This is a genomic window from Dokdonia ponticola (assembly GCF_042653865.1).
Lineage (GTDB): Bacteria > Bacteroidota > Bacteroidia > Flavobacteriales > Flavobacteriaceae > Dokdonia > Dokdonia ponticola.
Window position 1 is genome coordinate 115,343 of record NZ_JBHSFV010000004.1, and the last position, 57,671, is coordinate 173,013.

48 protein-coding genes (2 of these 48 running past the window's edge) are annotated in these 57,671 nt (G+C 36.6%); 13 read left to right on the forward strand and 35 right to left on the reverse strand.

Features of this window, described 5'->3' with window-relative positions; all coding sequences use genetic code 11:
• The 4 genes from bamA to murI all read left to right on the forward strand — a co-directional run.
• Nucleotides 1-1,151: the final stretch of an outer membrane protein assembly factor BamA gene (gene bamA, locus ACFO3O_RS08550; protein ID WP_379978181.1), read on the forward strand. Its footprint begins 1,513 nt before the window's first position; only the last 1,151 of its 2,664 coding nucleotides appear in the window; its start codon lies off the left edge, out of view; its stop codon occupies nt 1,149-1,151.
• A 37-nt stretch (nt 1,152-1,188) separates the two neighbouring features.
• Nucleotides 1,189-2,202: an OmpH/Skp family outer membrane protein gene (locus ACFO3O_RS08555; RefSeq protein ID WP_379978182.1), complete on the forward strand. Its 1,014-nt coding sequence runs from the start codon at nt 1,189-1,191 to the stop codon at nt 2,200-2,202.
• 78 nt (nt 2,203-2,280) lie between these two features.
• The gene (locus ACFO3O_RS08560) at nt 2,281-2,787 is read left to right on the forward strand and encodes an OmpH/Skp family outer membrane protein (protein WP_379978183.1); all 507 of its coding nucleotides are present in this window, start codon (nt 2,281-2,283) and stop codon (nt 2,785-2,787) included.
• Nucleotides 2,788-2,865: 78 nt separating this feature from the next.
• A complete protein-coding gene (gene murI, locus ACFO3O_RS08565; RefSeq protein ID WP_379978184.1) occupies nt 2,866-3,684 on the forward strand; it encodes a glutamate racemase in 819 nt (272 codons plus the stop codon).
• A 3-nt stretch (nt 3,685-3,687) separates the two neighbouring features.
• On the opposite strand, the gene ACFO3O_RS08570 is transcribed toward murI, so the two are convergent.
• Both ACFO3O_RS08570 and ACFO3O_RS08575 read right to left on the reverse strand, forming a co-directional pair.
• Nucleotides 3,688-4,425, reverse strand: a complete 738-nt coding sequence (locus ACFO3O_RS08570; protein ID WP_379978185.1) for a LytR/AlgR family response regulator transcription factor — start codon at nt 4,423-4,425, stop codon at nt 3,688-3,690.
• Nucleotides 4,426-4,427: 2 nt separating this feature from the next.
• The gene (locus ACFO3O_RS08575) at nt 4,428-6,623 is read right to left on the reverse strand and encodes a histidine kinase (RefSeq protein ID WP_379978186.1); all 2,196 of its coding nucleotides are present in this window, start codon (nt 6,621-6,623) and stop codon (nt 4,428-4,430) included.
• A 210-nt stretch (nt 6,624-6,833) separates the two neighbouring features.
• Between ACFO3O_RS08575 and ACFO3O_RS08580 the strand changes: the two genes are divergently transcribed.
• Nucleotides 6,834-8,006, forward strand: a complete 1,173-nt coding sequence (locus ACFO3O_RS08580; RefSeq protein WP_379978187.1) for a VWA domain-containing protein — start codon at nt 6,834-6,836, stop codon at nt 8,004-8,006.
• Between the two features lie 167 nt (nt 8,007-8,173).
• Nucleotides 8,174-9,040 (forward strand): OmpA/MotB family protein, encoded by an 867-nt coding sequence (locus tag ACFO3O_RS08585; RefSeq protein WP_379978188.1) that lies wholly within the window; start codon nt 8,174-8,176, stop codon nt 9,038-9,040.
• A gap of 76 nt (nt 9,041-9,116) precedes the next feature.
• Here ACFO3O_RS08585 and ACFO3O_RS08590 read toward each other — a convergent pair whose 3' ends face one another.
• Nucleotides 9,117-10,118, reverse strand: coding sequence for a PorP/SprF family type IX secretion system membrane protein (locus ACFO3O_RS08590; protein WP_379978189.1), 1,002 nt, complete (start codon nt 10,116-10,118; stop codon nt 9,117-9,119).
• A gap of 478 nt (nt 10,119-10,596) precedes the next feature.
• Here ACFO3O_RS08590 and ACFO3O_RS08595 point away from each other — a divergent pair, with 478 nt between their 5' ends.
• The 5 genes from ACFO3O_RS08595 (at nt 10,597) to ACFO3O_RS08615 (ending at nt 15,937) form a co-directional block, all read left to right on the forward strand.
• Nucleotides 10,597-11,499, forward strand: a complete 903-nt coding sequence (locus ACFO3O_RS08595; protein ID WP_379978190.1) for a NifU family protein — start codon at nt 10,597-10,599, stop codon at nt 11,497-11,499.
• Nucleotides 11,500-11,601: 102 nt separating this feature from the next.
• Nucleotides 11,602-11,802: a dodecin family protein gene (locus tag ACFO3O_RS08600; RefSeq protein WP_379978191.1), complete on the forward strand. Its 201-nt coding sequence runs from the start codon at nt 11,602-11,604 to the stop codon at nt 11,800-11,802.
• Between the two features lie 67 nt (nt 11,803-11,869).
• Nucleotides 11,870-13,987, forward strand: coding sequence for a thioredoxin domain-containing protein (locus ACFO3O_RS08605; RefSeq protein WP_379978192.1), 2,118 nt, complete (start codon nt 11,870-11,872; stop codon nt 13,985-13,987).
• Nucleotides 13,988-14,050: 63 nt separating this feature from the next.
• Nucleotides 14,051-14,890 (forward strand): mechanosensitive ion channel family protein, encoded by an 840-nt coding sequence (locus ACFO3O_RS08610; protein ID WP_379978193.1) that lies wholly within the window; start codon nt 14,051-14,053, stop codon nt 14,888-14,890.
• A 228-nt stretch (nt 14,891-15,118) separates the two neighbouring features.
• A complete protein-coding gene (locus ACFO3O_RS08615) occupies nt 15,119-15,937 on the forward strand; it encodes a mechanosensitive ion channel family protein (protein ID WP_379978194.1) in 819 nt (272 codons plus the stop codon).
• 87 nt (nt 15,938-16,024) lie between these two features.
• Here ACFO3O_RS08615 and tsaB read toward each other — a convergent pair whose 3' ends face one another.
• The 15 genes from tsaB to cyoE form a co-directional block, all read right to left on the reverse strand.
• Nucleotides 16,025-16,702, reverse strand: a complete 678-nt coding sequence (gene tsaB, locus ACFO3O_RS08620) for a tRNA (adenosine(37)-N6)-threonylcarbamoyltransferase complex dimerization subunit type 1 TsaB (RefSeq protein ID WP_379978195.1) — start codon at nt 16,700-16,702, stop codon at nt 16,025-16,027.
• A gap of 2 nt (nt 16,703-16,704) precedes the next feature.
• On the reverse strand, nt 16,705-17,994 hold the full coding sequence (locus tag ACFO3O_RS08625; RefSeq protein ID WP_379978196.1) for an efflux RND transporter periplasmic adaptor subunit: 1,290 nt from the start codon (nt 17,992-17,994) through the stop codon (nt 16,705-16,707).
• 5 nt (nt 17,995-17,999) lie between these two features.
• Nucleotides 18,000-19,331, reverse strand: coding sequence for a TolC family protein (locus tag ACFO3O_RS08630; RefSeq protein ID WP_379978197.1), 1,332 nt, complete (start codon nt 19,329-19,331; stop codon nt 18,000-18,002).
• A 111-nt stretch (nt 19,332-19,442) separates the two neighbouring features.
• On the reverse strand, nt 19,443-20,609 hold the full coding sequence (locus tag ACFO3O_RS08635) for an efflux RND transporter periplasmic adaptor subunit (RefSeq protein ID WP_379978198.1): 1,167 nt from the start codon (nt 20,607-20,609) through the stop codon (nt 19,443-19,445).
• Between the two features lie 42 nt (nt 20,610-20,651).
• On the reverse strand, nt 20,652-21,911 hold the full coding sequence (locus ACFO3O_RS08640; protein ID WP_379978199.1) for an ABC transporter permease: 1,260 nt from the start codon (nt 21,909-21,911) through the stop codon (nt 20,652-20,654).
• Between the two features lie 139 nt (nt 21,912-22,050).
• Nucleotides 22,051-23,295: an ABC transporter permease gene (locus ACFO3O_RS08645; RefSeq protein WP_379978200.1), complete on the reverse strand. Its 1,245-nt coding sequence runs from the start codon at nt 23,293-23,295 to the stop codon at nt 22,051-22,053.
• Complete coding sequence (locus ACFO3O_RS08650) at nt 23,288-23,989, reverse strand: ABC transporter ATP-binding protein (RefSeq protein ID WP_379978201.1); 702 nt, start codon at nt 23,987-23,989, stop codon at nt 23,288-23,290. Before ACFO3O_RS08650 ends, ACFO3O_RS08645 begins: the two co-directional genes overlap by 8 nt.
• Nucleotides 23,990-24,186: 197 nt before the next feature.
• Nucleotides 24,187-24,417 (reverse strand): hypothetical protein, encoded by a 231-nt coding sequence (locus tag ACFO3O_RS08655; RefSeq protein ID WP_379978333.1) that lies wholly within the window; start codon nt 24,415-24,417, stop codon nt 24,187-24,189.
• A gap of 38 nt (nt 24,418-24,455) precedes the next feature.
• Nucleotides 24,456-25,004, reverse strand: coding sequence for a DUF420 domain-containing protein (locus tag ACFO3O_RS08660; protein WP_379978202.1), 549 nt, complete (start codon nt 25,002-25,004; stop codon nt 24,456-24,458).
• Nucleotides 25,004-25,744 (reverse strand): SCO family protein, encoded by a 741-nt coding sequence (locus ACFO3O_RS08665; protein WP_379978203.1) that lies wholly within the window; start codon nt 25,742-25,744, stop codon nt 25,004-25,006. Before ACFO3O_RS08665 ends, ACFO3O_RS08660 begins: the two co-directional genes overlap by 1 nt.
• Nucleotides 25,744-26,430 carry a hypothetical protein gene (locus ACFO3O_RS08670; protein ID WP_379978204.1) on the reverse strand — a complete coding sequence of 229 codons (687 nt, stop codon included), beginning with the start codon at nt 26,428-26,430 and terminating at the stop codon, nt 25,744-25,746. Before ACFO3O_RS08670 ends, ACFO3O_RS08665 begins: the two co-directional genes overlap by 1 nt.
• A gap of 104 nt (nt 26,431-26,534) precedes the next feature.
• Entirely contained in the window at nt 26,535-26,918 is a 384-nt protein-coding gene (locus tag ACFO3O_RS08675; protein WP_379978205.1) for a cytochrome C oxidase subunit IV family protein, read from the reverse strand.
• 117 nt (nt 26,919-27,035) lie between these two features.
• On the reverse strand, nt 27,036-28,019 hold the full coding sequence (locus tag ACFO3O_RS08680; protein WP_379978206.1) for a cytochrome c oxidase subunit 3: 984 nt from the start codon (nt 28,017-28,019) through the stop codon (nt 27,036-27,038).
• A gap of 160 nt (nt 28,020-28,179) precedes the next feature.
• Nucleotides 28,180-28,767 carry a cytochrome c oxidase subunit 3 gene (locus ACFO3O_RS08685; RefSeq protein WP_379978207.1) on the reverse strand — a complete coding sequence of 196 codons (588 nt, stop codon included), beginning with the start codon at nt 28,765-28,767 and terminating at the stop codon, nt 28,180-28,182.
• On the reverse strand, nt 28,764-29,657 hold the full coding sequence (gene cyoE / locus ACFO3O_RS08690; protein ID WP_379978208.1) for a heme o synthase: 894 nt from the start codon (nt 29,655-29,657) through the stop codon (nt 28,764-28,766). Before cyoE ends, ACFO3O_RS08685 begins: the two co-directional genes overlap by 4 nt.
• 158 nt (nt 29,658-29,815) lie before the next feature.
• Here cyoE and ACFO3O_RS08695 point away from each other — a divergent pair, with 158 nt between their 5' ends.
• Nucleotides 29,816-30,706 (forward strand): MBL fold metallo-hydrolase, encoded by an 891-nt coding sequence (locus ACFO3O_RS08695; RefSeq protein WP_379978209.1) that lies wholly within the window; start codon nt 29,816-29,818, stop codon nt 30,704-30,706.
• A gap of 38 nt (nt 30,707-30,744) precedes the next feature.
• Nucleotides 30,745-31,170, forward strand: a complete 426-nt coding sequence (locus tag ACFO3O_RS08700; protein ID WP_379978210.1) for a thioredoxin family protein — start codon at nt 30,745-30,747, stop codon at nt 31,168-31,170.
• A gap of 16 nt (nt 31,171-31,186) precedes the next feature.
• On the opposite strand, the gene ACFO3O_RS08705 is transcribed toward ACFO3O_RS08700, so the two are convergent.
• The 17 genes from ACFO3O_RS08705 to ACFO3O_RS08785 form a co-directional block, all read right to left on the reverse strand.
• Nucleotides 31,187-31,603 (reverse strand): hypothetical protein, encoded by a 417-nt coding sequence (locus ACFO3O_RS08705; protein ID WP_379978211.1) that lies wholly within the window; start codon nt 31,601-31,603, stop codon nt 31,187-31,189.
• Between the two features lie 169 nt (nt 31,604-31,772).
• Nucleotides 31,773-33,905: a gliding motility protein RemB gene (locus ACFO3O_RS08710; RefSeq protein ID WP_379978212.1), complete on the reverse strand. Its 2,133-nt coding sequence runs from the start codon at nt 33,903-33,905 to the stop codon at nt 31,773-31,775.
• Nucleotides 33,906-34,005: 100 nt separating this feature from the next.
• Nucleotides 34,006-34,800, reverse strand: coding sequence for an energy transducer TonB (locus tag ACFO3O_RS08715; RefSeq protein WP_379978213.1), 795 nt, complete (start codon nt 34,798-34,800; stop codon nt 34,006-34,008).
• Nucleotides 34,801-34,913: 113 nt separating this feature from the next.
• Nucleotides 34,914-35,639: an energy transducer TonB gene (locus ACFO3O_RS08720; protein ID WP_379978214.1), complete on the reverse strand. Its 726-nt coding sequence runs from the start codon at nt 35,637-35,639 to the stop codon at nt 34,914-34,916.
• 53 nt (nt 35,640-35,692) lie between these two features.
• Nucleotides 35,693-36,115 (reverse strand): VanZ family protein, encoded by a 423-nt coding sequence (locus tag ACFO3O_RS08725; protein WP_379978215.1) that lies wholly within the window; start codon nt 36,113-36,115, stop codon nt 35,693-35,695.
• Nucleotides 36,093-36,473: a glycine cleavage system protein GcvH gene (gene gcvH / locus ACFO3O_RS08730; RefSeq protein WP_379978216.1), complete on the reverse strand. Its 381-nt coding sequence runs from the start codon at nt 36,471-36,473 to the stop codon at nt 36,093-36,095. The genes ACFO3O_RS08725 and gcvH overlap by 23 nt, the downstream gene beginning before the upstream one ends.
• A 69-nt stretch (nt 36,474-36,542) precedes the next feature.
• Complete coding sequence (gene sov / locus ACFO3O_RS08735) at nt 36,543-43,997, reverse strand: T9SS outer membrane translocon Sov/SprA (protein WP_379978334.1); 7,455 nt, start codon at nt 43,995-43,997, stop codon at nt 36,543-36,545.
• Between the two features lie 55 nt (nt 43,998-44,052).
• The gene (gene ruvA, locus ACFO3O_RS08740; RefSeq protein ID WP_379978217.1) at nt 44,053-44,634 is read right to left on the reverse strand and encodes a Holliday junction branch migration protein RuvA; all 582 of its coding nucleotides are present in this window, start codon (nt 44,632-44,634) and stop codon (nt 44,053-44,055) included.
• A gap of 119 nt (nt 44,635-44,753) precedes the next feature.
• A complete protein-coding gene (locus ACFO3O_RS08745) occupies nt 44,754-47,036 on the reverse strand; it encodes an NADP-dependent malic enzyme (protein ID WP_379978218.1) in 2,283 nt (760 codons plus the stop codon).
• 64 nt (nt 47,037-47,100) lie between these two features.
• On the reverse strand, nt 47,101-48,048 hold the full coding sequence (locus ACFO3O_RS08750; RefSeq protein ID WP_379978219.1) for a carbohydrate kinase family protein: 948 nt from the start codon (nt 48,046-48,048) through the stop codon (nt 47,101-47,103).
• 46 nt (nt 48,049-48,094) lie between these two features.
• A complete protein-coding gene (locus tag ACFO3O_RS08755; protein ID WP_379978220.1) occupies nt 48,095-49,978 on the reverse strand; it encodes a trehalase family glycosidase in 1,884 nt (627 codons plus the stop codon).
• A 19-nt stretch (nt 49,979-49,997) separates the two neighbouring features.
• Entirely contained in the window at nt 49,998-51,206 is a 1,209-nt protein-coding gene (locus ACFO3O_RS08760) for an MFS transporter (protein WP_379978221.1), read from the reverse strand.
• 41 nt (nt 51,207-51,247) lie between these two features.
• The gene (locus tag ACFO3O_RS08765) at nt 51,248-52,576 is read right to left on the reverse strand and encodes an MFS transporter (RefSeq protein ID WP_379978222.1); all 1,329 of its coding nucleotides are present in this window, start codon (nt 52,574-52,576) and stop codon (nt 51,248-51,250) included.
• 155 nt (nt 52,577-52,731) lie between these two features.
• Nucleotides 52,732-53,658, reverse strand: a complete 927-nt coding sequence (queG, locus tag ACFO3O_RS08770; RefSeq protein ID WP_379978223.1) for a tRNA epoxyqueuosine(34) reductase QueG — start codon at nt 53,656-53,658, stop codon at nt 52,732-52,734.
• A 4-nt stretch (nt 53,659-53,662) separates the two neighbouring features.
• Complete coding sequence (locus ACFO3O_RS08775; protein WP_379978224.1) at nt 53,663-55,036, reverse strand: cytochrome P450; 1,374 nt, start codon at nt 55,034-55,036, stop codon at nt 53,663-53,665.
• 44 nt (nt 55,037-55,080) lie between these two features.
• A complete protein-coding gene (gene ruvB / locus ACFO3O_RS08780; RefSeq protein ID WP_379978225.1) occupies nt 55,081-56,103 on the reverse strand; it encodes a Holliday junction branch migration DNA helicase RuvB in 1,023 nt (340 codons plus the stop codon).
• 187 nt (nt 56,104-56,290) lie between these two features.
• Nucleotides 56,291-57,671, reverse strand: partial view of a cytochrome c oxidase subunit I gene (locus tag ACFO3O_RS08785; protein WP_379978226.1) — the 3' portion only. Its footprint extends 446 nt past the window's final position; only the last 1,381 of its 1,827 coding nucleotides appear in the window; the start codon falls outside the window, past its right edge — the gene reads right to left on this strand; it ends in the stop codon at nt 56,291-56,293.

Consider the following 57,671-nt stretch of genomic DNA (forward strand, 5'->3'; position numbering starts at 1 on the left):
TATTCAAAAAAGAAGCATATAAACCTTTACCAATGGGTGACGGACAGCGTTTTTCATTAAGAGCGCAAGCGAGTCAGTTTTTCCAAACGTATAGTATCTCTCTTACAGATCCTTGGTTTGGAGGTAAAAAACCCGTACAGTTATCGGTATCCCTATCGCATACTATACAATTTCAATTTAACAACAATGCAACCAGCGCAAGAGATCGAGTAAATAGGGATAGTAAAAACATCATCACAGGAGGATCGATTGGTTTAGCAAAACGTTTATCTTGGCCAGACAGAGACTTTACACTCTCACACGCTATTAGTTATCAGAATTTCAACTTAGTTAATTTTAATACAGGACTATTTACTTTTGGAAATGGTTCTTCTAAAAACTTAGGATATACTATAGGGCTTAGTAGAAACAATACAGCTAACAATCCAATATTCCCAATATCTGGGTCAGAATGGAGTATTACAGCAAAGTTAACTCCTCCCTATTCACTATTTAATAATGTAGACTATAAAGCGTTGGCTGAGGACAGAGTAGTTGCACTAGAAAATCAAGATTCAAATGCACTAGCAGAGATAGATCAAGAGCGATTTAATTTTCTAGAATTTTACAAAGTAAAATTTAATGGAAAATGGTATACAAGTCTTCCTGCTAAATTTGTATTGCAATCTAACCTTGAATTTGGTTGGTTAGGTGCCTATAACAACGATAGAGGTATCCCACCGTTTGAACGTTTCTTCTTAGGAGGAGATGGACTAGGAGGTTTTGCACTAGATGGACGTGAGATCATCCGTTTAAGAGGATATCCTAACCAATCTGTAACGCCATTAGATAGGGGAGCAGCAACTACAGCAAACAATAATGATGGGGCTACCATTTATAATAAATTTAGTTTAGAACTTCGTTATCCTATAACATTTAGCCAAGCTGCAACCATCTACACACTAGCTTTTGTTGAAGGAGGAGCCACCTATGACAATTTTAGGGACTATAATCCGTTTCAATTGAATAGATCTGCTGGTGCAGGAATTCGTATATTTATGCCTGCCTTTGGATTATTAGGGCTGGATTTCGGATATGGATTTGATCCTATCCCAGGGCTGATACAGCCTAACGGATGGGAAACGCACTTTATCATTGGACAGCAGTTTTAATTTTGGCACGATTATTTCTAACGCTATTATAACCAATATGAAAACAAAAGTTTTTTTCTTTTTTGCATCACTTTTTTTTGTGAGCCTTGTTGCTCAAGCACAACGAGGTATCCGTGTAGGCTATATTAATATGGACTACATCCTTGAAAATGTTCCTGAATACCAAGAAGCATCTTCTCAACTAGATTCAAAAGTTAAAAAGTGGAAGAGCGAAATTGAAAAAAAAATAAGTGAGATCGAAGAAATGAAAAAGCAATTACAAAATGAACGTGTATTGCTTACCAAAGAGCTTATAGAAGAGCGTGAAGAAGAAATCACTTATGAAGAAGAACAAATTTTTGAATATCAACAAAAACGCTTTGGTCCAGGAGGAGATTTAGCTATACAAAAACGCCAATTAATAGAACCAATACAAGATCAAGTTTTTAATTCTGTACAAGAAATTTCAAAAAACAAAAAATTTGATGTTGTTTTAAGAAAGTCTGAAGCTGGAATATTATATGTGGCAGATCGCTTAGATATAAGTGACCAAGTTTTAAGAAGCATCACGAGATCTGCAAAGCGTAAACAAATAAACAATAAAAAAGAAGAAGATTCTTTTGACAGAGATGAAGCAAAAACGGTAGAGCAAGATAAAGCAACACAAGAGCGCCAAAAAGCAATAGACGACAAGAAAGCAGAGCGAGAAGCTTTAATAGAAGAAAAAGCAAAACAACGACAAGAAGAAAAAGATGCGCGCAATAAAGCTTTTGAAGAAAGAAGACAACGTATTTTAGAAGAACGACAAAAAAGAAAAGATTCCATAGACGCTTTAAAAGCAGCCAGAGCAGAAGCATCTGGCAGAAGCACAGGAAATGAAACAGCAGAAGAGAAAAAAGCAAAACAACAACAACTTATAGAAGCACGTCAAAAAAGAAAAGACTCTATCCTAGCAGAACGTCAAAAGAAAAAAGATGCGCTATTAGCAGAACGCCAGAGAAAAAAAGATTCTGTTTTAGAATCCCGAAAGAAAAAAACAGATAGTATTCCAAATCCTCCAAAAAGAAGATGATCATAGTTGGAGGTATTTTATAACCCAATATTTTATAACTATAACACACTTAACTTTAATTAGATTACAATGAAACACATGAAAAAAGTATTCGTAGCCATAGCTCTAGTAATAGGAATGACTAGCGCCATACAAGCTCAAGAATCAAAAATTGCGCATATTAACACGCAAGAGTTAGTAGAAGCAATGCCTAGCTATGTAGCCGCAAATGCTGAACTGGAAAAAGCTCAAAAATCATATGCAGCACAGTTACAAGAAATGAAAGCTGAACTTCAGAAAACATCTGAAAGATACGGTCGTGAAGTGGCAACACAAACTGATGAGACCAATATTGCTCGTCAAAGAGAAGTACAAGAAACTATGCAGCAAATTAATGCATACGAGCAAAATGCATACACAAAGCTACGTCAGCAAGAGCAAGAGTTATTAAAACCTATCCTCGAGAAAGCCCGTGTAACAATTCAAAAAGTGGCTAGAGCAAAAGGATTTCTATTTGTTCTTGACTCAACACCTGGAGCTGCGGGAGTAATCATGGCAGATGGATACGATCTTATGAAAGATGTAAAAGCAGATTTAGGCATCTAATACATTACTAGTAGTTCGCTTAAAGCGAAAGTTTATAAAAACTGCCTTCAATAGAAGGCAGTTTTTTATTTTAGCCCTATGCAAAAGGATCAATACATCGGTGTGTTTGACAGCGGAATAGGAGGTATTTCTATATGGAAAGAAATTATTCAATTACTATCCCTAGAATCTACCATCTATTTAGCTGATAGTAAAAATGCTCCCTACGGAGAAAAATCTCAAGATGAGATCACCCAATTATGTATTAAAAACACTGAAAAACTTATAGCATTAGGCGCAAAGATTATTGTAGTGGCTTGCAATACCGCTACAACAAACTCCATCGATTATTTAAGAGCTAACTACCCTATCCAATTCATTGGAATAGAACCCGCCATTAAACCTGCGGCCTTGCAATCTAAAAGTAAAAGTATCGGTATCCTAGCAACCAAAGGAACACTCAACAGCCGCCTGTTTTCAAGTACTTCAAAACGATACACACAAGAAATTAAAACTATAGAAGTGATAGGCACAGGACTAGTTCCTTTAATTGAGCAAGGAAAAATAAACAGTCCTGAAACTAGGGCATTACTCACTACCTATCTAGCTCCTATGATCGAGGCTAATATTGATTATCTCGTCTTAGGATGCAGTCACTACCCTTTTCTTCTTCCCATACTCAAAGAATTATTACCAAGCCAGGTATCCATTATTGACTCTGGAGAGGCGGTCGCAAGACAAACAAAAGCAATATTAGAGCAAAAAAAAATAATACGCACAGAAATTACTCAGCCTGCAAAGCATTACATTTATTCTAATGGCACTATTGATATACTTGAAGATATCATAGTCCGCTTTCGCGAAAGCGAACAAATCCCTCTTAAAACAGTTATTCAAGTAGCTTATAAAGACTTTTGAAACTTATTTGAAGTACGCCAGCAAGTTTGCTTTTTGAGAGGCAGAAACCATCACCTCTTTCCCCGAACTTAATACCACAGTGCCGCCTTTACCTTTTCGGTAGCCAGTCACTTCATTAATATTGACTAAATATGACTTATGCACTCTCGCAAATCCAAAGTCTGTTAAAGCATCTTGAAAATACTTAAGGGTTTTACTAACTAGTTTTTTTCCTCCTCCTGTGAGGAATATTTGGGTGTAATTATCATCGGCCTGGCAGTATAAAATAGAAGCGGCTTCCAGTACTTCAAAACCATCTTGCACCGGAATCGTTATTTTACCTTGCTTGTCAGAGCTAAATGCAGTAAGAACTTTATCTTCTAATGCATTTTCTTTTTCTTTAATCTGGACTACATAATCTACTGCTTTTATGAGTTCGTCTATAGAAATTGGCTTTAATAAATAATAAGAGGCATGTGTATTTAACGCCTCTATCGCATACTGATTATAGGCAGTAACAAAGACGGTCTCAAAACTACGATCTCCTACTTGCTCTAATAGATCAAATGCGTTTCCATGTGGCATTTCCACATCCAAGAAAACTAAATCTAAGGTTTGATTGCGAATCAGACTAAGTCCTTCTTCTATATTGGAAGCTTCGCCAACAAGCTCAATTTTAGGACAGTATTTCTGAAGATAATTACGTAAAATATCTCTACTCACTTCTTCATCTTCTACAATAATTGTTTTAAGGGTTTGCATGGTTAGTCCTTTTTTAGTGTTAGCGTTACTTTAGTTCCTTCTCCGGTTTCAAAAACATCTGTAATAGCGACATCTACCCGATCTCCATACATTTCATTAAGTATAGCGATACGCTTCTTGATATTCCCCATTCCTTTAGATTTCTGCTTTTTCTGATTATCTGTTTTCATGGTCTTACTGCGCTCTCTTCCTACTCCATTATCTGTTACAGTAATAACGGCGGTTTGATCATCTTTTTGACTAAAATGGATATGTAACAATCCTTTTTCTTCTTTATATCTCATGCCGTGCCATACTGCATTCTCAACATAGGGTTGTAATAGCATTGGAGGTATTTGAAACTCGTCTATATCAAGGTCTTTGTCTACTGTGAGTGTATAATCAAATTTATCTTTAAATCTGAAATGCTCTAGCATTGTATATTTTTTAATGAGTTCTATCTCACTTGAAAGTGGTATAAAATCTTCTTCACTGTTTTCTAGTACAGATCTCATAAGACTCGAAAAATCAGAAAGATATTTATTTGCAGTACGCTCATCATTAGTAGCAATAAAACTATTGACAGAGTTAAGTGCATTAAATATAAAGTGAGGGTTCATTTGAGACCGAAGCCCTTTAAGGGCTAATAAATTATTAGCATATTTCTGCCTTTTTGAACTACGATACATAGCTAATGCTGCAATAAGAAGTGAAAGAGCAACTATAAGTAAAGATCCGATAATCAATCGGTTTGTATTAGTGCGCTCATCAATTATTTTTTGTTTTTCAAAAGCTAGATCATAACGCTCTTCATTGAGCTCTCTATCTTTTTCAAGACTTAAGATTCGATTTTGTTTTTCAGCTACAATTTTTCCAAGTCGTGCTGCAGATGCTAATTCTTGTTCTTTCACAACATATCCCTGATCTACAAGCGATTTGTAACGCTCATAACTCTCTGCTGCTTTATCAAAGTCTTCTTTGTCTCTATACAGCTCTGAAAGTCGTCTAGTAGCATCTTTTTCGACGACAAGGTCATTTTTGTTGATCGCTTCATCTATACTTTTTTCAAAAAAAGGAATAGCTTCGTCTAGCTTTCTTTGATCTACATAAGCACTAGCGATTTTATAATTTTGTTTCTGAGGAGTAAGTATATCATCATTTGAAATAGAATCTGTATTTACCTTACTTAACCCTTCTAATACTTCTTTACGAAGTTTTATTTCCTCGTCAAATTGTCTCCTAGAATTGTAATAATCGGCTACTTTCACCTTAGATCTTACAGTACTCTCAGAGTTTTCTTTACTAGATAAATCCAACGCTTTGTTATAAGAACTGACCGCTTTCTGACCATTTCCGATCAAATCATAAGACGCTGCTATTTTCGTGTTTAATCTAGTCGCAACAGATACTAGATTAGCGTCTGTTGCGATATGTTCTGCTTTAGTATATTGTTCAATTGCTTTAGTGTAATCTGCTGTTGCCTTATAGGTATCTCCTAAACCCTCGACTACACTTAAGCTTTCCTGAAAAGACAACTCTTTTTTAGACAAGACCTTATAGAGGTCAATACTTTCTTGATAATTTTTATTATTAAAATAAGCCTTAGCTAATTTTATATCTACAGAAATTTTGTATTCGCTTTTTAAGCTTGATGTATAATTAGCAATTGCCAAGTCATATTGTTTCCAATGCGTATTAATATCAGCTAATAATTCATATGCGATAGCTCTCTCAGATTCACTAATAGTTTTTATCTCTAGCGCTAATGCAATATTATCAATTCCTTCTGACACATCTTGTTTATATACGGCTCTTGCTTTTTGAACATAATCATTAAAGCTTTGCTTGGGTATTTCTGAACCCTCAGAGTCATCTAGTACCACAGGATTAGATAATGAGTGGACTTCAACTCGAATACGCTGATTATCTTTTATCGTATAATATTGAGTTGCAAAGTCTGTGCTTCGTATCACAAGTTCATCCCCAATTCGTGCGCGGATTCTAAACTCTCCGTCATATCCCGTTGTCGTATAATTGCCTCCCGTAATTTCAACATTAACTCTAGGAACGGGTGCCATTGTTTCTATATCAATAACACTACCACGTACGGTGACTTCTGGGCCTTTATTATCTGGTAATGAAGTCCTGTCTTGCCCATAAATATTCGTGCAAATGAGTATTAATAGTATTGTATAAAATGTAGTAAACACCTTTTTCATAAGACCAAACTTAGTGCAAAAATGCTACACCAAAAAATGATGATTTTAGATGTGTCGTACAAAAGATGCTTTTTGAGGTCTCGAAAATAAATCTCACTCACTCTAGAGCATATTTTACTCATTAAAAAGAAGTATTCACTCATTTTGAATTTTTATCCTCTTTTGATGCCTTTAGATTTACATCATATTCATCAAAATACACAAACGACTATGAAGACTGTATCCATTTTACTAACATCATTATTTGTACTATCCTCTTATTTTTATACAACACCTGTGATTACGGGGAAAAATCAAAAAAGATTACACGCACCTAAAAGTACAATTGTTACCCATCTAGAACCAGAGACAAACGTCATTAGAGTTGCGCTTCTATTAGACACTTCTAATAGTATGGATGGACTCATAGACCAAGCAAAAGCACAATTATGGGAACTCGTAAATGAATTATCATATGCAAAATGTGGATCAAAAGATAAGCCTTCTTTGCAAATCGCTTTATATGAATATGGAAATGACGGGCTTAATGCCAGAGAGGGTTTTATAAGACAAGTAAATGCTTTTAGTAATGACCTTGATGAGATCTCAAAAAACTTATTTGGCCTCACAACTAACGGAGGAAATGAATATTGTGGAAAAGTAATTCAAGTATCGTTAGACCAATTAAATTGGGGAATTCAAAAAAATGATCTCAATCTTATTTTTATAGCAGGTAACGAACCATTTGATCAGGGACCTGTTCGTTATCAAGATGCTTCTGTAAATGCGTGTGAAAAAGATGTCACCATTAATACTATATTTTGTGGAGATTACAACACAGGTGCCCGCACTCATTGGAAAGATGGAGCAGAATCTGCAAAAGGAAATTACATTGCTATTAATCACGACAAGCGAACGGTGCATATACCGTCTCCTTATGATCAAGCTATTTTAGAAAAAAATAAAGCGTTAAATAACACCTACATTGGATATGGTAGACTCGCAGAAGATAAAATGGCATTACAGTCACAACAAGATGATAACGCAAGTGAATACGGAGCAGCAAATGCAGTAAAAAGAGCAGTAAGTAAAAGTTCTCATTTTTATAAAAATAGTAGCTGGGACTTAGTTGATGCAGAAAAAGAAGAAGGATTCAGTTACGAAAAGTTAGATGAAAAAGATCTTCCTGAAGAACTTAAAGGTAAATCTACATCTGAAATGAAAGTCTACATCGCCACAAAAAGAAAAGAAAGAGAAGCCATACAGAAAGAAATAGCACAACTTAATAGCCAACGTATATCTTATGTAGCAGCACAAACTAAAAAAGATGATAATCAATTACGAAATGCTATGATAGAAGCGATCAAGACACAAGCTAAACGAAAGAATTATACATGGGAATAACAGACACTTATTACCTTACAACTATAAAAAAGCGTATACAAATGAGTGTACGCTTTTAACTTTTAGAAAAATTAAAAAAACCAAACCTACTAGTAGTAACGTATATAAAAACATAACGATAAAAGCTACCTATTACACGTAGTGAAACCATTTAAACCCAAATTGAAATGAAAAAAACGTTTTTAATTATCTCGATGACTGCTTTATTGCTTATTTCTTGTGTCTCAAAAAAGAAGTTTGTAGCGCTCCAGTCAGAGTATGACACAACCAAAGTCACACTTTCAAAAACTCAAGTAGAAAAAGAAGCACTAGAAAATAAGTACGGAGCTATTCAAGCGCGTGTTACAGAGTATAATTCTAAAATTAATTCTTTAAAAGATATTAATAACCAACTTACAGTTTCTAACGATCAAAAATTAGACAGAACAAACAATGGAGCTGTTATATCTAATGACGTTAAAAAGCAAATGACAGAAACATTAAAAAATGTTAATCAAGCAGAACTTGCAAAAGCAATCACATTAGAAGACTCTATGAATCTAGCTTTGTCATACAACTTAAAGCGAAATCTTGATCAGGGTGTCACAGACAACATGGAAAGTGATGATATCTCAATAGATATAGATGAAACTGTTGTGATGATTTCTATTTCTGACAAGTTATTATTCAAGTCAGGAAGTTATAAAGTAAACAAAGAAGCAGATGCATTGCTAAAAAGAATTGCCGATGTTGTCAACTCAGAACCTGCTATAGAAGTAATGGTAGAAGGACATACAGATGATCAAACGATAAAACCAGGTGCCTATGTAAGGGATAACTGGGAATTAAGTGTAGAACGAGCTACAGCTATCATTAGAGAGTTACAAAACAACTATCAAGTAGACCCTTCAAAATTGATTGCCGCCGGAAGGAGCAGCTATATGCCGATAGTGCCCAACGATAGTGAAGAGCATCGATCTATAAATCGAAGAACACGTATTATCATTTTACCTAATCTTGATAAGTTCCTAGCTCTTATGGCTTCAAAAGAATAGTCATAAAATGGGTATAAATAGTAAGCCCGTTTGTTATTATAACAAACGGGTTTACTTATTTTATATGATTTCTTTATTAATTCACAGCTGGACAATTACAATCATAAGGGTCTTTATTTTCTCCTAGATTATATCCAAGCGTTAATTGATGGAAGCCTCCATTTGTTAATGTGACAGCATTAGTTTGGTTAGAATACGTATATCCAAACAGGAATCGATCGTAAGACCCTCCTACGAATGGACTTACAAATTGTGTTTTTTGGATATCTACAGTTTCACCATTTGGCGTAAACTCTGCACCATCAAGGCTTCTTCTATAGGAAATGCCTCCCCATAATCTTCCCCAATCTAGTTTATAGTATGCTTTTGCATTCAAATCAAAGTTAGCTTCTCCAGTTCTCTCAGTAGCTTGAAACAACACAGAGGGCTCAAAACTCCAATCTGAAAAATTAGGGGATATCACATACCCCATAGACACGATATACCTACGTTGATTATTTGGCTCAAATGCTTCGTTAAATCGATCTCTATTGGCAGGAAGTACATTTTTAACCGTAAAATGAGCAAAGAAGTCCACAAAATTATAAGACATTCCGAAATCTACATTCAGATATGAATCTGATTGCTCTATACCCGCAATAACTGGATCAAAATCAGTAAGATCAAAATTTGTTTCATCTAATTTTCCTTGTATCACTCCAACACTTAAACCAAATGAAAGTTGATTAAGATCTACATAATTTCGCGAAAGCAATAAATGATAAGCAAACGTTGCATACGCTCCTTGTTGAGAAAAAAATCCGTTGGAATCATTGAATAAAATACCTCCTACGCCTACTTTCTCACCTATTCGCCCATTTAAGCTTATTGTTTGCAATGCAGGAGAATCTTCAACACCTGCCCATTGACCACGAACTGTACCTCTGAGCTTGGATGTTTTTGAAGCTCCCGCCATAGATGGATGAAGTAAATAAAGGTTATCTTGAAGATAATCTAAAAATACAGGCAAACCTTCCTGAGCAACAACAAATTGCGAGCAAAATAATGCCAATATAATATAGTATTTTTTTAAATTCATGGGACTACTTTTTTTGTAACACAGGCCTAAGTATCGACTTATTATGTGTAAATGGCAAGGTATTTACAGCAATAAGAGACGTACGTGAAGTACTGTAACATTCAAATATATAAATTTTTGTATTAAAGCGTAGAGATTTAACAGGCATTATGCAATTGAATAGTGCATATAAAAAATCAGGTATCCTGAAATCACACACAACATATGTGAATATGTAAGATAGATTCTTTCTTAATGATAAGAAATGTAGGATTCTTTTCATGAAAATGTAGTTTTCAAAGGGGCGTAAATATAGGTATTTACTCTATAAATTGCCTACCTATGCATTGCATAACGGCAATTTTATTTATTTATTGAATGATCTAATGCTTTTTTAACGTTATTCGCCTTTAGCAAAATCCCCTTTGCACTATTTATGATTTGATTGGATAGTGATATAAACAGGCATAATACCTACCTTTGCATAAAAATTATTGTAATGTCTACATATAGTATTACTGTTGAGGGAACGTCAAACCCAGCAATTAAAAAATTTCAAGCCGACCAATTTTTGGTAAACCATAATAGCTATGAGTTTCATAATATAGATGAAGCTGCAAATTCACCTCTGGCACAACAATTATTTTACCTCCCTTTTGTAAAAACGGTCTATATTGCTCAAAACTTTATAGCAATAGAAAAGTACAATATTGTAGAATGGATTGATATACAAAACGAAGTTTCACAACAAATAGAGGACTTTTTAAATGATAATGGTGTCATTATTATTGAAGATATTGCTGCAAAAAAGATTCCTGTTACTGTATATGCAGAGAGCACTCCAAATCCTTCTACCTTAAAGTTCGTAGCAAACAAAAAATTGGTGACATCACCTTTTGAGTTTAAAACTATCGATGATACAGCGCATGCACCTCTTGCTAAAGCACTCTTTCACTTTCCGTTTGTAAAGGAAGTTTTTTTTGATGAAAACTACGTCAGCGTCCAAAAATATGAAATGGCAAACTGGGATGAAGTGGTTACGGAGACTCGTGAATTCATCCGAAATTTTATTCAAGATGGAAAAGAGGTCGTTACCGCAGAGCAGCTCAAAACACCACAGCAATTAGAAAGTATTGCCGAAGCTACCTTTGAAAACCTAGATGACACTTCAAAAGAGATTGTAAATATCATAGAAGAATATGTAAAACCTGCTGTTGCGAGTGATGGTGGAAATATTGTATTTAAAAACTATGACGAAAAAACGAAAAACGTATCTGTAATCTTACAAGGGGCTTGTAGTGGATGTCCTTCTTCTACATTTACGCTTAAAAACGGAATTGAAAATATGCTTAAACAGATGCTACCTGGTCGCATAAATGCCGTTGAAGCGATCAATGGATAAGATAAAAAGCATCATTTTTAATGATGAAGTGATTCCATATACGATTAGCTGATTATTTGTACCTTAGAGTCCAATCATTATATTAATCTAAAAATACGTATTATGGCAGTAATGAAAGTTATAGAAGTACTATCTAGTTCTCAAACTAGTTGGGAAGACGCAACACAAAATGCAGTTACACAGGCATCAAAAACCGTAAAGAACATTAAATCTGTTTATGTCGCTGAACAAAGCGCTGTAGTAAACGGTGATAAGGTAACAGAATACCGTGTGAATCTGAGGCTTACATTTGAAATAAAGTAAGCAACCACACATAATATATAAAAATCCTATCCTGTGATAGGATTTTTTTTGTTTGTATTTTTACCCTATGAATATATATAAGCTATTTTTATTCTTACTCATCCTATCAGCACTCTGGGGTTGTAAAAACCAGAATGATTCAGATATGCACGCATATACCAACGATCTAATACATGAGACAAGCCCATATTTACTTCAACACGCTCACAATCCTGTAGATTGGAAGCCTTGGAACAAAGAGACATTAGCTCTTGCTAAAAAAGAAAACAAACCCATTTTAGTGAGTATAGGGTATTCGTCTTGTCACTGGTGTCACGTAATGGAACATGAGAGCTTTGAAGATACGCTTGTTGCTTCTTTTATGAATGATCATTTTATCAATATTAAAGTGGACCGAGAAGAACGCCCTGATGTCGATAACATATATATGAGTGCTGTAGAACTTATGACAGGAAGAGCTGGCGGATGGCCTCTCAATGCCATCGCACTTCCTGACGGAAGACCTATATGGGGAGGAACGTATTTTCCAAAAGACGATTGGATGAATGCCCTAGAGCAAGTGGCCTCTGCTTTTAAGGAAAACCCTAACAGTCTTGTAGAATTTGCAGACAAACTAGCTACGGGTATAAAAACGAGAGCTATTGTTACCCCAAATCCCAACAAACCGCAATTTGAAGAAGCCCTCATCACATCATCTTTGACAACGTGGTCAACGTATTGGGATACCAAAGATGGTGGGATAGATAGAGCTCCAAAATTTATGATGCCTAATAATTATCAATTCTTAGTACGTTATGCGCATCAAACACAAGACTCAACCATCTTACAGTATGTAAATACTACCCTAGAAAAGATGGCCTATGGCGGGATAAATGACCACATAGGAGGTGGTTTTTCAAGATATAGTACCGATAAAAAATGGCACATCCCACATTTTGAAAAAATGCTGTATGACAATGCCCAATTGGTAAGCCTTTACAGCGACGCCTATCTTCTCACTCAAAAAGAACTATATAAAGAGACCGTATATCAAACGTTAGACTATGTTGCCCGTGAAATGACCACAGAAGAAGGTGGTTTTTACAGCGCACTAGATGCAGATAGTCTCACCCCGGAAGGAGCATTAGAAGAAGGCGCCTATTATGTATGGACAGAGACGACCTTAAAAACTATTTTGAAGGAAGACTTTGAGCTATTTGCAGCCTACTACAATATCAATGATTTTGGAAAATGGGAGAAAGATAATTATGTGCTGATTCGACGAGAATCAGATAAAGATTTTGTAGCAAAACAAGGGATCTCACTCTCAGATTTTAAGAAAAAGAAAACTCAATGGAAAGAGGTCTTGTTACGCTTTCGCGAAAGCAATAAAGAAAGACCACGCCTAGATGATAAAATACTTACTGGATGGAATGGGCTTATGACAAAAGGATATACAGATGCATATCGTGTATTTAATGATCAGAAATTTCTAGATGCGGCACTTAAAAATGCAACTTTTATAGTAAATAAGATGATCCGTGAAGATGGAGGTCTTAACCGAAACTATAAAAACGGGAAAAGTAGCATCAATGGATATTTGGAAGATTACGCAAGTACAATAGACGCTTTTATAGCACTCTTTGAGGTCACTGCAGATTCAATTTGGCTAGAGCGCGCTAAACAACTAACAGACTATACTTTTGTACATTTTCAGGATAAAACAAACAGCATGTTCTTTTTCACATCAGATCAAGATACAGATTTAATAAGTCGTAATGTACCATATATAGATAAGGTAATCCCTGCCTCCAACTCCATGATGGCAAAAAATATCTTTACCCTCTCACATTATTATTTGGACAAATTGTATACACAAACAGCAGCCACGATGCTCAATAACATGCAACCAGAAATAGATCGCTCTCCTACTTCTTTCAGTAATTGGTTGGATCTATATCTCAACTATACACAACCTTATTATGAGATTGTGATTGTGGGTCAAAATGCCAAAGAAGTTCTTACAGAACTCAACACCTTTTACCTCCCTAATAAATTAATAGCTGCAAGCACCTCAGAAAGCACACAAGAGATATTTGAAGGACGCTATCTCAAGGACAACACGCTTATCTATGTTTGCGTAAATAACGCGTGTAAACTTCCTGTGAGAACTATAGAAGAAGCGCTGAAACTTATTAAGCTTTAGCAGAAGTTTTTCCACATAAATAGGTAGTCCCATAAGTTCTTAATAGTTTTGTAAAAAAATAATATGCAAGATTTAGATCAGTATCAAGAATACGCTCAAGAAGCCATCAAATGGGTATGGAATTTTGCCCCCAAACTCGTTAGTGCACTTATTATTGCAATTGTTGGGCTTTGGGTTATAAAATTAATTAAACGCGTACTCCGTAAGTTTTTTCTTAAAAAAGATTATGATCCAACCCTAGAAAAATTTTCTTCAGACCTTATTAATTGGTCGCTTAAAATTATCCTATTTGTAGTTATCATCACACAATTAGGAGTTCAGACCACTTCCCTAGTAGCTATTATAGGAGCTGCTGGTCTCGCTATAGGTCTTGCACTTCAAGGATCACTTGCCAATTTTGCTGGTGGTGTTCTCATCCTTCTTTTAAAACCCTTTAGAGTAGGCGACTTTATCAAAGCCCAAGGGCAAGAAGGAACTGTAAAAGAAATCTCCATTTTTACCACAAAGCTTACCACTTTTGGAAATCAACTTGCGGTCATTCCTAATGGAAAATTATCTAATGAAACGATTCTAAACTATACTACAGAAGGCATAAGACGTGAAAATATAACTTGGGGAATCGCATACGGTGATGATATTAAACTTGCCAAAGAAATTCTTCTCAATCTTGTAAACGAGCAAGAAACTGTGATCAAAGACGAAGATAAACTCCCTATGATTGTTCTTGCGGAACTAGGCGATAGTAGCGTTAACTTATCGCTTAGGTATTGGTGTTCTATTGATGATTTTTGGTCATTACGATTCTACATTCTTGAAGAAGGCAAACGTAGAATTGAAGAAGCGGGTATTACTATTCCGTATCCACAACGAGATATACATATACACAGTTCAGAGAATAAATAATTTTATAAAACGCTACATTCTTAGTGCGCTTTCGCGAAAGCGATCCCTACATCCATACCGTTATAAAAGAGCATTTTAAATACAATGCCCATAGAATCCCATAGATGTAATACGTATTGGCATCGATAAAACTTACTTTTTTATAAAAAATCCTTCTGAAAGAGAGGTTGATGGCTCACTTATGCCAATTTTAGTAATTTTAGAGTCTTAACATAAACATAAAAAACTATGGAGGACTATCAAAAATGGATTGACTTAGCTATTGAAAAAGGCTCAGAATATGGATTAAAAATAATCATGGCTGTTGTCATCTGGATCATAGGTAGATGGATTGTAGGTAAACTTATGAAGGTATTCAAAAAATTACTTCATAAAAATAAAAACATAGATCCTACATTAGAAAAATTCTTAAGCAACCTTGTACGCACAATACTTTTAATACTACTAATCATTGTAACCTTAGGGCAACTTGGTATTGACACCGCTTCTTTTGCTGCCATTCTAGCAGCTGCAGGTCTTGCTGTAGGTCTTGCATTACAAGGATCACTTTCTAATTTTGCTGGTGGTGTTTTAATCATGCTTTTTAGACCTTATAAAGTAGGCGACTTAATCGAAGCGCAAGGAGAGATAGGGGTTGTAAAAGAAATTCAAATTTTCACAACCAAAATTTCTACACCTGGTAATAAACTTGTTATTATTCCTAATGGCGCTTTATCCAATGGGAATATTAAAAACTTCACAGAATTAGGAGAATTAAGAGTAGATTTAACCATAGGTGTTTCTTACGATGCCGATATCAAAGAAACCAAAGAAGCGCTTATGAGAGCAATGACTTCTCAAGAAAAGGTATTGAAAGAGCCTGCTCCTAGTGTTAATATGGGTGAACTAGCAGATAGTTCTGTAAATTACGAGGTACGCCCTTGGGCAACGCCGGCAGATTACTGGGATGTCTATTTCCAAACTATTGAAAACTGTAAAATTGAACTAGACAAAGCAGGTATTGAAATTCCGTACCCACACGCTGTCGAAATTAAAAAAGAAGCATAATCAAAACCTTCTCATAAAAAAAGCGCTCATATCAAAAAGTATGAGCGCTTTTTTTATGTCATGTAACGACATTATTTTAGGCATTTGTTATTTTGATTTAGGAACACCTGCAATAAAATCTTTAAGATAATATGGTTCAAAATAAGCAACATCCTCATAGTCTCCAGCCGTCCTTTTAGCTTCAGCAAGTTGACACATTTGTGACGCAGATGGCAATACCTCTTTGATAAAGACTGCATTGGGATGATGACAAATTTCTTCAAACTTTGACACCCCATTTCCAACAAAATACACCTTGCTCTTTTCTAAATATTCTTGAAAAGAATTTTCTGTAAGAATCTGAGCTTCAATAGGTCTCACAAGACGATAACTTGCGTCAAAAACAGCGCTATACACTTCCATTCTTCGAGCATCTAGCATGGGTACGACATAAGAATCCTCATCACAAACAACCTGATGAGACAATGCCTTTAATGTAGAAATAGAAATCAAAGGAATTCCTAATGCATAGCATAATCCTTTGGCAGCAGATACACCTATACGCAATCCTGTATAACTTCCCGGACCTTTACTTATAGCAATAGCTGTAAGTTCTTTTTTATTTATTTTGGCAGAGGCAAGTACTTCTTCTATGTATGGGTGTAAACGTTCTGCATGAGAATACTGCATTCCATTATCCTCTTTCAAAACTACTTGCTCTCCATAAATAGATAAAGCCACCGAACAATTTGTGGTGGCTGTTTCTATACATAATATATTAGACATGATCATTCATCTTTACCTCTTTCAGAATCATCTGCATCTTTCTTAACTTCTACAAGGTCTCCTGTCTTAAGTGTTTTTGTTACTAAAGTGTAAGGCCCTGTAATAATCTCATCATTTTCGCTTAAGCCAGTTAAAACCTCAATTTTAGAATCATCTTGAATTCCAGTAGTTACTACTTTAAGAGTTGCTTTATCTCCATTTTTAACAAAGACGCATTCAAACTTCTTGTCATTGTCTTTAATATCTTTTTCAGCCTTCCCTTTTTTGGTTGTGCTTGTATCTGATTTTATAACGATAGCACTAATAGGAATTGCAATGCTATTTTCTCTTTTCTGTGTGATGATATCTACCGTAGCTGTCATCCCTGGTCTAAATGGCGAGTAAGACTTTGATTTTCCTTCGAGAAGATCTTTATAAGAGTCTTCTAGAATACGCACTTTTACTTTAAAATTGGTTACTTGATCTGCTGTTAGTGTTGCCTCAGCCGAGTTTGCTATTTCTGTTACAATCCCTTTAAATTCTCTCTTTAAATAGGCGTCTACTTCAACAATGGTAGAATCTCCTACTTCTATTTTTACAATATCATTTTCGTTAACGTCTACTTCAACTTCCATATTTGTAAGGTTAGCAACTCTCACAATTTCGGTTCCTGCCATTTGTGCTGTTCCTACGACACGCTCACCTAACTCCACACTCAGTTTTGATATGGTACCATCCATCGGCGCAAAAATAGAAGTACGACCTAAGTTATCTTGCGCTTGTTTTACTTGTGCCGCTACACTTTGTACGTTATAATAAGCACTCTGTTTATTGGCTTGAGCTACCTCATAATCTGATTGAGCTCTTTCAAAATCTGATCTTGAGATTACCCCCTTTTCAAATAAGGGTTTATTACGATCATAATTTAACTTAGCGACTTTTAGATTTGCCTCTGCTTGTGCTAGTCCAGAGCGAGAATTTTGCAAAGCTGCTTGAACCTGATTTAGGGCTCCTTGCACTAAATCTGGGTTAATACGCACTAAAAGATCTCCTTTCTTCACATCTTGACCTTCTGCAATAGGAAGTGCTATTATTTCTCCAGACACCTCTGAAGATATACTTACTTCTATCTCTGGCTGTATCTTTCCAGTAGCCGCTACCGTCTCTACAATAGTTGCACGTGCGACTAACTCTGTATCGACTAGTTTTCCTTTATTACCTCCTTTTATAACACCTGATTTTTTAAGACCAATTAGTCCTAAAATAACCACCAAGGCTACTCCCAGAAGTATAAATAATGTTTTTTTACTCATTTTGGTTAGAATTTAAGTTCTGTCGCTGGTACTCCAAAATAGAGTTCCAGTACTTTAATACGGAATATATAATCGTATTTAGATCGTGTTAATTCAATTTGTGCATTGTCATAACGCAACTTAGATTGACTAAAATCAAAGGCGTTGGTACGCCCCACATCATATCTAAGTTTTGCATATTCATAAGCAAGTTTTTGAGATTCCAAAGCTACTTTGGCTGCTTCATAGCTTTCTTTTGCGGCTTTTACCGCTGTATATGCCTGATATACTGTTGACTCTAAATCAAGTTTTGCTTGTTTTACAGCAATTTCATTATTCTCAATATTGAGTTTATTACGCTTTATCGTATTACTAACTGAAAAACCATTAATAATAGGAATGTTAAGACTCAACCCATAGTTGATCCCATCATTATTATAAATTTGTGTATCAAAAGGAATATCAATAAAGTCATTGGTAGTAAATCTTGTATCATATCCGAAAAAAGCAGAAAGAGTAGGGTATCTAGCTCCTTTGCTTATCTGTAAATTTTTCTTTGCTATTTCAAGATTTTGCTCTGCAATTTTAATTTCATATCGATTCTCCTTAGCCCCTTCAATAACAGACTCTACAGGAGCATTTACAATTTCTTCTCCAAAAATTGAATAATCACCATCTACTACATCAAAGTCTTGATAATTTTCTACAGCCAATAATTGTGCTAAACTAATTTTAGAAAGAATGACAGCATTTTCAGCAGCAACGATACGTTGTCTTTCTGAAGCCGCTGTTGCTTTAATTTCCAGCAAATCACCTTCTGGAAGCACGCCTCCGTCTACAAGTTCTTGTGTTTGTTCTATTTGTTGTATGGTAATATCATTTTGCGCCTTGATTGTTTTTAAATTCTCTTTATTTAAGATAATATCAAGAAAAGCATTTGCAACAAATAAAGAGATATCATCTTTTGCCTTCGCTAGATTAAACTCGGACGCTACTTTTGCCAAATCAGCCCTTTGTAATTGACGAATATTTCGAAGGCCATCAAACAGCGTGTATCCCACATTAAAACCGCCTGTAGCATTTAAGGTCGTTACTGTTTGCGGTAAATTGGTTACAGGGTTAAAACTTAAACCCGTATTTTCAGAAACAGTAGCCCTTCCATTAAGAGACGGTACAAAAGCACCTTCTGCATCAGATTTATCGATTGCCGTAGTCAACAATGCAACCTCAGCTTGTTTTATTGTAATATTATTATCCAAAGCATACTGAACACATTCTTGAAGTGTCCATTTTTTATTTTGCGAAAATCCTGCTACAGAAAACAGAAGACTAAAACATAAGATGGTTAATTTTCTCATAATATCGATTGATGTCCAATATGACTATTGAAACGTATTTATGTTACAAAAAATGTTAATTTTTTTTATACGCTTTCGCGAAAGCGTATAAAGGTTAGCTATTTTTTTTAACTACCCTCTCCCTCCAAAACCTACTGGAGCTTTAATTTGATTCCAAACTTTGATCTTGTCTTCTGCGGTAACGCCGTTTTTAACTTCGACAAAAATCCCATCACTTACCCCTACCTCAATATCTCTGCGTTCAAACTCTTGATCGCCGGTAGCTACTTCAACAAAAGGTTTTTTGGTCTTCGGGTCATATTGCACAAGCGCCTCTTTAATTGCAAGCACATCTTCTGCTTTTTCTAGAATAATACTTGCATTTGCACTAAGTCCCGCTCGTATAAAAATGGAATCATCTTTTTTGGCAAGTGTCCCTTTAATCTCAAACTGAATCGCACCATTTTCGGCAACTCCTTTCGGAGCGATGTAGTCTAGGGTCGCATCAAAAACTTTGTTTTCAATGGCACCCACAGTGATTTCTAAAGGTAAATTTTCTTTTATTTTCCCCACTTCACTCTCGTCCACTTTTCCTTCAAAAATCATTTTTTCTACATCAGCTAGCGTCGCCACTGTAGTTCCATCATTAAAGTTGTTGGCTTCAATCACTTGATTTCCCGTTTTTACAGGGACATCAAGTATCATTCCTGTAATGGTAGAACGTATTTGTGTAGTTGCTGCATTTCCAAGACCACTTGTGGTTCCTGTCTTAATGATATCATAGTTTTGAGAAGCTGAAGTAAGGTTTACTTCCTCTTGTTTTACACGTTGCTCTGCTTGATCATACGCATTTTTAATACCATCAAAATCATTGGCCGAAATCACTCCTTTTTCAAAAAGGGCTTTCTGACGATCGTATATACTTTTTTGATTTTCGAAAGCAAGTTGCGCGGTTTGCACTGCTGTACGAGCACTGGCAATATTATTTTTTGCATTGGTCAAAGAAGATACATTCGGAACGACTTCGATTTGTGCAATAAGATCTCCTGCTTTGATGTTATCTCCTGCCTCCACATAAATCTCTTTAATAATACCCGAGATATTAGGCTTAATAAGTACCTCTTCCTTAGGAACAATACTTCCCGTTGCAACTGTTTTTTTAACAATTGTACGGTTTGTAGCTTGTTCGGTTTGATAAACAACGGGGTCTTGCTTGTCTTTTGTATAAATGTACCATATACCCACTATAAATGCGATGGCAATAATGAGAAGCGTGATAATAGTTCCTGTACGTTTCATTCTATGTTTAAATTGATTGATTGTTGTATGTTAAGTATATGTTTATTCTATTCTAAGGGCATCCACAGGTTTCATTTGTGTAGCTCGACTTGCAGGTATAAGTCCAGCGAGCAATCCAGATACAATAAGAATAGCCAGTGCGATAAAAATGACATTTATATTTACGGATGGGTTTGCAAAATTGTCCACTTTGCCTACTTGATCCAAAATACTGTTCATCACCCAGATAATACCTGCCGCAAATGCAATCCCAGCCATTCCAGATACGATGGTAAGAACCAAAGACTCTTGCAAAATTTGTGATTTTATCTCCCAAGGGGTAGCCCCTAGTGCGCGACGTACTCCTATTTCTTTGGTACGCTCTTTTACCACAATAAGCATAATATTACTAATCCCAATGGCACCAGACATTAAAACCAAAGCTCCCACAAAATAGCCTACAAATGATAAAATTGAGAAAAGACCCATGATTTTCCCGAACTCCTCAGCAAGATCGAAGTGACCTATAGCACGTTTATCATCGGGATGTACAGAGCGCTGCTCTCGCATCGTAGCAAACACTTGTTGTTTGATGTCTGTTATTTTAGTACCGTCTTCGGCAGTAATAGCCATCCAACCTACATTATCTCCTCGATTAAAGGCTTGAGAAAAGGTGGTAAATGGCACAAAGATAGTATTAGCTCCTTCCTCAGCATCTCCACTACTTTTAGGGTTCTTAAAAGTACCTACCACTAAAAAATTGACTCCGTTTATTTTGATGTACGTATTGAGAGCTTCTTCGCCTTTATCGTATAAACCCTTTACCACATCTTCCCCTATCACACATATCTTGCGTTTTTCTTCTATATCTGAATATGAGATATAGCGCCCAGAGGTAATATCTTGAGGTTGTTGCTTAATAAACTCTGGATAGTCACCATAGATACTAAAAGCCCCTGTCTTCTCATTACGAGTAACGTTATTAGCACCATTATACCCTCCTAATTGATTTCTAGGAGAGATGTATTTAAGTTGTGGATACTTTTCCCTAAGCACGTCTACATCTTCTAACTTAAAATTGAAGTAGCGACCTTTTGGCAATCCTTTATAGGACATGGAAGTACCTTGGGACCACATAAACATGGAGTTTGTGGCAAAATCCCCAAAATCTGATGCGACTCCATTTTTTAATCCGTTAGTAAGTGCTAGAAGAAGCACTAAAATTAAGATTCCCCAAAACACACCAAAAGCCGTAAGAAACGTACGAAACCGATTTGCATTAAGCGCCTCTAGTATTTCATTCCATCGTTCTTTATTAAACATTTGACTTGATTATTAATTAATTCTTATTATGCTATTTAGAAAGATTCTCTAGAATTAGCATCTATTTTATATGCTTTCGCGAAAGCTTACTATTGACATAAATTCGCATATCCCTAAATACTCTCATTTATTTATTTATCTACTCATCCCTCAATGCCTCGATAGGTCTAATATTTGCAGCTCTTCTTGCAGGGATATAACCCGCTAAAGCTCCAGCAACAATCAAAATGATTACTGTCGAAATAGCCGTAACAAAATCTACTTGTGGAAATTTTATAAAATCACTATCTATTTGTGGACCCACAACTTCTAATAAACCTACACCCAAGAACAAACCTAAAAAACCAGCAATCGCTGTAATAAAAATAGACTCCTGTAAAATCATGCCTATAATGGATCCTGGTAATGCACCAAGTGCTTTTCTAATTCCTATTTCTTTGGTACGCTCTTTTACAATAATGAGCATGATATTACTTACACCTACCACACCTGCTATTATAGTCCCTATTCCAATAAACCAAAACACCATTCTGATGGTGTCTATAAGACTATAAATTTTCTTAGCTTCTTCAAGGTTGTATCGCACACGTACTGCACTACGATCGTCTGGTGCAATTTGGTATCGAGATTTAATCTCGTCTTCTATTCCTTGGCTTACTGCAGCCGACAATGCTACAGCCTCATCAAAATTTTCAGACATTTTAATTGTAAATGCCATGGAGCGTATCTTATCTCCTGCATTGAAAACACGTTGTGCTGTGCTAAGTGGTATAAATATGCGTGATTCTTCTCGCTCCCCACCTGGATCTGTAAAAACACCTGCTACGAGAAAATTGATTCCCATAATTTTTATGGTTTCTCCTACTGCTTCTGATCGCTTAAAAAGATCATTTTTTACTTTTTGTCCTATGATCGCTACTTTAACACCTTCATCTTCGTCCTTTTGAGTAAGAAATCTTCCTGCCGAGAGGCTTGCATTTTCAATAAACTGCTGTCCGTAATTGGCTCCTTCTATTCTGTACGTCCCAGATTCATTACCATAATTAACTTGACCTCCCCAAATATTATAGAGTCCTGTTTGATCCTTTATAGCTTCCCCAAATTTTTGCTCTACATTTTCTAGATCACTATTATGCATCTGAATACGACGCCCAGGATTCAGACCAGCATATCCTTTGGTGGTTACGCCTGTCCATACGTTTACTTTACTTTCAGCATCTCGAGAGAATTGTGTTTTGACTCCTTTTTGAATCCCAGTACTAAATCCCAATAAGATGACCAATATAAAGATCCCAGAAGCAACAGAGAGTCCCGTAAGAAAAGTACGGAGCTTGTTTTTTCCGATGGTTTCAAAAATCTCTTGCCAGCGTTCTATATCAAACATGGGATTTAGCTAGTATTTGGTTAACAGGTCTATCATCTATGATTCGACCGTCTTTGAGGTTTACAATACGCTTCGTCATCTCAGCGATGTCTGGCTCGTGGGTCACCACAAGGATGGTTTTTCCTTCATCGTTAATTCCTTGTATCAATTCCATTACTTCATATGAAGTCGTAGTATCTAAAGCTCCGGTAGGCTCATCTGCAAGCAGTACTTTTGGGTCACTCGCTAGCGCTCGGGCTATGGCCACACGCTGTTTCTGTCCTCCAGACATCTCACTAGGTAAGTGGGTAGCCCATTGGGCTAATCCTACTTTTTCAAGGTAATGCATCGCTTTATCAGTGCGCTCTGCTCGTTTCATACCCTGATAATACAAAGGCATAGCTACATTATCTAACGCATTTTTATAATTAATAAGATTGAAGGATTGAAAAATAAAACCTAAAAATTTATTTCGGTACTGTGCTGCAATTTTCTCATTAAGATTTTTTATGGGCACATTATCTAGGGTATACGATCCCTGATCTGCCTCATCTAACATCCCAAGGATGTTTAGCAAGGTAGACTTTCCAGAACCTGAAGACCCCATAATAGAGACCAGTTCGCCTTCTTTTACGTTAAAATCGATGCCTTTTAAAACGTGAAGCGAGTTGCTCCCCATTTGATATGATTTATGTAAATCTTTAATTTGGATCATAGTCGCTATCATTGAGTATACAATATTAACAATGTAAAGCTAAAATTGTGTGAAATTGGTGTTAATACCTTTACATAAAGGCTTCAACTCGTTTAAACTTATAATATGCAAGCTGTATTTGAACAGTTTATAAAGTTTAACAACCCATAAGACAAAGTAATCAAAGACTTGTTACAGTTAATGTAATATAAAGACTTTTAAATAGTCTTCTCTTTGTCCTTTTTTCTAGATTTATAGACAAAATAAAAGACACCACCCACTAGAATATAGGGAATCACCATAAGATATTTGATTCCATTATTAATCCCTTTGGCCGTACTATTGTCTTCTTCAGATTCTAATACCGCGCGGCACATAGCACATTGAGTAGTCGTTAAAGAAGGAAGTGATACTATTTCTGCTTTCGCGAAAGCGGAAACAACAATCATAAAAACAACAACTATGCTTTTTCTAATGCTCATCTTCCTTATTGAATATAATAGGGTGAAATCATAAGATACACAATCACGCCAGTTACAGCAACATAAAGCCATATTGGGAAAGTGACTTTTGCCAATTTCTTGTGTTTATCAAAACGTCCTGCCAGCGCTCTTACATACGTAAAAAGAACTAATGGAATAATAACAATAGAAAGTACAATATGAGTAATCAGAATAAAGAAATACAAATAACGAATCGCACCTTCACCGCCATAAGATGTCGAATCTGAAGTCATGTGGTAGGCTACATACATCACTAAAAACAAGACAGAAAGGAGTATCGCAAACTTCATTAATCGCTCATGGGCTTTGCGATTCCCATTTTTTATTTGAAGCACTGCTAGCACCAAGACAATAGCGGTTAAACCATTAATTGTTGCGTAAACGGGAGGTAAAAAAGTAAGCGGCTCTACATCAAAACCAAAGTCTTTAAGCTTGATACCAAATAATACCGCCACCGCCAAAGGGATCACAACAGATAATACAATGATCCATTTTTGGTATTTCTTTTCTGTTTCTGAAAGCTGTGTACTCATTATTTTTTAAGTAATTTTTTAATATCTTCTATCAGTATATCTATTTCTGGGTTTTCTTCACCCGCTCCTACCTTGGTATCCATAGGCACAAAGCCCCTATAATAAGGCTTGGGATTATTACCTGTATTATCAGGACGAGAGCGTATAAAGCCATTCTGATCTATCAACGCAAAAAGCCCAGAATGGTACAATCCGTTTTCGAGATCATCATTGGTGTTTGTAGCCAAATAAAAACCTTCATTAGAAAGTTTTAATATATCAGATCGCTCACCTGTCATAAAATGCCAATTAGGATGGGTTACTCCATAATCTGTAGCATACTTCTTCATCACCTCAGGTGTATCATGCTCTGGATCTATAGAAAAAGAAGCAATTCCAAAGTTAGGTTCGTCTTCAAATAGTTTTGCAATCGCTTGCAAGTTATGATTCATAGGAATGCAGATATCTGTACATCTTGTAAAGAAAAACTCCACTAAAAACACTTTCCCTCTATAATCTTTATCAGAAATCGTGTCTTTATTTTGATCTATAAATTTAAAAGAAGGTACTTTTTTTTCTTTATCATTAATTTTAATGTATAATAATTCATCTGTATCAACGACTTCTTTTTCTCCTACCGCGTGCATGCGACCCCCTCTTACGACGTCGTCATTTGAAAATCGTTGAAATATTTTAGGAATAAAAATAATCCCAAAAATAAGTACAACAAAAGCAATCCCTATATACGTGTTCTTTCGCATTATTTCTTTTCTCTACGTTGTTCTATTTTATCACTCGCATTATTATTTTTCTTAAGTGCTAATCTATATTCTGCTAGTAATATTTTAATATCGTCTTTTATATACCCCATTTCTACAGCTTGTGTGATGTCGTATCCAAATTTGTTGGCTTTTTTATCATCATGCCCAGATCGTAGAGCTAACGCCTTGTCAATAACAAATACATTAGAGTGACTTGCATTAGAATTTAAGCTCAATGTAGTGCCTAAACTCTTAAAATGCGCTTCTGCTTGCTCCTTTGTTGCTTGAACAAAGCGTATTTTAGACACGTCAAAGATTCGTCCTAATTCTATTTTTAAATCTGCTATGGCCTGTTCACTTCCTGGTAAAACAAAAAGAATCATTTGAAAATCTTCGTATTTCACAAAATACTTATAGATCATCAAATTAAGGTTGGCTGTATATCCAATATTGGAAGTAAGGTTATCCCCTAGATATCCAACTAATGTCACATGCCCTTCTAACGTTAAAGGCGTATCTGAGGAATACCCTTCAGATTTAATCTCTCGTGTAGAAACGGTGGTAACATCTGCTATTTTTTCTGTTATCGTAGGAAGCTTGGCAAAGTTATATATTCCTGAAGAAAAGAATAAATAGGCCACAATGGGCAAAACAAAAAGTGCAATAAGCACTAGTTTCTTTTTCATAGTACTTGTTTTTCTAACACCGAATATTCTTAAAATAATATTAAAAAAATGAATACAGTGTATCGCTAAAAAAAGCGGTTATAAAAACCGCTTTCTAAATTATATTAAAAATCCCAACTTTGGAATCCTGTGTCGTATACGTCAAAAATGTAGTCTCCTTCTGTTAATAGGATAAATACTAAATATAAAATTAAGAATACCCCAGTCCATACAACCATACGTCTTAAAGCTTTTACTTCATCACGCATGTGCATAAAATCCCATGTAATATAATATGCCTTAAATATAGTAAGGATAATGAAGATCCAGTTAAGGAGTTTCATTCTTATAAATGTATTTTCTGTAAGTGATTCTGGCTTGATAATACCTAGTGCAACTTCTACTGCTGTTACAATAGAGAGTACAATAAGTACACCCCAGATTTTTGATACGTTAGACTTGAACTTTAAAAGTCCTCTAAATATTTCTAATTTATGTTCGTGTGCCATAACTTATATAAATAGTGCTTATGCTATTGAAATTATTTTTTCAAGTTTCCGCTTTCGCGAAAGCTACATTTTGAGATTCTCATATTTATTGAGATTCCCGTCTTCACGGGAATAAAATTAAACAAGATAGAAGAAAGTAAATACAAATACCCAGACTAAATCTACAAAGTGCCAATACAGTCCTACTTTTTCTACCATTTCATAATGCCCTCTACGCTCATAAGTACCTATTACTACATTAAAGAAAATAATGATATTAATAAGAACCCCTGAAAATACGTGAAAACCGTGAAAACCTGTAATAAAGAAAAAGAAGTCTGCAAAAAGAGGCGCTCCATATTCATTATGTCTTAGATTAGCTCCTTCTACGATTCCTACAGCATCGTTATTTAAACGTGCTAGAGACTCTTCTCTACTGAGGATTGTTTTTTCTCCTTTTTCATTAAGAATTTGTGTACGTATCAAAAGGTTAGGAGTTGCTGCAAAACCTGCTTTCACTTCTTCTATGGTATACGTAGGAAGTGTTCCTTCAGATTGATACCAAACGCCATTCTTGCGCTCATTTTGCACACGTTCTGTTGGCAATGCAATAGCAAAGTCTTCAAGTGCTACACGTTTTCCTGTTTCTGCATCTAAGAACTGTAATATCTTACCACCCTTAGTCTCTACGGCACCATAGTCTCCTTTTATAAAAGTAGCCCATTCCCAAGCCTGCGAACCTACAAAGACAGCTCCTCCTATAATAGTAAGGAACATATAAATGATTACTTTGTTCTTTTTCATGTGATGTCCTGCATCTACAGCAAGTACCATCGTTACCGATGACATAATAAGAACAAAGGTCATAAATGCTACATAATACATAGGTGCATTTACACCATGCAAAAAAGGAAAGTGAGTAAACACCTCATCTGCAATAGGCCAAGAATCTATAAATTTAAATCTAGAAAAACCATAAGCAGCAAGAAATCCTGAAAAAGATAATCCATCGGATACGATGAAAAACCACATCATTAACTTCCCATAGCTTGCTTTTAAAGGCTTGTTTCCACCTCCCCAAGTTTTTCCTTCGCCTGTTGTATTTGTTACAGTAGCGTCCATAGTGACATTTTGGTTAATTTATCGTTTGCAAAAATAGGTATTTTATATCCGTATTTCAAAGATAAAATTAGGTTTTATAATGACCTTATTTACCTTTATTTATAAAAAGGCAATTCTTCTTTGAATAAGTTGGATTATGAGCCCTCAAAATTCTTGAAAATTACTTCGTAAAGTATAAAAGCAAAAACAAGAACAACCATAACACATCTAAAAAATGCCAGAAAGTTACTCCCAAGCTAAGTCCTAAATGATTTTCTTTAGTATACTTTCCTCTCAAGTGATTTATAACTACGATGCTAAGTGATATAATTCCCGCGATTACGTGCGCAATATGCACAGCAATGATCAAAAACAAGAATGTCGTTGTAATGCTACTAGACGCTCCTGTCATAAAATAGCCTTGACCTGTCAACTCCGTAAATATCCCTTGGTATTGAAATCCTATAAAAGCAAATCCTAGGAGCAGAGTAACCACGAGCATCATAGTTCCTTGTTGTCTTTTATCCTGCACAATTGCATTTTTTGCTAGCTGTATCGTAAGACTACTTACAAGGATAATTACAGTGGATATAATAAGCGACTGCGGGAACTCATAATCATCTAACCAATCTTTACGCTCCATACTTACAATGTATGCACTTGTAAGGCCTGCAAATGTCATACATAAACTAATGATCCCAAACCAAAGCATTTGCTTTTTGGCGCGATCTTGTTTTAATTTTTCTGTTCCTGCTGTGTAATCCATCATCTTAAAAATTTATCTACTACAAATACAATCTGAAGAAGCGTTATATATGTCACACTAGACAACATGAGTTTTTTGGCGGTAGCGGCATCTCTTTTTTGATACAACTTAACAGCCCAATACAACATAAACACACCCAATCCTCCTACAATAATCGCTGCAATAGGTGATAAAAATAATCCACCTGTTACCCCAAATGCGGGAACTAGCGAAATTAGGATCGTCCATACTGTATACAAAATTACCTGTACCGCGGTGCCTTTATCTCTTTTACCTGTAGGAAGCATAAAAAAGCCTCCTTTTTTGTAATCATCAAATAAAAACCAACCTATCGCCCAAAAATGTGGAAATTGCCAAAAAAACTGAATCATAAATAACGTCCCTGGCTCTATCCCAAAATCATTGGTTGCCGCTACCCATCCTAACATAAAAGGAATCGCCCCTGGAAAAGCCCCTACAAAAACAGAAAGAGGTGTTTTGGTTTTAAGAGGTGTATATAACAACACGTACATGAATATGGAAATCCCTCCAAACATAGCTGTCTGAGGATTAATATAAAATAAGGTAGCAAGTCCTAATATGGTAAACAAAATAGCAATTCCTAGCGCTGTTTTTACAGACATACGCCCAGAAGCAACAGGTCTGTTTTTGGTGCGATCCATCAAGGCGTCTAGATCACGCTCCAATACTTGATTGTACGCATTAGAAGCACCTACCATAAAATAACCCCCTACGGCTAGCATCGCTACAATCGCCCAGTCTATTTCTGAAGTTCCGAGAAAATATCCTGCAACACTTGAAAATACAACGCTAATTGACAATCGCATTTTTGTGATTTCTTTGAAATCTTGCCAAGGGGATACAGCAATAGTATGTGTTGCAACGTCGCTCAAATCAATAGAAGATTAGCTATTTTAAAAGTTGTGCAAAGATACTCCCTGATTGTCGTTTACGCAACATTATACCTATCATAAATGCTTGTTAAAATTACGCTTTCGCGAAAGCTTTCTCAGTAATTTACGACCCCAAGCACTTAACAGAAACCATTTACATGAAAAAAATTACACTTATAGCCTTGCTAGCAACAGCTTACATTAGCTGTGCTCAAGGACGTTTTGACAACGTAGAAATCACGATAGAACCTGTTTCTGACAACATTTATATGCTTCAAGGAGCTGGAGGAAATATCGGAATCTCTGTAGGTGACGATGGTGTTTTTATGATAGATGACCAATTTGCACCCCTAAGCGAAAAAATCACCAACGCTATCAAAACCATTTCAGATAAACCTGTAACCTTTTTAGTGAATACCCATTTTCACGGAGATCACTCAGGTGGAAACACAAACTTTGAAGCTGCCGGAGCGATGATTGTTGCGCATGACAATGTCCGTAAACGTCTTGCTAACAACAAAAAAACAGCTGATTCCGGACTTCCTGTGATTACGTTTAGTGATGACGCTACTTTTTATATGAACAAAAATGACATTTTTATCACTCATGTACACCATGCTCATACAGATGGTGACGCCTTAGTTTATTTTATCCAAAGCAATGTATTGCATACAGGCGATACCTTTTTTCATGGAAACCATAAATTCCCATACATTGACATCAATAACGGAGGAAGTCTAAAAGGAGATATTGAAGCTGCAAAGAAAGGGTTGCTACTCATTAATAATAGCACCAAAATTATCCCTGGCCATGGTCCTGTCGCTACAAAAGCTGAGTATCAAAAATACCATGACATGCTCGTCGGGATTCATAAAAATGTAAGCCAAGCGATTAAAGAAGGTAAAACAGAAGAAGAAGTGGTCGCCATGGAATCCCTGACCGCCGACTATCATTCAGATAAGGATGCCGAGAATAGCTTTATCACAGGAGAAAAAATACGCCGCGCTGCATATAAAAGTATTCTAGCCGAAAAAGAAGCTACTCATTAAAAAACTTCTTACCTTAACTTCTTTATATTATTTCTGCTATGAAAAGTAATCATGTAATTCTACTCTTCTTTTTAGTCTGTACACTATCTAGCTATAGTGATGCCGCTTTGAAGAGAAAAGGGATTACATTTTTTAAAGGAAGCTGGGAAGAAGCACTCATCAAAGCCAAAGAAGAAAATAAATATGTATTCATTGATTTTTATACGACTTGGTGTGGGCCTTGTAAAAAATTAAAACGTACAAGTTTTAAAGACCCAGAAGTAGGCGCCTACTTTAATAAAAATTTTATTAATATCTCTATTGATGCAGAATCTAAGGAAGGTATTAAAATAGCTCGTAGATATAGTGTTTCCGCCTACCCAACACTCGTCATTACAGATCACACTGGAAAACAAAAAACAAGAAGCGTAGGTTTTAAAAAACCATACATCCTCATCAACTTTGGGAGGAGAATCGTCCCTTGATATATATTTCCTATAATTAATCTACAATATACTCTACAGAATCATAGACCAACGCAGACCCATAATCGGTTTTATGTTGGTTGTAACGCAAACCTATCAGCTGCGCTCCCTGAAACTCTGCCGAATCTTTTAAAGTAATATCAGTTCCATCTTCCTCAGGAATCATCAGGCATAATTTCCCACAAAAAGCGTCTCCAAAAGCATTAATGACTAAATAACTCTGCCCAAAAATTTCTTCTCGCATTTCAAAGTAATAGTCAACCTCTGAACTCTCTTTGATAAGCCTGTACAGCTCCTCCTGATACGCCTTACTATTATATTCGTTTTTTCCTAAGATTTGATTGCGTTGGGACTTGTAGCACCCCGACTCTTGGCATGATGAAGATAGCAACAACAGAACAACCATCCCCACAAAGGTGATTCTTGATGACATTTTTCGATAATTTAGTTGAAGTAGTTGTATGCTCTTACTAGCATAACGTTTTGCCTCTTGGAAATCGTACGTTTACAGCTATTAATTTTACAAAGTCTTTTGTATTGATACATGCTGGGTACGCTTTCGCGAAAGCGGATTCTCAAAAAATCACTATGAAAACAGCGATCTAGTTATCAAAATACCAATTAAACAGATCTGTACGGAATCCTATATTTAACCAAAGTGTACTTGTATCAAAAACCGTATCTGTTTGCATCTCTGCACTGAAGTTCCTATAAATAGGGTTAATGAACGCTTTAAGATTAGTTACAGGATTGATTAGATATCCCACTTCTAAATCTGCGTAAAGAGAGTTGACACGATTCCCCTGTAATAGCTCAATACCATTATCGCTTGGTCTATTGTCTTCACTCCCAAAAAGAATATTCCCTCCAAAAAACACATCATTAATATCGTCTTCAAAACCACGTTGTCCATAGATAATACGAGCATTTCCATACCACCTATCTGTTCGATAGCGTGCAATGGCTATAAACTCTCTGAAGTTGGCACCATATGGATGCGCCAGCGGCTGATTGGTATTTGTATAACTAAGCAGCGGATCATTGTTTGCAAACGTATAAGGTCGTACCTGATTGTATTCTGCTTGAAGGGTAAGATTAGACACTTTAAACGCATCGTAATATTTTATTCCTACCTGAATTCCGTGTTTATTTCTATAGTTCTTATTGCCACTTGTCAATTCTGACAGACGCAACTCATCAATCACAAGTTGCCCGTACACGTTAATATGATTGTTGAATTTATATTTTCCTGTTAACCCAATAAGGGCATTTCCTCCTCGCGAACCTCTTTGAAATTCTACATTTCTAAGAAAAATAATTGGATTTAATAAACTTGCATCAAAGCCACCATTATCCTCACTTGCTGAGATGACAGATTCAAACAAGCCTATATTTAATTTATTATTTACGTTATAGCTCAAATAATGATTGACCATAAATTTAGAAGTAAAAGCACCATCGGCGGTTACTCCAGGTCTAACATCTTTTACAGATGACCACGTATTGGTATACTTCAACCTCCAAAGAGTGGTATTAATTTTAAAGAAAGGAACGTTGGAAGACACATCACTTAATAACAAAGAGCGGTATCCATCTCCTATAAACTGCTGTCCTGTTCCTGCTTGAAAATTAAAATATGTATTAGGTGTGTAGGATATGTATCCTTCGGCTACGGGATAATCAAAGTCACCACCTCTGCCTTCAGATGCAATTCCTCTCCCTGGAATCACTGCTGGGTTTCCTCCATCTGGACGAAGGGATCTTGCATAGTCATTAAAATATTGAGCAAAACGACCTTGACTTTCAAATAAGGCGGTATAAAAACTAAATTTCTTTCCGATTCCGCCTTGAATAAATACGGATCGTGTATTATTGTAGGTGATATTTTCTACTTTACGATCATCAGTTTCAGTGCCTAGTGCGAGATCTGCTCCAGGATTTATAGTAAACCAATAACCGTCTCCCTGAAAACGAATCATGTGTTCGTTAAAAAACTTTCGCCCAAACCAGCTTTTCTTATCAAGCTGCAAAGTGCTTACAATAGAGTCAAAATTGTGATATCCATTCACCACATCATATAAAAAAGGACGACTTGCAGTATGCGTATTAACCCCCACTTGGTTTAATGCTTTATCAAAACGCGAATACACCTCATGAGAAAATGGAATATTCAACTGACTCTCAAACTGTACTTTTCTATCAAAGTCTTTACTTTGAATTTCTTCTAATTCTTTGGAAACAGCATGCGCTTCAAGTGCGTTCTCTTTTTTGGTGTTTGCGACCGTATTTTCTTCAGAAGATGTGAAGTTGCCTATTTTATTTCGCGAAAGCGGAATTTTTACAGGCATAGAAAACTGAATGTACACAGGCTCTCCATCATACGTGGCAGGTTGTATTTCAGGCAATTGATCAAATACTTTTTGCGTTTCATCTTTAAGTTCTGCATATACAGCTTCTGTATTTAGGAGTTTAAAATCTCCTTTTGAAGTAACCTCAAAAAGAATCACCATCTGCCCTTTGTATTGCTCTTCATTAACTCTAGAGGGCATTTCAAATTTTTCAATAAAAAACTGAATGAATTTTGTATTGAAACAATTGGGAATTTCCGAAATAGGAGTTGTCTCACACCCTGGGAATATAGGATATTTCTCAAAATCATTGGGTGTAGGATTGATTTGCGCTTGCAAAGCTGCGGTGATCAAAAAACTAACAAGAAGGGTAATGTATTTGTGCATGTGGTAGGTATGATGCATTAATAAGCGAAAGATAGGAATTTTAAATACAAAAACCCGTTGCGATATCGCAACAGGTTTTATTTTATGGTAATACAGTAGTTTAATCTTCTATCATAAAAGTAATAGGCAAGCTATAAATTACGCCTACTGCCTTATCACCCTGTCTCCCTGGTGTCATATTTGGAATTAAATCTACAACACGTTTTGCTTCGTTTTCTAAAGCTATATGCGGTCCTCTCGCTTTCATATCAGAAACAACACCTTGATCATTAATAGTGAATTGAACAAAGATTCTATTAACTCCTGTAAGCCCTAGTTTATTACCTAAGCCCGTATTAAATTTTTTATTAACGATTTTAGAAATTTTACTACTCATACAATCCTTGCGCTCTTGATTGCTATTTAACCCTTCACATCCAGGAAAAATTGGCACATACTGCACAGTATTTATCGTTACCACTATATCCTCCTCTTCTTTTACCACTTCTGTAGTTTCTAACACATTATCTGATATCATTTTATCTTGATCTACTTCTGTAGACTCTATAATAGTTTCAATAATATCTTTCGTATTATCATCTACTTCAGTAAGCTTATCCAGTTGCTGTACTTGAGACTTCGGGGGTTGTTTCTGAGTGATCTTTTCTACCTGCACCTGCTCGACGTCAAATATTTGATCCCAAACCACATCTTCTAACGGCTCCCCCTCTGAGGGACCCTTTAATGCTTTGGTGGGCATTCGCATTTCGATAAAGAGAATAGCGACAAATAATGATAGGATGAGTCCTATCTGAAAGTGTAATGTGGGATTTCTTCGTAAATTTGCTTCATGCTTGCGTGATTTTGTGTAAGTAGCGTTTTGGCGAACGTCCTTACTTTCTTGTGAATTTTTCATAAGATTTGATTTTAAAATGTTAAACAATTTTTAAAGCAAATCAACAAGCATACCAAAAAGAAATCCCGAGAGCTTACGCCATCGGGATTTCTGATTTTATATAAGAAAAGAAATTAATCCTCTACTTTAAATGTAATTGGAAGTGAATATAATACTCCTACTGGCTTACCTCTTTGTTTACCAGGTGTCATTTTAGGAAGCAATTTAATAACTCGTTTTGCTTCTTCTTCTAACCTTGGGTGTGGTGCTCTTGAACGAATGTTTACAATGTTTCCGTTTTTATCAATCTTGAAACTTACAAAAATCCTGTTAACACCGCTTAGACCTAAGTCAGATCCTAGTTCTGTGTTGAATTTTTTATTTACAAGCTTACTTACTTTTTCACTCATACAGGCCTTACGGGCTGCATTGTTTTTTTCTCCCTCACAACCAGGAAAAATTGGAACATTTTCAATAACTGCAAATGGTACATCTGCAATTTCTTCTTCTTCCTCCACGACTTCTACCTCTTCTACTTCAACGATTTCTTCGTCTTGTGAAGTCTCAGTAGACTCTATGATTGTTTCTTCTATTTCTTCCTCATCTTCTACCACTTCTATAATTTCTGGCGCTGGTGGCGGTGGCGGTGGTGGTGGCGGTGGTGGTGTAGAAAGATCTACGATTGGAATTTCTTCATCATCGTCGTCTGCACTTAACTGTGCTAGATTAATATCGCTTTTGTCGTAAGTCTTCCATTCTATCATAACATAGCTAGCTAGAAGGACAGCGACAAGGCCTATTTGCAAAAACAGTAAACTGCGTTTGCTAAGGTCGGCTTTTGGATTTTTCTTGTTTTCCATAAATTGTGAGTATTAAAGAAGCTAAAATAACGAAATATAATCCTAAAATAAAACTAAAAGTTTGATTTTAGCATCTTGGATTTGTTAACATACACTAGACAAGCTATTAATGCAAGAACACTTCCTGCTGTATTTGCCAAAATATCCCATGTATCAGGGGTTCTATAGGATGTAAGTGTTCCTTGCAAAACTTCCATCAAAACACCATACAGTACAGCCATAAAGCAAATTCCTATAACTATCTGCCATAGCTTTTTTGAAGAGGTGGTTTTCGTTTTGCTAGACCGCTTAAAAAGCACCCAAAAAATCCATAAGGCTGTTAAACCAAAATAAGCTCCTGCATGCAGGAGCTTATCTATATTTGACATAGGATCATCAATAATATGTATTGGACGCATTAAGGATCCTGCTGTAAGTGCTATTGTGTAAAAAACAGCAATTATAAATATAATTTTATGCTCCGATTTCAGATGCATACTGCTCTGAGTCTAATAGATCAGCTATTTCAGAGGTGTCTGCTATCTTCAATTTGATCATCCAGCCTTCACCATAAGGATCTTTATTTACCAATTCTGGATCATCCTCTAGTGCTTCATTAAAAGCTATGATCTCACCTGTTAATGGAAGAAAAAGATCGGATACCGTTTTTACGGCTTCCACAGTTCCAAATACCTCATCTTTATCAAGAGACTCATCTACTGTTTCTACTTCTACATATACAATATCTCCCAGTTCTCCTTGGGCAAAATGTGTGATCCCTACAGTGGCTATATCTCCTTCAATACTTACCCACTCATGGTCTTTTGTGTACTTTAATTCTGCTGGTATGCTCATTAGTTTGTTATTAGGTTTATGTAATTTATGCTTTCGCGAAAGCGAACCAAAAACGCTTCCTACTATTTTCTAGTTTCCAAAATTATATCGCAATGTAAATCCTGATCTAATTGTTGTCTGAGGAAATGCTGTTGATATTGCAAATGTAGAGAATGTATGATCATAAAAGAATAGTGCCGTTAAATTTTTACTCAACGCATAATCTACCGTAAACTGCAGCCCATAAATATCTTGCCCTGCTGTTGTCTGACTGTTGTCTATATCAAGATATCTAATGATGGTTTCATTACGTCGTAAGGAAAGATCTGCTTTGAAATTTAAGTCACTTTTTAGCACTTTTCTTCTGCCTCCAAAATTAGTGACAAAAGTTAAATCTTTAATACGGTATCCTAATCCTAGTACATATTCATCACCTTTTATTTCGGTAAGGATATTGTTATCAAAACTCAACCCTAAGGCTCTATCTCGCTTTACTTCTGCTAAGATTTTAATAGAATTCTTCATTTCAAAATCCAAACGAAGTAAGGGGGTAAATTGCTCAGTAAGAGTTACACTTCCATACAAGGTAGGATTTAAAAAGTTTCCTGCCTGATCTATTTGAGCTGTTTCTGGATTTGAATCTGTATCTCTATTAAATGCAAGGTTGGTATTAAACTGATTAATAGTATAACCAGAAGTATACCCGTGCTGCATAGAGAATCTCTTAAATCGATCCTTAAACCATTTAAGACGCATTAACCCTGTGTACTTAAGATTCCAGTTAGGTAGTGGAATATCTCTAAAAGGACCTGTTTTGGTTTTGGAAACATCACGACCCGTATATGCAGCTAAAAAGGCAGGTAATAATACGGATTGGTTGGTACGCCCAAATCCTTCAGGAAATCCATTTTCATCTCTTTCAAATTCTGATGTCCCATAAAATTTGGTCGCTAAGCGATCTGCTACTTCAATACGATTTGCTCTAAATGTGTTAAACGTTTCTGAGAAATCTGACGTGTTCTTATTAAAAGCAGTTCCAATAAGAATCGTTGAAATATTAAAGTTTCCAAAATTGTTTCCCGTCAGGGATTCGTATTGCAATGTTTGTGAATCTACTCGGTAATTTTCAGCATAATTTTCTTGAAAAATACGATTGAAGTTAAGATCGATATCTAAGTCCTTCAACAATCCTATACGCGCTTGTATTCCTAAGTTTCTACTTTCAACCTCTCTATATTGTTGGTTAAATTGATCATATAAAGTCAACCATCCATTACGCGCTGCCAATTCCCTCACTTCTGCTTGACTTCCAAAAATAAAGCCTGGAGTAGGTCGTAAACTTCCTGAAAAACCTATAGAAGGTAAATATCCTGGCAAGAAAATACCGTTATCTTCTTGATAATTAATCTGCACTCTCTTTAAAGCTGTTAATAAGCCAATACCTGTGTTAAGAGCTTTGTCACCACCACTTAATGAGCTTGAATTTGAGTTTCTATTTGTAAGAGACCCTCCACCTTTTGAATCTTTTTCATCTTCTGGAGAAGGTAAATTCCCTAATCTATCTTTTGTACTCCTTCCTCCTTTTGTTTTCTTGGTAAGCCCTATGTATCTGTAAAGCTTATCCATTTCTAGTGTACTATTAATCGCATGTGTATTTCTGTTTTCTACAGAGTTTCCTAAATCCGGAATACCGTCTAAGGTTTGAAATTGTTGCGATCCTCTTTGCCAAGTATAACTAGCCGTATATGAGTAGGTGGTATTAGAAATCCATTCTAGGAATGGGAATTTATCAAAAGGAACGTCATAGTTTAACTGTAGTGTTCCAAAATGCGTATTGGGCTGACCAATATCAAAGAAACCATTATACACACCAAAGCCTTCTATTTCATCACCATTTTCATCTAAAAAGTCGGGATTACCATCATTATCCAAATAATTACGAACAATCCGATTATGGCTTGCGTCATAATTTACTCTGAGGCTATTCGTAATTGGGAAATTCACACTGTATTGCCAATCAAAGAGGTAATTTCGTTGAAAAAGCCTAGGAATACTGATATCATCTTCATTCCCCACAAGATCTCTAAATTTTTGCTCATTGTATTGTCTAACAATATTAGAACTTACAGATACATTAGACGGCAAATAATTAAAGTTGAAATCTTTTAGGAACTTCCAGTACTTTCCTGTAAAGAGAGAATCATTCTTCTTGAATGGCTCTAATGGTTTATTTTGAAAATCAAAATTATAAGTACCTCCTAATCGCACATTTTGGTCTCTTGATTGCTCAATCTCAAAATCTTTATGATCTATTTGGCTATAGGAGTATGAAAATGTTAAGTTTTCTACATCATAAGGCATTGGTTTTTTATCACCTGTCCGCTCTTTACGAACCCCAATAAAGTTAATACTTTTTCTCCTTGTATAATCTATAGCAGCTCCTTCTATATCATTTCGCTCTTCATCAGTTGCTGCATTATCTAATCGATCTTCTAGCTCTAAATCTAAAAATTGGGGATCAAATTTTGGGGTGATTATTTCTTCTCCAATGGCATAGTTAAATGGCAGTTGGATTCCCCATTTTTTAGGTAATAATTGTCCAACATTTACATTGGTCACTACATCATATTGAAAAACATCTTCTAGACTTCGCTCTGCAGGTCCTTGTTCTATACTTCCAAACCCTACAGTGCTTTGTCTACCTGTAGCAGAGACGGTAGCAAAATCAGCGATATTACCATCTGCATTTACTACAGCAGCCCATCCTCCTTCATTACTTAAATCTGACAGGCGTAATTCATTAAACCACACTTCACCACCGATCTCTCCTGGAGAGCATCCTACATCAATACTTGTTCTTGGGTTTCCGTTTTTAACTCCTAACAACATGGTTCTGATATCCCCAAAACTAGGAAGTCCTTTAACTCCTATACGTAATTCACCAGGCACATAACATGTCTGTTCAGGATTTAATATACGATCTCCATTTTGGTCAAAATAGGTAATCGCATCAGGATCATCTTCTACATCGCCTGCAATTAATTTTGCTTTGATTGTTTGCAGTAACTGCAAATCTAAATTCATTTCATTAACAGCAGGCCATATAGCCTCTCTATCTACTTGAGACACACCAAAAGGAGTAGGTTCTAATCCTAATTCTATTTGATAGAAGTTACTATTAAGGTCTGTACCCATACGTACAAAACCAACAATATTATCATTATTTAGACCATCACTCCCATCTTCAACCAAGGCTTCCGCATGCATAAACATACGCAAGTTTTTATACTGCCTCATGTCTAGGTTATAGAACTTATACACCCCTCTTGCATCTTGTTCTTCCAGATTGTTTACGCGAATTGAAAGCGATTGCTCGTTTTGACGAATATTATTGTTGTTATTATTTAATCGCTCTCTTTGTACTCCTGGCGGTAAGTTGTAAGGCACTGGAGAACGCGTTTCATTGGCTTCTATATTTACAGCTGCTACCTCAAATAAAGTGTTATCATTATCATTAGTAGGTTCATCTGGATCTAGCGTCAATAAATATCTTCTAAAATCTCCTCGCACTAAATCTAAGGTTCCAAATCGCAACACTACATCATTTTGCCAATCGCTCATATACATACGCATAAAACGTATCGCTCTAAAATCAGAAATTCCTCCAACCACACTTGTTGCCTGATTAATAGGAACTCTAAACTGTATCCAACGCGTAGGTAACGAAGATCCGTCTTGTGTTGTTACCGTAAGTTCACGGACATCTGTAACGAACTCATTGGTTTCTATATTAAGTGATCCTGGATTGATGTCTAATTCATACTCATAATACGCATCTATGGTGTTCATAGTATTATCGCGATTCACATCTTCTATATCTGGAAATGTAGTAGATCCCCTGTTTGTTTGTGTTACCTCAACGGGTGAATTTCCTTGCAAGTTATTAAAGCTTTTGTATCGCTCAATAACATTCCCTTGAGCATTCAAGAAATAATCATAATTATCTCCAGCAGGATCTGGAAGCCCCGCAAAACCAGGATACATATTTCCTTCTTCTGCATCATTTAACCCATCATACCCAATATCTTGATTATTACGAGCAACTCCATCTGTATCAAAAGCATACACTAATGATTGATTGGTGGGCACTTTTCCCCAGTTGGTTGACGTAGTTGCATCATCAAATCCCATTTCTGGAAACGCAACTTCAGGAAGTCCGTTTTCGTATTGTTTACGACCGTCTTTAAGAATATCTTCTGAAATACTTCCTAAGTTAATAGTTAATTTACCTCCTGGATTGGTCGTGTCATTATTGGCAAAAAACGGATCTAATAGCCAGAACTCAACAAACTCAACATTGGCTTGTTCAAAATCGGTAGAGGTAATCTGACGCATGATCCCTCCAAAATTTTGCTCTGGACTCGTTAATTGTCCATCTTGTGCATCTACACTAAAATTATAAGGTCCTCTTTCGTCTGGGAAATACGCTAAATCGAGTGTAAACAGTGCTTGAGGCTGCCCCGCAACGATATCTTGTTGTGGAAAAATTTCATCCCTAAAAACACGACGTGTTTCTGGCAGGGATAAGTCTGTCTCAGAAATCCCATCAGGTCGTTGTGAATTATAGAATACAGGATCAATCGTATACCATGCTAATTTTGCTCTTCTAAAACCTACCGAGAGATCATTATTAGGGAGTTCTCCCCCAAAACCAACAGGTGTAGATGATAAAAACCATTGCAAAGGACTACTAACATCAATAGACGTCTGAGAAGCCTCAAAATCTTCTATGTATGAAGTAGCTTCGCCATTAAAATCGGTTCCTTTGGGTTGCCCAGGTGATAAAAAGGCCGCTTCTCCTCGTATAGAGAAATTAGAAGGTGCATCAGTATCAATGTTGGGTAATTTATTCACGAGTCGTGTTAAGAAAGGAACTTCTGTAGAATAGCTCGCATTGATCCCCAATATGGTATTATTTATAGGCTCAAAGCTATAGGTTGCTTTTTGTGTTAATGGTCGTTCATTCAGATTTAAGAACGTACCTCCTATGATAAAATCATCGCTAAAACGATGCTCTATATTAAGCCCCGTAAAACGTTTATTTTGTTGTCCAAAAACAGCATTATTCTCTACGGAAGCAGAAATTGGAATTCCCGAAGCTTCTAAAGATTTATCTAAGATAATAACACGTCCTAATTGGTAGTTTACGGTATAATCCAACCCTTCCACCAATACTCTACCTCCCGCAGTAACTGTTACAGATCCTTGAGGGACATTAAAAGCACCTAGAGGAATTCCTTGCTCTTGCGTAGATTTATAACGACCTTTTAAAAAGAATTTATTTTTTTCTGCATTATCACGCGCTATGGTTTTTGTAGATTTATAAAGTGTTCGATACACATACTCCTGCTGATGCGGGTTAAACGTATTTAATTCGTTGTCTGAGTTCCCTATACCATCATCATACACCTCAGAATCATCTATTCGGAGTAAATTAAATAAATGCTCTCCAAAAGGCTCTACAGTAGTAAACACAATACTTCCATTTTGTACATGCACCGTTGTACCAGGAACAAAATCAAAGAAACCATCTCCCCCTACTTGCGGGTCTCCAAAAGTAGTTAATCGATCTAAGTTAAATATTTGTAATAGCGTATTTGAATCTAAAGGTCCTCGATCTGCATTACTTCCTGTTTCACCAGGATCAGTAACACCATTAAACAACCTAGGGGCAGCAGCTCCTGGTTCTGGTGTTATAAAGTTTAAAGGAGAAGGATCTGCGTACACAATATTCATACGAAAACCTTCTTGTTCTAATCCAAAAGCTCCTAAAGGATAGATATTTTTCATCATCAAATCCCAAACAGGCTCTTGTACATTGGTTAAATTACTCTTAAGCATTTTAACCACCAAGTTTTGTGGGCTTCCCACTTGACCTGCTGGAATTACACTATCTAGGATTCCGTTTCCATCGGCATCTTGTCCATTCAGAATACCATCACCATTTACATCGGCATCAGCATCATCTGCAATACCATCATTATCTTGATCAGGTCTCGTTACAGGACTATTTGCATCGGCGATATCTGGAATGCCATCGGCATCATCATCTGGACGACTTCCATTGGTTGCTTCTACCCCATCATTTGCAAATTCTCCCACCTGAAATACCTGACCTCCTACCGTGTATTGGAAAGCAACCCCAAGCACCTCATCATTGTTTAATCGCTGACTTAATGAGATATATCCTAATTGCGGATATAATGTATATTGATTAGGCTGCAGTTTACGTGCATTTTCTAACAATACGTAATCCACGCCGTCACTTACTTGCACTCCGCCAAATCCTTGTTGTACGGTAGCTACATCTCTAATTGCATTCGTAAGTACAGATTGCACCCCAGGATCTGTAATCCCTCGAGGGTTAAAATCATTATTTCTGTTATCTGGAAATGCAGATGCTGGATTATTAATAAATCCAGAAGGAGGGAAATCCAATCCTATATTGGTTGGATCTGCTTCTCCTATATCTTGAATCGCTACAATGTTACGCGCATCCTGTGTTAAATTTTGTCTATTGGTTATCCAAACTTCTAGACGTGTAATTTGGATGTTATTGTTTATAAATGGATAATTTCTTAACGACTCATCATAAATATCTCTAAAGTAATGCGCTAAGAAAAAGTGTCTGTTCTCGTCATAATCTAAAGCCGCCACTTCAAAGTCTTGAACGGTGGCTCCTCCTTCTGAGGTTACCGTACGAGGTTGTGATCTGTTTTCTGCAAACACGGCTGTAACGCTCGTTTTTCCAAACTGCAATTCTGTTTTTACTCCAAATAAACTCTGAGATCCTTGTATCAACGAACTGTTAAGAGGCATAGCCACATTACCTACTTCAATTTTTTGAATGATATCATCTTCAGTAGGGGTGTATTCTAATTTTATTTGATTTTGAAAATCAAAGGTGGATTCTGTGTCATAGTTTGCAGTTATTTGCAGGCGCTCTCCTACTTTCCCTAATAAACTTAAACTAATACGTTGATCAAAATCAAAGGTAAGATTGCTTCTATTACGTGGTGAAAAGGCTGGATTATCTTGTTTGGTGAATAAAACGCCTAAGTCCATCTCTACAGATCCTTGAGGTGTAAACTCTATCTTGTCTCCTCCAAAAATGGTTTCAAAGAGTCCCGACTTAACGTATAATGTAGGAATCAGACTTTTTTGAGCATCTTTCCCCTCTTCTGTACGTCCGTCTAATGCTGCTACTTTTTCATTGAAGTACTCTTTCATCTGCTCATTTCTGAGACGACGAAAATATTCTTCAGGAGTTAAAATAAGTGGGTAATTAATATCAAAAGATCCTAGTTGTTGTGTATACACATATCGATCTGTTTTGGGGTCATAGGTGTATTTTGAAACTATACTACCAGGGTTAGGCAGTGATAAATTCCCAAAAGAAAATGTGGTTTGTGTTGAATCCTGCGGTGTCGTTTGCTCTTCTTCTTGTGCTATTAACGAAAAAGTTCCTAGAAAGAACAAACTCATTAAAGCGAATAAAAACGTACGTGATTTTAAGTAATATTTTGTCCCCAAAATGGTTTTATAATTTTTTTAATGCTTCCTTTATAATAGTCTCTACACTTGCATCCGGCTTTTCTTTGAGAATTTGCATGCAAACTTTTTCAGATTGTTTTCTTGCAAAACCTAATGTTTCTAATGCTGATAACGCTTCTTCTTTCTGTGTATTGCTTTGAATGGCAGAATTGACATCTAAATCAAACACTTTTAAAATTTTATCTTTTAAATCTAAGATAACGCGCTGTGCTGTTTTTACACCTATACCTTTGATTCCCTGTATAGTAGCTACATCTCCAGAGGCAATCGCCTGTTTTATTTGATCTGGATGCAATGAAGATAGCATCGTTCTAGCCGTGCTAGATCCAATTCCAGAGACAGAGATTAATAATCTAAATATTTCACGCTCCATAAGATCCATAAAACCAAATAATGTATGGCTATCTTCTTTTACTTGGAGGTGTGTAAATATAGAGATAGATTCCTCTTTGGGAAGCGCAGAAAATGTGTGAAGAGAAATATTTATAAAATACCCCACACCATTGCAGTCTACGACCACATAGGTTGGGTTTTTTTCGACAAGCCTACCTCTTACATGAGTAATCATCTTCTTTCTAATGTTAAGCCCGTAAATGTAAGAAAATATCTTTACCGAGGTGTAATGATTAATTATTAATAGATTCTCTAAGTATACGCTTTCGCGAAAGCGTATAAAAAATCATACCATTACATACCGTGTTTTTCTTTCTTTTGAGCATCTATCACCGCAATAGCAGCCATACTCACTATTTCATCTACACTAGCACCTAGTTGCAAAACATGCACTGGTTTGCGCATTCCAAGCATAATGGGACCGATATTATCTGCTTTCTCTAACTCCTTAACCATTTTATAAGTAATGTTTGCGCTATCAATATTTGAAAACACTAACGTATTTACTTTTCTACCCGCTAGCTTTGAAAATGGAAATTTACTCTCAAGCATATCCTTATTTAGGGCAAAATCTGCTTGTACTTCCCCATCTACAATAAGGTCTGGATAATGCCTATGTAAATAGGCTACTGCCTCCCCGACTTTTGTTGCTTTTGCATTACTAGAGGAACCAAAATTTGCATAGCTCACCATGGCAACAACAGGTTCTAGCCCAAACATTTTTACCGCAGTCGCTGTCATTTGGGCGATTTTGGCAAGTTCTATGGCTGTTGGCTCTATGTTTATAGAAGTGTCTGCCAAAAATAAAGGACCACGGGAAGTAACCATAAGGTTACAAGCGGCTACTTTCTGTACTCCTTTTGCAGGCCCTATTACTTCCAACAAAGGTTTTACAACAGACGGATAACTCCTACTGTGACCAGAAAGCATTCCATCTGCGTCTCCCTCACTCACCATCATCGCAGCAAAATAATTGCGCTGCCTCATTAGTTTTTTGGCATCAAAAAGTGTAATTCCTTTACGCTTGCGAGATTTCCAATACAGCGCTGCATATTTATTTACCTGCGCAAGTTCTTCTTCAGATTTTGGATCTATGATCTCAACATCTGCATCAAAATCAATTTCTTCTTTCAACTCCTGAATCACTTCTCTATTTCCTAATAATACAGGAATTGCGATGCCTTCATCATGTACAATCTGTGCAGCTTTTAATACATCCAAATCATCTGACTCTGCAAAAACAATACGTTTTGGATCAAGGCGTGCTCTGTCTAATAGTAATCGAACAATTTTATTATCGGACCCGAGTCTGTCTAGTAATTCGCCTTCATACCGCTGCCAATCAGTGATTGGGCGTAAGGCAACCCCGCTATCCATAGCGGCTTGTGCTACGGCAGGTGGTATGGTGGTGATTAACCTTGGATCAAATGGCTTAGGAATGATATAATCTTTTCCAAAAGTGAGTCGCGTCTCTCCGTAGGCAATATTCACTTGCTCCGGAACAGGCTCTTTAGCTAATTGTGCTAATGCCTTTACAGCAGCCATTTTCATTTCTTCATTTATACTCGTGGCACGCACATCAAGAGCCCCTCTAAAGATAAAAGGAAATCCTAGCACATTATTCACTTGATTAGGGTGGTCTGAGCGCCCTGTAGCCATAATAATGTCTTCTCGAGATGCAATGGCCGTATTGTAATCTATTTCTGGTGTTGGATTTGCCATGGCAAAAACAATAGGCTTTTTATTCATAGATTGCAGCATGGCCGCATCAACGATATTCCCTACAGATAACCCTAGAAACACATCTGCATTTTTCATTGCTTCTGCTAGATTTTTATAATGCCTTTTTGTTGCAAATTTCACTTGCTCTGGGCTTAAATCTTTACGCTCTTTATGCAACACCCCTTCACTATCAAACATCACAACATTAGACAACTTTACGCCTAGTAACTGATAGAGGTTCATACAAGAAATGGCTGCGCTTCCGGCTCCAGACACCACTACATGTACGTCTTCTATTTTCTTTTCTGCAATTTCAAGAGCATTGAGTAATGCCGCTGCAGAGATGATCGCAGTCCCGTGTTGATCGTCGTGCATAACGGGAATATCTAACTCTTCTTTGAGTCTTCGTTCTATCTCAAAAGCTTCTGGCGCTGCAATATCTTCTAAGTTAATACCTCCAAAAGTGGGTGCTATATTTTTTACCGTTTCTACAAAGGCATCTACATCTTTGGTACCTACTTCAATATCAAATACATCTATGCCTGCAAATATTTTAAACAATAAACCTTTACCTTCCATAACAGGCTTAGACGCTTCTGCTCCTATATCGCCTAGCCCTAATACTGCCGTTCCGTTTGAAATCACAGCAACTAAGTTACCTTTTGCGGTGTATTTATATACATTTTCTACATCTTTTGCAATTTCTAAACAAGGTTCTGCAACCCCAGGCGAGTATGCTAGTGCCAAATCTCTTTGGGTCGCATATTTTTTTGTAGGAACCACTGCAATTTTACCAGGCTGCGGTTTTGCATGGTATACGAGTGCTTCGCGTCGTTTATTATTGTGCTTTTTCATAGTTGGTCATTGGCTTGCAAAAATAAGGAATTCTACCACCTTGTAAATGCATAATTAAGAGGAGTTAGGTTATTCTCAAGAGTTCTGAAAGGACATCCATATTTTGAGGGAGTCTTCCTACATTTTGTAATTTGATAGCTGCTAGTGTTAATGCAATTTTCAGGCATCGTTCCACTGGAAGTTCTTTTAAATGGGCAAACAAAAAACCGCTCCAAAAGGCGTCACCCGCTCCGGTAGCATCCATAATATTTTCTACTTTTTCAGCGGGAAGGGTAATGGGTGTTTTATGCTTTCGCGAAAGCGTAACTCCTTTACTCCCCAATGTCAAACATACAGTGCTTACATTAAGGTGGTCGTGAAAAAATGTAAAGATTTCTTCATGGGAAAGGCGCTGCTCAAAAAGACGTTCTATATCATCTTCACTGATTTTTACTAGCGGATCGTACTGGCAATATTTTTTTATAGTCTCCATCGCTTTTAATCGATCGGGCCATATACGGGAAGAATAATTGATATCAATACTCAAGGTAACTCCGAGGTCATGTGCCTCTGCTGCTTTAGCTAAAATCGTATTACGCGACGGATTCTTACTGAGCGCAAAAGCAGTGGTGTGAAAAATCTTTGTTTTCTCCAACACCTCTGTAGGGATCTGATTTTCAGTAATCATGGTATCTGCCTTCCTGAAAGGGATAAAATCTGGAGTGCCTGTGGTTTTAGACACAAAAATCACTGAGGTAGGATGTATCGCATCCTGACGCACATAAGTCGTTTTTACTTTATTCTCTTTTAACTTATCTAGCACGTAGGTACCAAAACCATCTTCTCCTATAGTGCTTGCGAGATATACATTGACTCCTAATCGAGCCATATTCATCGCCACATTTGTGGGAGATCCTCCCAGATAGCGGTGGTAGTCTTTAGTATCTTCTATAGAGACTTCCTCTTGATGCCCTATAAAATCAATGAGTGTTTCTCCCACACAAAACACCCCTATATTTTCTATGTTTTCCACGTATACTACTTGTGTTTACTATTCGTTAAGTGATAAGTCAAAGCTACTAAAACAATAGGTCTGGATCAATTAATAGATCTAGTTTATTTCTTAGGTCTGATGTTAAAAGTGACAATCCATATTGGTAGGAGGCATTCATCCATCCAAAACCGCTCGTGGTGATGTAATCAAACTCAGTTCCTACATTACCATACTCTGCATACACTTTGTGCGTGCAGGCGGCTACGTCATATTTTTCGGGAATAGTTCCATTATAATCGACAGCATTTTTGGTAATCATCCATAGCCATCTGTATATAAGTCCTTGCATTTCTTCTTCAAATCCATAGTTTTTAAGTCCGCGCCAAATCATCATTTGGTGTGGTGCCCAGCCATTAGGGTAATCCCATTGTCGTTGCACGGCTCCTTCTGGAACTTGGTCGTTCATTTTCCTAGAGCTTCCTGCAATTCCTCCTTTTTCTTTGAGTTCTTGCAATAAGGGGTGCAACATTTTCTTTGCATTGGTAGCATCGACAAGTCCTGCCCAAAGCGGCATATAATTGGAAGCACTTTCAAAATACGTTTGTTTGTTTGACTTAAAATTGTAGTCAAAATATTGTCTGCGTTCTTCATTCCACATCAGGGCATGCATACGCTGAGCTCTTTCTTGTGCTTTTGCAAACCAATATGCACCGTGACACTCTTCAAATTCCCCTTTGAAATACGTATCTATGAGGTAACCAAAATCAATTTCATACTTATATAACAAACTATTTAGATCTACTACATTAAGATCTGCACATACATTATCGAGGCGCCAAGAGGTGTCGTGACCGCTTTCGCGCAAGCTTCGATCATGGGTAAAATAGGTATCTAGTTTTGGGGCTTTGATTTCGCCAGATTGGTATTTTCTTATAAATTCTTTTTTTGTTTCTGAGTGCATTTTCGTACTTCGACTTTGCTCAGCATAAACTTCTGCGTCACTTTGCTCCTTGAAAGCGGATAACACCTCCTCAAAATGCCCTTCTTCGGTTTCTGGAGGGATGCCTATCCCTTGCGCATAATATCTATTTAAGCCGTTTTCTGTATGGCGTGGTGCTTGCATCCAAACGGTTTCATATTCTTGGATGGCAACTTTTAGTACATGTTCCAGCCATTCTTTTCCTACAGAAGGATCGGCTTCATAGACTTCACGAATAAACGAACTTAGAAAAGGAGGTTGCGTGCGTGTGAGGTAATACGATCGATTGGCATTTAGGATTTTGCCATAGTGGGTAATCTGATAACAAAAATTATCGACCATGGCTTTTGCTAAATCAATACGACCATCAAGGATTAAACCTATACCTTCAAAATAGCTATCCCAACCATACATTTCATTAAATCGACCGCCAGGCACGACAAAAGGGACGCCTTTTCCGTCTTGTAAGGCTAGAGCTAATACTCCTGGTTTTTCATTAATAGACTTCACATATTCCGGGGTGATTTCTTTTGGAAGAACGACGACATCAAGTTGAGGGAATTGTTGTTGCAAACCTTGGTAATAGCTAATGCCCTCTTGATCTGTTGCAGGGACATATAACCGTTGTGTGGTGTCTTCTGCTTTATCATCTCCAAGGCTTTTACGAAATCCTTCGGCATCTAATGTACGCGTCAAATCATTCCAGAAATAGTCTTTGATCATTCTGGAAATACGCGCTGTTGGGGCTTCTTCTATTTTGGACAACGGAATACTCGCTTCTGTTTTTCCTAATGCTTTTTCTAAAGCGAGTTCTTGTAGAAAATTGGAGAGGTGATAGGTTCCTTTTATCGTATAGAAATCTCCATTTTCTAATATAATTTTAAAGGCTTTAGAGCCTTTATCTTCTATGGTGATTTTTTTATCACCATCGGTATCTTCTTGTGTTAATAACTGCTGAAGTGTGTTTTCTATATTACCCTTGAAGTTCATACAATAATTAACTAGATTATTATCGAGTTAAGCGATTAAGTCTGAAGAGACTTATAAAAATAATTGAAAGTGGAATTAATGAAAGGTAAAATACCTTATCGCCTCCAAATTTATCAAACATAAATCCTATGACTAGTGAACCAACTACGCCTCCCGTCGCAGAAAAGAAAGTTAACATACCGGCTAATGAACTATGATCACTTTTATCAACACTTGATAAAACTCTAGAGTTCACTAATGGGTATAAAGGCGCAAGAAATAACCCTATTAATGGAAATAAAAAAGAGACCAAGGGTAAATCGGCAATTGTACTTATTTGAGTTACGCTTACATTTTTAGCTAAGGGTAAAACTACTAGTACTAGAACTGCTGCTAGGACTACTCCTGTAAATGCAATATAAATCCACTTTACTTTTTTCACAATAATGCCTGTAATAAATCTTCCTAGCGCAAATGAAATCATTAATAAGACAGATACCTGTGTGGCGAGTTTCGCGTCTATATGAAGTGTTTCTTTATTAAAAGTTGGCAACCAAGTCATAATCCCTTGCTCCGTCATTACATAAAAAAACGCAAACGTTGCAAATATCCATATCATTGGTTTTTTAAATAACGCAAACATGGCTGAGAAATCTTGACCTATAGTTCTATCGTTTTGCCCTACTTGAATATCAAATTTTGAAAATAAGATGATGCAAAAAGCTACCGCTATAATTACTGCCATTAATAAATATCCCTGTAACCAAGCATTAGGATCTGTATCGCTATAAAACAAGGGAAAAACAACATACATAAAAATGATCCCTATCATAAATACAGTCTCTATAAGACTCATCAATTTACTATGATCATCTTTACCATCTGTCACATAGCCAATAAGTGCGTATACGGAAACTTTAACCACGGCAAAACTCATTCCTGTAAGGGCAAAAAGTGTTTTTACAGCCCAAAAAGTATTTGCGAAATACATGCTTACACATCCAATAAAAACAAGTGCAAGACTTATAAGCATTCCTTTTTTATACCCTAGCTTAGGCAAGAAAGAGCCTATTAAAAAAGATATAAATGCAATTGAAAGATCTTTAAAAGGCTCCAAAATAGCAGCAGCCTTCTTAGCTACCCCATAGACTTCTTGCGATCGTTCCACAAGAATTCCTACACTATTTAATAGTGCCGCAAATACAAAATAGATAAGAAATAGTGATAACTTAATGCCAAGATGTTTCATATTCTTATATGTACTAATTTAAAGATACTAATGATATAAAATTATTCAGGAACTATTACTGATTTAGGCTCTTTAAGTCTTAGTGCAAGTATGGCTGCTATCACAAAGAACACACCTCCAAACAGAATTGCATTCACCGCATTGCCTCCAAGCAAATATTTATAAATAGGACCAAATGTTAACGTTTGTATGCCCATAGGAATTACAATCATCATATTTAAAATCCCCATGTATATTCCTCTTTTATTTTGAGGAACGATTTTAGACACCATTGTATACGGAATACCCATCATAGCTGCCCAACCTATTCCAAAAAGTACCATAGGGATGAGGACCATACTCGGATCTGTAATGTAGGGAATCGAAAAAAGAGCTATTCCAACACCTATCAAACTAAGCGCATATATTTTTTTCCCTCCAAAACGTAAGGTCAAAGGCACAAGTGCCAATGCGACTATCATCGTAACAGTGTTATAGGTTGTACTCATTCTTGCCGCTTGAGCTGCAGCACTAGACAGGTCGTAATCCATCGTTTTTTGGAACAAAGGAGTTATGTATTGCCAATAAATAAACAATGCATACCACTGAAACAAATACACCCCCGCAATTTTCCACATAAACTTAGGCATTGTTTTTACCGCTTCTGCTATTTCTTTAAATGGCAACAGGAATCGCTCCTTAAATGGTAATGCCTTATGTTTATTGATTTCAACCATCTCTTCATCAGTTGGTGGAATCTCTGGTGTTTTAAGAACAGACCAAAGCACAGTAACTATAGATAAAAAGCCTCCTATAAAGAAAGAATAGTATAACCATTTAGGTATCGTATTAAGATCTTTTGTAATCACTTCTGCCCCACCAAACCAGTCTTTAAAAAGAAAAATAGATGCCGTGGCTAATAAAATCCCTGCTCCTACAAATAAACTTTGCATTTGATACCCAAAACTCAGCTGCTTTTCTGGCAACTTATCACCTACAAATGCACGATAAGGTTCCATAGCCATATTGTTACCTACATCAAGTATCCACAATAAACTTACTGCCACCCATAGTGCAGGACTTAAAGGAAATGCAAAAAGACATATACTTCCTATCAATGCTCCTATCAAGAAAAAGGGTTTTCTTCTTCCAAACTTTGGAGACCACGTTTTGTCACTGATAGCTCCAATAAGTGGCTGCACAATAAGACCCGTTATTGGACCAGCTATATTTAATATGGGAAGCATATCTTCAGGTGCTCCTAAAAACAAAAAAATAGGATTCACCGCCGTCTGCTGCAGACCAAATGAAAATTGAATTCCAAGAAAACCAACATTCATATTGAATATTTGCCAAAAAGAAAGTTGTGGTTTTTTGATATTTTTAAACATACTGCTAATTTTAAGTAAGAAGGAATGTTATTTATGAAATGCGCATTTTTATCGTAGTAATATCCGCATTTTTTCTGAAATTTTATGCTAATTTTAAGAAATACCCAACGAAAACGATTTCGTAAATACTGTATTAAAACACATCAAAAAGAGCACTATTCTTTCAAAAACCTAATATTACGCAGTAGCCCTGAGTACTTGGTACGCTTCACTGCCGACTTCTTGAAAATCTCAGAAAACACTTCTTGGGTAATTTCTTCCCAGTCTTTCTTGGTATGGGATAGTAATTTTGGATGGGGATCAAATAATGGTTCTCTATGAGAGGTGCTAAAACGATTCCAAGGGCATACATCTTGACAAACATCACATCCAAACATCCAATCATCAAAAGAGCCTTTTACCGCTGCAGGAATGGCTTCTTTTAGCTCGATAGTAAAGTAACTGATGCATTTACTCCCATCTACCTTATAAGGTGCTACAATCGCTTGTGTTGGGCACGCATCTATACACGCCGTACAACTCCCACAATGATCGGTTACTGGGTTGTCATAGTCTAGATCAAGATCGACAATCAACTCTGCTATAAAATAAAAAGAGCCTGCCTTTTTAGAGAGTACATTGCTATGTTTTCCCATCCATCCCAAACCACTTTTTACTGCCCATGCCTTATCAAGCACAGGTGCACTATCTACAAAGGCACGACCATGCACATCTCCTATTTCTGATTGTATATAATGCAATAATTCTTTCAGCTTGTCTTTGATGACAAAGTGATAATCGGTGCCATAGGCATATTTTGAAATCTTATAGGAATCTTCTCGCTGAGTCTCACTCGGGTAATAATTCAGTAATAGCGATATTACACTTTTAGAGCCTTCTACGAGTTTTGTAGGGTCTAATCGTTTGTCAAAATAATTTTCCATGTATTGCATCTCATCATGCATATTGGCTGCAAGCCATTGTTCTAGCCGTGGGGCTTCTTCTTCAAGAAACCCTGCTTTAGAGATTCCACATGACATAAACCCCAAACGTTTGGCTTCAGCTTTAATGAGCGCGGTATGTTTTGCTCGGTTTTCGATCATTATACTATCGAGGTATAAATTCTAAAATCGCATTTTGAGGCTTTAAGGTAATCAAAGGTTTGATTTCTATAGGAGTTTCTTTCTGTTTTATTTTATACTTCTTTATGATTTCAGTCACGGCAAGTATCATCTCATACATGGCAAAATTATTACCGATACACATTCTAGGCCCTGCACCAAAAGGGAAATAAGCCTTATGTTTCATGCCTGCATTATCTGCAAAACGATCGGGATTAAACCTATGTGGATCTTCCCAAAAATCCCTATGTTTATGAATTTCGATCACAGAAAAAAGCAAATTGGATCCTTTTGGGATTGTAATACCATCAAATACATCTTCTTCTATATTTAAGCGGTCTATAAAATAGGCAGGTGGATAGAGCCGCATCGATTCTTCTATCACTTGTTTTGTGTACTCACAGTGTTTGATATACGCAAGTAGTGCGGTCGTGTCCGCTTTCGTACTTCGGCTTTGCTCAGCATAAACTCCAGCGGAATCTTCACCAAAACCAGCACATTCTTTATATACCTTCTCTTGGATATTTGGATACTTTGCTAGCAATTGTAAAGTGAATGTAAGCGCATTTGAGGTCGTCTCATGTCCCGCCACAAATAGAATTAATATCTCGTCGAGTAGTTGTGCCTCTTCCATGGCAGTACCATCTTCATAACGAGCATCAAGAAGCATATCAAGCAAGTCATTTTGTCGTTTACCACTTGCGCGACGTGCATCCACCAATCCTTTTAGGATGTCTCTTGCTTCTATAGTAAGATCAATATGCTTCTGGATAGGACCTCCGTATTTAAAATACAAGGTTTTAAAAGGCTGACGTAACTCTTTGACAAGCATTTGCTGTGCAGCTTCGGTAATGTGTTGAAGACGTTTAATTACCTTGACATCGATTTCGGTTCGAAATAATGCTTTCACGACGGTTTGGAAAGCAAGATCATTTAAGATGGGAAAGATATCGATAGGGGTATTAGGAGTGATATGCTGTACCTCTGTTTGAATCGCTTCCAAAACGGTATCTAACAATTGCTCTAATTGTTTTTTGTGAAATGCTGGCTGTATTAACCGGCGTTGTTTTTTCCAAAGCTCGGCTTCTGAGGTCAGCAATCCTTTCCCTACATATTTAGAAAGATCTTTGGTTTGGATTTTGGACTTGGTGTAATTTCGTTGATTTTTTTGTAAAGCGTATAATGCAAACTCGGGATTTCTAGAAAAAACAACCGAATTTTTGGCTCCTAATTTTAATCGGAAAGTATCGCCCTTTGCTTCAAAATTATGATGATGAAATGGCAACGGATTTTTTACAATCTTACTGGCATGTTTAAGGAAGCTAAAAAAAGAAACAGTGGGGATTTTTTTTTCTTTCAAAATTTGGTTCTTATATTTTCTAAGGTCCTTCTTTTAAGCATTTCCTAAAACAAGCCTCCTTGTGTAGGACCTTTGGTTCTTCCTAAATGACGATAGGCTTCTTCTGTTACTTCTCTTCCTCTTGGTGTGCGCATGATAAACCCTTGTTGTATTAAAAAAGGTTCATATACTTCTTCTATAGTTTCTGCACTTTCGGAGACTGCTGTCGCGAGGGTGGTGATCCCGACAGGTCCTCCTTTGAACTTATCAATAATAGTCGCTAAAATTTTATTATCCATCTCATCAAGTCCGTGAGCATCAACATTGAGCGCCTTCAGGCTAAATTTTGCAATTTCGATGTCTATATTTCCATTCCCTTTTATTTGAGCAAAGTCACGTACCCTTCTCAGTAAGGCGTTTGCAATACGAGGGGTTCCTCTACTTCTCCCTGCTATTTCTATAGCGGCTTCCATAGAGATAGGAACACGTAAGATTTGCGAACTACGTTGTACAATCGTTGTCAGTAATTCGGTGGTATAATACTGTAATCGTGAAGAAATCCCAAAACGGGCGCGCATAGGTGCAGTTAATAATCCTGAGCGTGTGGTAGCGCCTACCAAGGTAAACGGACTCAAGTCAATTTGTACAGAGCGAGCATTAGGCCCTGTTTCAATCATAATATCGATACGGTAGTCTTCCATTGCTGAGTATAGATATTCTTCAACAATGGGACTTAAACGATGTATCTCATCTATAAATAGCACATCTCTTTCATCAAGATTGGTTAGCAATCCTGCAAGATCTCCGGGTTTGTCCAATACAGGTCCAGAGGTAATTTTAATATTTACATCAAGTTCATTAGCAAGAATATTTGCTAACGTGGTTTTCCCTAAACCTGGAGGACCATGAAAAAGCGTATGATCTAGTGCTTCTCCTCTTAAATTAGCTGCTTGTACAAAAACTCTAAGATTTTCTAATACTTGATCCTGACCTGCAAAATCTTCAAAAGATAGGGGTCGCAATGCACGTTCTATATCCATATCTTCATGGGAGAATTGATTGCTTGTTGGATCTAGATTTTCATTCATAGCAGGATACGATAAAAGGTAGTATACAAATATAAGGATTGTCTGAGTACGTTGGAGTGTATACTGAGCAAAGTCGAAGTGCGAAAGCGTAAAAAGTATCCCACAAGTTTGTCCCAATACTGGTTAAAAGCAAAAAACCCATTCTGATGAGAATGGGTTTTGATTTTATAAGAATGTGTTACACTTTTTAATGATGCATTTCCTCTTCGTTATCTTGTAAAGGAATATGTTGTGGCACGAAATCTTGACCTGGAATGACATAGTCAGTTTCATCTTTGTTTAACTTACTATAGTCATAAGACCATCTGTGTACTTCTGGAATAGGACCATCCCAGTTTCCGTGTATATGCTTTACTTCAGCAGTCCATTCTAATGTATTAGAATTCCAAGGGTTTTTAGGTCCTATTTTTCCATAGAACATCGAGTGTATGAAGTTGTATAAGAATACTAGTTGAGCTGCTCCAGTTATGAAAGCAAATATAGTAATCGCAACATTTACATCGGTAAGGTCATCAAAGTATGGGAATGCTGTATTGGTATAATAACGTCTTGGTAGACCTGCCATACCAATAAAGTGCATTGGGAAGAAAATTCCATAGGCACCTATTACAGTAATCCAGAAGTGAACATACCCTAAGTTTTTATTCATCATTCTTCCTTCAAACATTTTAGGGAACCAGTGATATACTCCTGCAAATAATCCATAGAGTGCAGAGATACCCATTACCAAGTGGAAATGCGCTACCACAAAGTAGGTGTCATGTACATTGATGTCAAGTGTACTATCGCCAAGTATAATTCCTGTTAATCCTCCAGAGATAAAGGTAGATACCAATCCAATAGAGAATAACATACCAGGGTTAAACTGAAGATTACCTTTCCACAGTGTGGTTATATAGTTGAATGCTTTTACGGCAGAAGGAATTGCAATTAATAGTGTCGTAAATGTAAATACAGACCCTAAGAATGGATTCATTCCTGATATAAACATATGGTGACCCCATACGATTGTCGATAAAAAAGCTATTGCCAATATAGAAGCAACCATCGCTCGGTAACCAAATATTGGTTTACGGGAGTTTGTAGCTATCACCTCAGATGTAATTCCTAACGCAGGTAATAATACAATGTATACTTCAGGGTGACCTAAGAACCAGAAAAGGTGTTCAAATAATACGGGAGAACCTCCTGAATTATGCAATACCTCTCCACCTATATAGATATCTGAAAGGAAGAATGAAGTTCCAAAACTTCTATCCATGATCAGCATTAATGCTGCAGATAATAATACTGGGAAAGATACAATACCAATAATAGCCGTTACGAAGAATGCCCAGATCGTAAGAGGAAGACGCGTCATAGTCATTCCTTTAGTACGTAGGTTTAATACCGTAACTACATAGTTAAGCGATCCTAAAAGTGAAGATGCAATAAATATAGCCATAGAGACTAACCAAAGTGTCATTCCCATGCCTGAAGCAGGAATACTATTAGGAAGTGCACTTAGAGGAGGATAAATCGTCCAACCTGCTGCTGCTGGTCCAGACTCTACAAATAGAGAAAGCACC

Bases quoted from the DNA above. Each gene is read 5' to 3' on its own strand.
- ACFO3O_RS08555 (WP_379978182.1), top strand. From the start codon at position 1,189: ATGAAAACAAAAGTTTTTTTCTTTTTTGCATCACTTTTTTTTGTGAGC.
- ACFO3O_RS08560 (WP_379978183.1), top strand. From the start codon at position 2,281: ATGAAAAAAGTATTCGTAGCCATAGCTCTAGTAATAGGAATGACTAGC.
- murI (WP_379978184.1), top strand. From the start codon at position 2,866: ATGCAAAAGGATCAATACATCGGTGTGTTTGACAGCGGAATAGGAGGT.
- ACFO3O_RS08570 (WP_379978185.1), bottom strand. From the start codon at position 4,425: ATGCAAACCCTTAAAACAATTATTGTAGAAGATGAAGAAGTGAGTAGA.
- ACFO3O_RS08575 (WP_379978186.1), bottom strand. From the start codon at position 6,623: ATGAAAAAGGTGTTTACTACATTTTATACAATACTATTAATACTCATT.
- ACFO3O_RS08580 (WP_379978187.1), top strand. From the start codon at position 6,834: ATGAAGACTGTATCCATTTTACTAACATCATTATTTGTACTATCCTCT.
- ACFO3O_RS08585 (WP_379978188.1), top strand. From the start codon at position 8,174: ATGAAAAAAACGTTTTTAATTATCTCGATGACTGCTTTATTGCTTATT.
- ACFO3O_RS08590 (WP_379978189.1), bottom strand. From the start codon at position 10,118: ATGAATTTAAAAAAATACTATATTATATTGGCATTATTTTGCTCGCAA.
- ACFO3O_RS08595 (WP_379978190.1), top strand. From the start codon at position 10,597: ATGTCTACATATAGTATTACTGTTGAGGGAACGTCAAACCCAGCAATT.
- ACFO3O_RS08600 (WP_379978191.1), top strand. From the start codon at position 11,602: ATGGCAGTAATGAAAGTTATAGAAGTACTATCTAGTTCTCAAACTAGT.
- ACFO3O_RS08605 (WP_379978192.1), top strand. From the start codon at position 11,870: ATGAATATATATAAGCTATTTTTATTCTTACTCATCCTATCAGCACTC.
- ACFO3O_RS08610 (WP_379978193.1), top strand. From the start codon at position 14,051: ATGCAAGATTTAGATCAGTATCAAGAATACGCTCAAGAAGCCATCAAA.
- ACFO3O_RS08615 (WP_379978194.1), top strand. From the start codon at position 15,119: ATGGAGGACTATCAAAAATGGATTGACTTAGCTATTGAAAAAGGCTCA.
- tsaB (WP_379978195.1), bottom strand. From the start codon at position 16,702: ATGTCTAATATATTATGTATAGAAACAGCCACCACAAATTGTTCGGTG.
- ACFO3O_RS08625 (WP_379978196.1), bottom strand. From the start codon at position 17,994: ATGAGTAAAAAAACATTATTTATACTTCTGGGAGTAGCCTTGGTGGTT.
- ACFO3O_RS08630 (WP_379978197.1), bottom strand. From the start codon at position 19,331: ATGAGAAAATTAACCATCTTATGTTTTAGTCTTCTGTTTTCTGTAGCA.
- ACFO3O_RS08635 (WP_379978198.1), bottom strand. From the start codon at position 20,609: ATGAAACGTACAGGAACTATTATCACGCTTCTCATTATTGCCATCGCA.
- ACFO3O_RS08640 (WP_379978199.1), bottom strand. From the start codon at position 21,911: ATGTTTAATAAAGAACGATGGAATGAAATACTAGAGGCGCTTAATGCA.
- ACFO3O_RS08645 (WP_379978200.1), bottom strand. From the start codon at position 23,295: ATGTTTGATATAGAACGCTGGCAAGAGATTTTTGAAACCATCGGAAAA.
- ACFO3O_RS08650 (WP_379978201.1), bottom strand. From the start codon at position 23,989: ATGATCCAAATTAAAGATTTACATAAATCATATCAAATGGGGAGCAAC.
- ACFO3O_RS08655 (WP_379978333.1), bottom strand. From the start codon at position 24,417: ATGATTGTTGTTTCCGCTTTCGCGAAAGCAGAAATAGTATCACTTCCT.
- ACFO3O_RS08660 (WP_379978202.1), bottom strand. From the start codon at position 25,004: ATGAGTACACAGCTTTCAGAAACAGAAAAGAAATACCAAAAATGGATC.
- ACFO3O_RS08665 (WP_379978203.1), bottom strand. From the start codon at position 25,744: ATGCGAAAGAACACGTATATAGGGATTGCTTTTGTTGTACTTATTTTT.
- ACFO3O_RS08670 (WP_379978204.1), bottom strand. From the start codon at position 26,430: ATGAAAAAGAAACTAGTGCTTATTGCACTTTTTGTTTTGCCCATTGTG.
- ACFO3O_RS08675 (WP_379978205.1), bottom strand. From the start codon at position 26,918: ATGGCACACGAACATAAATTAGAAATATTTAGAGGACTTTTAAAGTTC.
- ACFO3O_RS08680 (WP_379978206.1), bottom strand. From the start codon at position 28,019: ATGGACGCTACTGTAACAAATACAACAGGCGAAGGAAAAACTTGGGGA.
- ACFO3O_RS08685 (WP_379978207.1), bottom strand. From the start codon at position 28,767: ATGATGGATTACACAGCAGGAACAGAAAAATTAAAACAAGATCGCGCC.
- ACFO3O_RS08695 (WP_379978209.1), top strand. From the start codon at position 29,816: ATGAAAAAAATTACACTTATAGCCTTGCTAGCAACAGCTTACATTAGC.
- ACFO3O_RS08700 (WP_379978210.1), top strand. From the start codon at position 30,745: ATGAAAAGTAATCATGTAATTCTACTCTTCTTTTTAGTCTGTACACTA.
- ACFO3O_RS08705 (WP_379978211.1), bottom strand. From the start codon at position 31,603: ATGTCATCAAGAATCACCTTTGTGGGGATGGTTGTTCTGTTGTTGCTA.
- ACFO3O_RS08710 (WP_379978212.1), bottom strand. From the start codon at position 33,905: ATGCACAAATACATTACCCTTCTTGTTAGTTTTTTGATCACCGCAGCT.
- ACFO3O_RS08715 (WP_379978213.1), bottom strand. From the start codon at position 34,800: ATGAAAAATTCACAAGAAAGTAAGGACGTTCGCCAAAACGCTACTTAC.
- ACFO3O_RS08720 (WP_379978214.1), bottom strand. From the start codon at position 35,639: ATGGAAAACAAGAAAAATCCAAAAGCCGACCTTAGCAAACGCAGTTTA.
- ACFO3O_RS08725 (WP_379978215.1), bottom strand. From the start codon at position 36,115: ATGCATCTGAAATCGGAGCATAAAATTATATTTATAATTGCTGTTTTT.
- gcvH (WP_379978216.1), bottom strand. From the start codon at position 36,473: ATGAGCATACCAGCAGAATTAAAGTACACAAAAGACCATGAGTGGGTA.
- sov (WP_379978334.1), bottom strand. From the start codon at position 43,997: ATGAGTTTGTTCTTTCTAGGAACTTTTTCGTTAATAGCACAAGAAGAA.
- ruvA (WP_379978217.1), bottom strand. From the start codon at position 44,634: ATGATTACTCATGTAAGAGGTAGGCTTGTCGAAAAAAACCCAACCTAT.
- ACFO3O_RS08745 (WP_379978218.1), bottom strand. From the start codon at position 47,036: ATGAAAAAGCACAATAATAAACGACGCGAAGCACTCGTATACCATGCA.
- ACFO3O_RS08755 (WP_379978220.1), bottom strand. From the start codon at position 49,978: ATGAACTTCAAGGGTAATATAGAAAACACACTTCAGCAGTTATTAACA.
- ACFO3O_RS08760 (WP_379978221.1), bottom strand. From the start codon at position 51,206: ATGAAACATCTTGGCATTAAGTTATCACTATTTCTTATCTATTTTGTA.
- ACFO3O_RS08765 (WP_379978222.1), bottom strand. From the start codon at position 52,576: ATGTTTAAAAATATCAAAAAACCACAACTTTCTTTTTGGCAAATATTC.
- queG (WP_379978223.1), bottom strand. From the start codon at position 53,658: ATGATCGAAAACCGAGCAAAACATACCGCGCTCATTAAAGCTGAAGCC.
- ruvB (WP_379978225.1), bottom strand. From the start codon at position 56,103: ATGAATGAAAATCTAGATCCAACAAGCAATCAATTCTCCCATGAAGAT.